The 57,013-nt window shown below is 58.6% G+C and carries 52 protein-coding genes (2 of these 52 only partly in view); 15 read left to right on the top strand and 37 right to left on the bottom strand.

Annotated elements, in window-relative coordinates; all coding sequences use genetic code 11:
• From ACR0JA_RS15860 to ACR0JA_RS15840, 5 genes are all read right to left on the bottom strand, one after another.
• Nucleotides 1-684, bottom strand: partial view of an amidohydrolase family protein gene (locus ACR0JA_RS15860; protein WP_480576838.1) — the 5' portion only. The gene continues 153 nt to the left of window position 1, outside the view; the window shows 684 of its 837 coding nt (coding positions 1-684); it begins with the start codon at nt 682-684; the stop codon falls past the left edge of the window.
• Nucleotides 681-1,514 (bottom strand): carbohydrate ABC transporter permease, encoded by an 834-nt coding sequence (locus ACR0JA_RS15855; RefSeq protein WP_480576835.1) that lies wholly within the window; start codon nt 1,512-1,514, stop codon nt 681-683. Before ACR0JA_RS15855 ends, ACR0JA_RS15860 begins: the two co-directional genes overlap by 4 nt.
• A gap of 3 nt (nt 1,515-1,517) precedes the next feature.
• Nucleotides 1,518-2,438: a carbohydrate ABC transporter permease gene (locus ACR0JA_RS15850; protein ID WP_480576832.1), complete on the bottom strand. Its 921-nt coding sequence runs from the start codon at nt 2,436-2,438 to the stop codon at nt 1,518-1,520.
• A gap of 72 nt (nt 2,439-2,510) precedes the next feature.
• Complete coding sequence (locus ACR0JA_RS15845) at nt 2,511-3,776, bottom strand: ABC transporter substrate-binding protein (RefSeq protein ID WP_480576829.1); 1,266 nt, start codon at nt 3,774-3,776, stop codon at nt 2,511-2,513.
• A gap of 21 nt (nt 3,777-3,797) precedes the next feature.
• A complete protein-coding gene (locus tag ACR0JA_RS15840; protein ID WP_480576827.1) occupies nt 3,798-4,946 on the bottom strand; it encodes a mandelate racemase/muconate lactonizing enzyme family protein in 1,149 nt (382 codons plus the stop codon).
• A gap of 203 nt (nt 4,947-5,149) precedes the next feature.
• Between ACR0JA_RS15840 and ACR0JA_RS15835 the strand changes: the two genes are divergently transcribed.
• Both ACR0JA_RS15835 and ACR0JA_RS15830 read left to right on the top strand, forming a co-directional pair.
• Nucleotides 5,150-5,785 carry a GntR family transcriptional regulator gene (locus ACR0JA_RS15835; protein ID WP_480576824.1) on the top strand — a complete coding sequence of 212 codons (636 nt, stop codon included), beginning with the start codon at nt 5,150-5,152 and terminating at the stop codon, nt 5,783-5,785.
• Between the two features lie 2 nt (nt 5,786-5,787).
• The gene (locus ACR0JA_RS15830; RefSeq protein WP_480576821.1) at nt 5,788-6,846 is read left to right on the top strand and encodes an ABC transporter ATP-binding protein; all 1,059 of its coding nucleotides are present in this window, start codon (nt 5,788-5,790) and stop codon (nt 6,844-6,846) included.
• An 82-nt stretch (nt 6,847-6,928) separates the two neighbouring features.
• On the opposite strand, the gene ACR0JA_RS15825 is transcribed toward ACR0JA_RS15830, so the two are convergent.
• The 4 genes from ACR0JA_RS15825 to ACR0JA_RS15810 form a co-directional block, all read right to left on the bottom strand.
• Complete coding sequence (locus tag ACR0JA_RS15825; protein ID WP_480576818.1) at nt 6,929-7,936, bottom strand: zinc-binding alcohol dehydrogenase family protein; 1,008 nt, start codon at nt 7,934-7,936, stop codon at nt 6,929-6,931.
• Nucleotides 7,936-8,724, bottom strand: a complete 789-nt coding sequence (locus tag ACR0JA_RS15820; protein WP_480576815.1) for an ATP-binding cassette domain-containing protein — start codon at nt 8,722-8,724, stop codon at nt 7,936-7,938. The genes ACR0JA_RS15825 and ACR0JA_RS15820 overlap by 1 nt, the downstream gene beginning before the upstream one ends.
• A gap of 62 nt (nt 8,725-8,786) precedes the next feature.
• The gene (locus ACR0JA_RS15815) at nt 8,787-9,728 is read right to left on the bottom strand and encodes a substrate-binding domain-containing protein (protein ID WP_480576812.1); all 942 of its coding nucleotides are present in this window, start codon (nt 9,726-9,728) and stop codon (nt 8,787-8,789) included.
• Nucleotides 9,729-9,763: 35 nt separating this feature from the next.
• Nucleotides 9,764-10,786, bottom strand: a complete 1,023-nt coding sequence (locus tag ACR0JA_RS15810) for an ABC transporter permease (RefSeq protein WP_480576809.1) — start codon at nt 10,784-10,786, stop codon at nt 9,764-9,766.
• Nucleotides 10,787-10,946: 160 nt separating this feature from the next.
• Between ACR0JA_RS15810 and ACR0JA_RS15805 the strand changes: the two genes are divergently transcribed.
• Entirely contained in the window at nt 10,947-11,849 is a 903-nt protein-coding gene (locus tag ACR0JA_RS15805; RefSeq protein WP_480576806.1) for a GntR family transcriptional regulator, read from the top strand.
• A 7-nt stretch (nt 11,850-11,856) separates the two neighbouring features.
• Here ACR0JA_RS15805 and ACR0JA_RS15800 read toward each other — a convergent pair whose 3' ends face one another.
• Entirely contained in the window at nt 11,857-12,828 is a 972-nt protein-coding gene (locus ACR0JA_RS15800) for an aldo/keto reductase (protein ID WP_480576803.1), read from the bottom strand.
• A 21-nt stretch (nt 12,829-12,849) separates the two neighbouring features.
• The gene (locus ACR0JA_RS15795) at nt 12,850-13,956 is read right to left on the bottom strand and encodes a mannitol dehydrogenase family protein (protein ID WP_480576800.1); all 1,107 of its coding nucleotides are present in this window, start codon (nt 13,954-13,956) and stop codon (nt 12,850-12,852) included.
• 152 nt (nt 13,957-14,108) lie between these two features.
• On the opposite strand from ACR0JA_RS15795, the gene ACR0JA_RS15790 reads away from it, so the two are divergent.
• Complete coding sequence (locus ACR0JA_RS15790; protein ID WP_480576797.1) at nt 14,109-15,014, top strand: sugar kinase; 906 nt, start codon at nt 14,109-14,111, stop codon at nt 15,012-15,014.
• A 4-nt stretch (nt 15,015-15,018) separates the two neighbouring features.
• Nucleotides 15,019-15,351 carry an L-rhamnose mutarotase gene (locus ACR0JA_RS15785; RefSeq protein WP_480576794.1) on the top strand — a complete coding sequence of 111 codons (333 nt, stop codon included), beginning with the start codon at nt 15,019-15,021 and terminating at the stop codon, nt 15,349-15,351.
• A gap of 57 nt (nt 15,352-15,408) precedes the next feature.
• On the opposite strand, the gene ACR0JA_RS15780 is transcribed toward ACR0JA_RS15785, so the two are convergent.
• From ACR0JA_RS15780 to ACR0JA_RS15765, 4 genes are read right to left on the bottom strand one after another with little or no spacing between them, the layout of a single operon-like run.
• Nucleotides 15,409-17,190: an IlvD/Edd family dehydratase gene (locus ACR0JA_RS15780; RefSeq protein ID WP_480576790.1), complete on the bottom strand. Its 1,782-nt coding sequence runs from the start codon at nt 17,188-17,190 to the stop codon at nt 15,409-15,411.
• Nucleotide 17,191: 1 nt separating this feature from the next.
• Nucleotides 17,192-18,301, bottom strand: coding sequence for a Gfo/Idh/MocA family protein (locus ACR0JA_RS15775; RefSeq protein WP_480576787.1), 1,110 nt, complete (start codon nt 18,299-18,301; stop codon nt 17,192-17,194).
• On the bottom strand, nt 18,298-19,353 hold the full coding sequence (locus ACR0JA_RS15770) for a sugar phosphate isomerase/epimerase family protein (RefSeq protein ID WP_480576784.1): 1,056 nt from the start codon (nt 19,351-19,353) through the stop codon (nt 18,298-18,300). Before ACR0JA_RS15770 ends, ACR0JA_RS15775 begins: the two co-directional genes overlap by 4 nt.
• Before the next feature lie 24 nt (nt 19,354-19,377).
• Nucleotides 19,378-20,412 (bottom strand): LacI family transcriptional regulator, encoded by a 1,035-nt coding sequence (locus ACR0JA_RS15765; protein ID WP_480576781.1) that lies wholly within the window; start codon nt 20,410-20,412, stop codon nt 19,378-19,380.
• Between the two features lie 146 nt (nt 20,413-20,558).
• Between ACR0JA_RS15765 and ACR0JA_RS15760 the strand changes: the two genes are divergently transcribed.
• Genes ACR0JA_RS15760 through ACR0JA_RS15735 form a run of 6 tightly spaced genes read left to right on the top strand, consistent with a single transcriptional unit; the run spans nt 20,559 to nt 26,685 of the window.
• Nucleotides 20,559-21,788, top strand: a complete 1,230-nt coding sequence (locus tag ACR0JA_RS15760; RefSeq protein WP_480576777.1) for an ABC transporter substrate-binding protein — start codon at nt 20,559-20,561, stop codon at nt 21,786-21,788.
• 58 nt (nt 21,789-21,846) lie between these two features.
• The gene (locus tag ACR0JA_RS15755; protein ID WP_480576774.1) at nt 21,847-22,770 is read left to right on the top strand and encodes a carbohydrate ABC transporter permease; all 924 of its coding nucleotides are present in this window, start codon (nt 21,847-21,849) and stop codon (nt 22,768-22,770) included.
• A complete protein-coding gene (locus ACR0JA_RS15750) occupies nt 22,763-23,680 on the top strand; it encodes a carbohydrate ABC transporter permease (RefSeq protein WP_170780559.1) in 918 nt (305 codons plus the stop codon). Before ACR0JA_RS15755 ends, ACR0JA_RS15750 begins: the two co-directional genes overlap by 8 nt.
• Before the next feature lie 4 nt (nt 23,681-23,684).
• Nucleotides 23,685-24,773 (top strand): ABC transporter ATP-binding protein, encoded by a 1,089-nt coding sequence (locus ACR0JA_RS15745; RefSeq protein ID WP_480576770.1) that lies wholly within the window; start codon nt 23,685-23,687, stop codon nt 24,771-24,773.
• A 25-nt stretch (nt 24,774-24,798) separates the two neighbouring features.
• Entirely contained in the window at nt 24,799-25,542 is a 744-nt protein-coding gene (locus tag ACR0JA_RS15740) for a sugar phosphate isomerase/epimerase family protein (protein ID WP_480576768.1), read from the top strand.
• A gap of 9 nt (nt 25,543-25,551) precedes the next feature.
• The gene (locus ACR0JA_RS15735) at nt 25,552-26,685 is read left to right on the top strand and encodes a Gfo/Idh/MocA family protein (RefSeq protein WP_480576765.1); all 1,134 of its coding nucleotides are present in this window, start codon (nt 25,552-25,554) and stop codon (nt 26,683-26,685) included.
• Between the two features lie 43 nt (nt 26,686-26,728).
• On the opposite strand, the gene ACR0JA_RS15730 is transcribed toward ACR0JA_RS15735, so the two are convergent.
• From ACR0JA_RS15730 to phnY, 7 genes are all read right to left on the bottom strand, one after another.
• Nucleotides 26,729-27,226, bottom strand: a complete 498-nt coding sequence (locus ACR0JA_RS15730; RefSeq protein WP_480576762.1) for a MarR family winged helix-turn-helix transcriptional regulator — start codon at nt 27,224-27,226, stop codon at nt 26,729-26,731.
• Nucleotides 27,227-27,348: 122 nt separating this feature from the next.
• The gene (locus tag ACR0JA_RS15725) at nt 27,349-29,067 is read right to left on the bottom strand and encodes a sulfatase-like hydrolase/transferase (protein ID WP_480576759.1); all 1,719 of its coding nucleotides are present in this window, start codon (nt 29,065-29,067) and stop codon (nt 27,349-27,351) included.
• Between the two features lie 361 nt (nt 29,068-29,428).
• Nucleotides 29,429-30,013 carry a VOC family protein gene (locus ACR0JA_RS15720; protein WP_480576926.1) on the bottom strand — a complete coding sequence of 195 codons (585 nt, stop codon included), beginning with the start codon at nt 30,011-30,013 and terminating at the stop codon, nt 29,429-29,431.
• A 70-nt stretch (nt 30,014-30,083) separates the two neighbouring features.
• Nucleotides 30,084-30,275 (bottom strand): DUF2783 domain-containing protein, encoded by a 192-nt coding sequence (locus ACR0JA_RS15715; RefSeq protein WP_480576755.1) that lies wholly within the window; start codon nt 30,273-30,275, stop codon nt 30,084-30,086.
• A 13-nt stretch (nt 30,276-30,288) separates the two neighbouring features.
• On the bottom strand, nt 30,289-31,908 hold the full coding sequence (locus ACR0JA_RS15710) for an FAD-dependent oxidoreductase (RefSeq protein WP_480576752.1): 1,620 nt from the start codon (nt 31,906-31,908) through the stop codon (nt 30,289-30,291).
• A gap of 29 nt (nt 31,909-31,937) precedes the next feature.
• The gene (locus tag ACR0JA_RS15705; protein ID WP_480576749.1) at nt 31,938-32,888 is read right to left on the bottom strand and encodes an MBL fold metallo-hydrolase; all 951 of its coding nucleotides are present in this window, start codon (nt 32,886-32,888) and stop codon (nt 31,938-31,940) included.
• A gap of 621 nt (nt 32,889-33,509) precedes the next feature.
• Nucleotides 33,510-34,973: a phosphonoacetaldehyde dehydrogenase gene (phnY, locus tag ACR0JA_RS15700; RefSeq protein WP_480576746.1), complete on the bottom strand. Its 1,464-nt coding sequence runs from the start codon at nt 34,971-34,973 to the stop codon at nt 33,510-33,512.
• A 315-nt stretch (nt 34,974-35,288) separates the two neighbouring features.
• Here phnY and ACR0JA_RS15695 point away from each other — a divergent pair, with 315 nt between their 5' ends.
• Complete coding sequence (locus tag ACR0JA_RS15695) at nt 35,289-36,122, top strand: Rossmann-like and DUF2520 domain-containing protein (RefSeq protein ID WP_480576743.1); 834 nt, start codon at nt 35,289-35,291, stop codon at nt 36,120-36,122.
• A gap of 37 nt (nt 36,123-36,159) precedes the next feature.
• On the opposite strand, the gene ACR0JA_RS15690 is transcribed toward ACR0JA_RS15695, so the two are convergent.
• The 7 genes from ACR0JA_RS15690 to bioB all read right to left on the bottom strand — a co-directional run bounded on the left by ACR0JA_RS15690 (nt 36,160) and on the right by bioB (nt 43,015).
• Nucleotides 36,160-37,464, bottom strand: coding sequence for a TolC family protein (locus tag ACR0JA_RS15690; RefSeq protein ID WP_480576740.1), 1,305 nt, complete (start codon nt 37,462-37,464; stop codon nt 36,160-36,162).
• 174 nt (nt 37,465-37,638) lie between these two features.
• Entirely contained in the window at nt 37,639-38,394 is a 756-nt protein-coding gene (locus tag ACR0JA_RS15685; RefSeq protein ID WP_480576738.1) for a methyltransferase domain-containing protein, read from the bottom strand.
• On the bottom strand, nt 38,391-39,011 hold the full coding sequence (locus tag ACR0JA_RS15680) for a pimeloyl-ACP methyl esterase BioG family protein (protein WP_480576735.1): 621 nt from the start codon (nt 39,009-39,011) through the stop codon (nt 38,391-38,393). The genes ACR0JA_RS15685 and ACR0JA_RS15680 overlap by 4 nt, the downstream gene beginning before the upstream one ends.
• Nucleotides 39,008-40,294 carry an adenosylmethionine--8-amino-7-oxononanoate transaminase gene (bioA, locus tag ACR0JA_RS15675; RefSeq protein WP_480576732.1) on the bottom strand — a complete coding sequence of 429 codons (1,287 nt, stop codon included), beginning with the start codon at nt 40,292-40,294 and terminating at the stop codon, nt 39,008-39,010. Before bioA ends, ACR0JA_RS15680 begins: the two co-directional genes overlap by 4 nt.
• On the bottom strand, nt 40,291-40,911 hold the full coding sequence (gene bioD, locus ACR0JA_RS15670) for a dethiobiotin synthase (RefSeq protein WP_480576729.1): 621 nt from the start codon (nt 40,909-40,911) through the stop codon (nt 40,291-40,293). The genes bioA and bioD overlap by 4 nt, the downstream gene beginning before the upstream one ends.
• Nucleotides 40,908-42,038 carry an 8-amino-7-oxononanoate synthase gene (locus tag ACR0JA_RS15665; protein ID WP_480576726.1) on the bottom strand — a complete coding sequence of 377 codons (1,131 nt, stop codon included), beginning with the start codon at nt 42,036-42,038 and terminating at the stop codon, nt 40,908-40,910. Before ACR0JA_RS15665 ends, bioD begins: the two co-directional genes overlap by 4 nt.
• Entirely contained in the window at nt 42,035-43,015 is a 981-nt protein-coding gene (bioB, locus tag ACR0JA_RS15660; RefSeq protein ID WP_480576723.1) for a biotin synthase BioB, read from the bottom strand. Before bioB ends, ACR0JA_RS15665 begins: the two co-directional genes overlap by 4 nt.
• A 384-nt stretch (nt 43,016-43,399) precedes the next feature.
• Between bioB and ACR0JA_RS15655 the strand changes: the two genes are divergently transcribed.
• Nucleotides 43,400-43,990 (top strand): TetR/AcrR family transcriptional regulator, encoded by a 591-nt coding sequence (locus ACR0JA_RS15655; RefSeq protein WP_480576719.1) that lies wholly within the window; start codon nt 43,400-43,402, stop codon nt 43,988-43,990.
• Between the two features lie 31 nt (nt 43,991-44,021).
• Here ACR0JA_RS15655 and ACR0JA_RS15650 read toward each other — a convergent pair whose 3' ends face one another.
• The 4 genes from ACR0JA_RS15650 to ACR0JA_RS15635 all read right to left on the bottom strand — a co-directional run bounded on the left by ACR0JA_RS15650 (nt 44,022) and on the right by ACR0JA_RS15635 (nt 50,324).
• Nucleotides 44,022-45,266, bottom strand: a complete 1,245-nt coding sequence (locus tag ACR0JA_RS15650; RefSeq protein WP_480576716.1) for an NAD(P)/FAD-dependent oxidoreductase — start codon at nt 45,264-45,266, stop codon at nt 44,022-44,024.
• Between the two features lie 12 nt (nt 45,267-45,278).
• Nucleotides 45,279-46,292, bottom strand: a complete 1,014-nt coding sequence (locus ACR0JA_RS15645; RefSeq protein ID WP_480576713.1) for an Ldh family oxidoreductase — start codon at nt 46,290-46,292, stop codon at nt 45,279-45,281.
• A gap of 69 nt (nt 46,293-46,361) precedes the next feature.
• Nucleotides 46,362-47,879, bottom strand: coding sequence for a trimethylamine methyltransferase family protein (locus tag ACR0JA_RS15640; RefSeq protein ID WP_480576710.1), 1,518 nt, complete (start codon nt 47,877-47,879; stop codon nt 46,362-46,364).
• Nucleotides 47,880-47,894: 15 nt separating this feature from the next.
• The gene (locus tag ACR0JA_RS15635) at nt 47,895-50,324 is read right to left on the bottom strand and encodes a GcvT family protein (RefSeq protein ID WP_480576708.1); all 2,430 of its coding nucleotides are present in this window, start codon (nt 50,322-50,324) and stop codon (nt 47,895-47,897) included.
• 200 nt (nt 50,325-50,524) lie between these two features.
• On the opposite strand from ACR0JA_RS15635, the gene ACR0JA_RS15630 reads away from it, so the two are divergent.
• Nucleotides 50,525-51,412, top strand: a complete 888-nt coding sequence (locus ACR0JA_RS15630; protein ID WP_480576705.1) for a LysR family transcriptional regulator — start codon at nt 50,525-50,527, stop codon at nt 51,410-51,412.
• 110 nt (nt 51,413-51,522) lie between these two features.
• A complete protein-coding gene (gene ggt, locus ACR0JA_RS15625) occupies nt 51,523-53,274 on the top strand; it encodes a gamma-glutamyltransferase (RefSeq protein WP_480576702.1) in 1,752 nt (583 codons plus the stop codon).
• A gap of 35 nt (nt 53,275-53,309) precedes the next feature.
• On the opposite strand, the gene ACR0JA_RS15620 is transcribed toward ggt, so the two are convergent.
• The 4 genes in view from ACR0JA_RS15620 to ACR0JA_RS15605 are tightly spaced (at most 48 nt apart) and all read right to left on the bottom strand, a layout consistent with a single transcriptional unit that may run on beyond the window.
• Nucleotides 53,310-55,019, bottom strand: coding sequence for an ABC transporter ATP-binding protein (locus ACR0JA_RS15620; RefSeq protein ID WP_480576699.1), 1,710 nt, complete (start codon nt 55,017-55,019; stop codon nt 53,310-53,312).
• A 4-nt stretch (nt 55,020-55,023) separates the two neighbouring features.
• A complete protein-coding gene (locus ACR0JA_RS15615) occupies nt 55,024-55,974 on the bottom strand; it encodes an ABC transporter permease (protein WP_480576696.1) in 951 nt (316 codons plus the stop codon).
• Entirely contained in the window at nt 55,971-56,948 is a 978-nt protein-coding gene (locus tag ACR0JA_RS15610) for an ABC transporter permease (RefSeq protein WP_480576693.1), read from the bottom strand. The genes ACR0JA_RS15615 and ACR0JA_RS15610 overlap by 4 nt, the downstream gene beginning before the upstream one ends.
• A 48-nt stretch (nt 56,949-56,996) precedes the next feature.
• Nucleotides 56,997-57,013, bottom strand: partial view of a glutathione S-transferase family protein gene (locus tag ACR0JA_RS15605; protein WP_480576690.1) — the end only. 931 nt of this gene lie beyond the right edge of the window; 17 of the gene's 948 nt are visible here — the last part of the coding sequence; its start codon lies off the right edge, out of view; it ends in the stop codon at nt 56,997-56,999.

The raw sequence follows: 57,013 nt of genomic DNA, 5'->3' as shown, positions 1-57,013 counted from the left end.
GCTGCCCCAGATCAGGCGATCCGGCCCGAACAGGCTCAACAACACGTCCACATAGGGCTGCATCTGATCTTCGCGGCTGGTGAACGCGGTCAAGCCGGACAGTTTGCAGCGCAAATTAGGTAAGGCCGCCAGCCGCACCATGCGACAATGCCATTCATCCATGGGCACCGAGCCGATCTCGGGCTTGGCCGCGTGGTTGATGACAATGGTCAGGTCAGGGTTGTGCAGGCACAAAGTCTCAAGTGCAGGTAAATGTTTCGGCTGCACCAGTACGTCCAGCGTCAGTCCGCGCTCGGCCATGAATGATAGCGCCGTGCGGTCCGCAATGCGAGCCAGCCAATCGGGGTCGGGATTGGGTTGCGCCATCGCCCGCACCCCCAAAAAGGCATGATCGGTCGACAAGCGACGCAGGTCGCTTTCCGCCCGGTCCTGTTCGAGATCGACCCAACCCACGACACCCAGTATGGACGGGGTGGTTTCTGCTAGAAACAGCAGGAACTCGGTTTCTGCCAAGGTCGGGGTCGACTGCACCACAATCGACTGATCCACACCCGCGGCCCGCATGTCGGGTTCAAGGTCTGCGGGCATGAAATCCCGATTGATGACGGGCCGGTGCGGACCCAGCCAGCCATAATCCTTGCGGGCCAGTGCCCAATAATGCTGATGCGCGTCAACCCGTATCATTTCGTCGCTCCTGCAGTCAGGCCGGAAACAAGCCGTTTCTGCAATGGCAGGAACAGCAGCAAAGTAGGCACCGTGGCCACGACCGAACCGGCCATGACAGCGCCCCAGTCGACATTGACGTCGCCGAAATACTGATAGAGCCCAAGTGGAATGGTTTTCATGCTGTCATCTGTAATCAACGCAAGCGCCAGCAGATATTCCGACCAGCTTTGCAGGAACCCGAATGTCGCTGCCGCCACCATGCCTGGCCACATGATCGGCAGAATGATCTTGGTTACAACCGTCAGGCGCGAGGCCCCGTCGACGATTGCTGCCTCATCCAGACTTTTGGGGATCGTGGTCAGGTAGCCGACCAGCAGATAGATGGTGAACGGCGTGATGAAGGCCGTGTAGCACAGGATCAACCCAATCTGACTGTTGATTAGCCCACCGCGCGCGAACAGGATGAAGATCGGGTTCACCAGTATGATCCAGGGAAAGAACTGCCCGCCCATGATCGATCCGAAAACCAGACCGCGTCCTCGAAAGCGGAACCGCGACAATCCGTAGGCCGCGAACAGAGAGATCACGCAGGCCAGAAACGTCGCTGTGATGCAGACGATCAGACTGTTGATCACATAGACGTAGTAACCCGACGAGAAGATGTTGATGTAGTTTGACAGCGTCCAGCCACTTTCGGTCGCGACCAGCGAGACCGACAGGTTTTCAAACGAGCCCTTGAAGACGTAAAAGGCCGGGGCAAGAAGGAAGATTGCGAACAGGGCGAAGCCGAACAACAACGCTCCGTTTTCGATCAGACCGGCGAAACCTTTGGGTTTTTGCGTATTCATGGCTTATCCCACCTTGTCCTGCATGTCCGACAATCCGAAGAAGCGGAAGTAAAGTGCCCCAAATGCGGCCATGACGATGGCCATGGTCACGCCAATGGCTGCGGAATATCCCAACCGAAGGTCGACAAAGGCTTTCAGATACACTTCGGTCGCCAGCACGTTGGTGTAAGTGCCCGGTCCGGCCCCTGTGGTCAGCCAGACATAGACGAAGTTGTTGAAGGTCCAGATCACGCTCATCAACGTCAGAACTGAGATCGTCGGCATCAGATAGGGCAGCGTGATGAAACGAAAGCTCTGCCAGCGGTTGGCCCCATCGATTTCCGAAGCCTCGATCAGGTCCGACGGCACGGTCTGCAGCGCTGCCAGCAGCGAAACGCCGATCAACGGGGTCGTGTTCCAGACAATGATGGTGATAATCGACGGCCAGACCGTTGCCAGATCAGCGGTGAAAGCGATCGGGTCCGAGATCAGGCCGGTCTTCAACAGCCAGCTGTTGATCGGCCCATGCGTCGGGTCGAACAGCCAGCGCCAGGCGATCACTGCAACCACCGGCGGTGTCGCCCAGGGCACCAACAGGATCAGCCGAGCCAGCGTGGTCATTTTCATCCGCTGCAGAAAATTCGAATTCAGCAGCAGGGCAAAGCCCAGTCCCAAAAGAATCCGGCAAAAGACAGATATCGCAGTCAGCCACACAACGGTGTTGATGGCGATGTCAAAGAACGAGGACGAGGTCAGGAACTCTGTATAGTTGGCCAGCCCAACCGGGTCTCCGCCCTTGCGCAGCTTCAGAAGGGTGATGTCCGTAAAGCTGAGCTCCAGGTTATAGAGTGTCGGGTACAGGTAGAACCCGAACAGGATCAGGAATGTCGGGAACAGCATGAGGAAGATTGTGAATCGTTCCCGTGCAACGGGCGAGAATTTCATGGCAGCTCCGCAACCAGTCAGTCAAAGGGTCAGGGGCGGCACAAGGGCCGCCCCCAGCGGGGAGAAGAGGGGTTATTCTTCCAGCATACGGTTGATTTCGGCAATCAACTCGTCAGCGGCCTGTTCGGGTGAAGTCTGACCCGAAAGGGCCGCGCCAAAGGCGCGCGACGTGGCATTCCACAGCGGACCGACACCTACTCCGCTGTCGGCATAGGCACCCCAGGTCCGGGTATTTTCCGCCAGCTGAGTAGAAAAGCCGCTTTCCTCGGGGCGATAGTCGATCTCGGCCAGCATGGTTTTCTGCGCCGGGAACTGATTGGTGTAGTATTTCTCGAACAACGGTGCCGAGGTCAGGAACTGCATCAGCTTCCACGCCTCTTCCGGATGCTTTGTGTTCGAATTCACAACCAGCGTACGCCCGCCCAGATGTGTTTTGGGCCCGTCGCTGCCGCCCATCATCACACCGGATTGCAGCGGCACCTCGGCACCCGGATTGGCCTCTTCCCAGGCTGCAAGCAGCTGCCGGAAGGTGTTGGTCGGCATCACGGCCATACCCTGCTGCCCGTCGATCAGTGCCTGCATCAAAGCCGGGTCATGGGGCATGTCGATCGACAGGATAGATTGCGGAACCAGACCGTCATCCAGATAGGATTTGAAGTAGTTCATGGCATCGACCAGTTGGTCCTGGGTCACGCCAACCTTGTAACCGCCATTACCGTCTTCCGTGATGAACTCGGCCCCGTTCGACCACAAATAGTAGTTCACCGGGAACCAGATCTGGTTCGCGCCGGGATAGGCAAATCCGGTCTTGCCGGTCTTTTCCTTGATGATCTTGCTGTCCTCGGCCAGTTCAGCCCAGGTAGAAGGCAATTCGGTGATACCCGCCTCGGCCAGAACATCTGTTCGGTAAACCATGGCCCAGGTATCCGCTGACCACGGCACGCCCCAGGACTTGCCTTCGTACTTTGTCAGGTCGGTTGCGATGTGATCCTCGAACCCGTTGGGGAATTCGCCATATTGCACCAGATCCTCGACCGCCAGGACAGATCCTGCCTCGGCCATTTCCTGCGTCCAGACGAACGCGATATGGACGACATCCGGCCCCTGCCCCACCGCGCTTTCGCGCAGGAACTGATCGCGGCTGTCTTTCCAGGCGATGGTTTGCAGATCGACTGTGATACCGGGGTTGGCAGCTTCAAACTCGTCCAATGCCGCGCGCATCTCTTCACGTTCGCTATCGTTGAAGCGGAAGGTGAGTTGCGTATCCGCCGCCGCCGTAAGGGCCGTGCTGGCCCACAATGCGGCCGTGATCATCAAGCCTTTGGTTGTGTTTTTCATCTTGTCCTCCCTAGACAAAATTCAGTTTGTTACTGTGGCATGAGCCACGCTCAGATCTTTCAACGCCTGCGGATCGGGGATGAAGCCCAGCCCCGGACCTTTGGGCAGCGCGACATATCCATCGACCGGTGTCAGGTCGATCTCGCCCAGATCCGAGCGCAGGGGGTTTGGATTGGCATCCAGTTCAACCCGGCCATCGCCCTTGAGCGCGGCCAGAACATGAAACGAGGCCGCCAGGCCAAGCGCGGTGCCCATAAAGTGCAGCGTGACGCCCGCGCCGTTTTCCAGCGCATGCCGGCCCGCATCGAAACTGCCCGAGATACCGCCCCATTTGGCAACGTCGGGCTGTACGATACCCAGCGAACCCGACGTCACATGATCGGAAAACTCGGCCCACGAAGTGATGTTTTCACCGGCGGCCAAAGGCATATCCACAGATTTGGCCACGCGCAGCCAATCAGCGCGCGGAGCGTCGGCCATAATCGGCTCTTCCACGAACCCCAGATCGAACTCGACCAGATCATTTATCGCCTGAATGGCCTGATCGGCAGACCAGTTCTGATTGGCATCGACGCCGACGAACATGTTCTTTGCATCCTGACTGCGGAAGCGCTGCAAAACATCGCGGTCACGTTTCGGGTCAAATCCGATCTTGATTTTCACACCGGTGTGTCCCATCTCGCCCAACTTTGCGGCCAGTTCTTCGGGCCGGTCCACCGACGGCGAAGACGCGTAGACCTGAGCCTTGGGCAATGGATCATCGGCCAGCAACTGTGAGAGGCTGACCCCTTGCCGACGCGCGGCCATATCCGCCGCGGCCATGTCGATCGCAGCGAGGCAATGGGCAAATGGACCAAATTCACCGGTATGGATCATCATCCGAGCCAGCTCTTGCTCGAGGCCGGGGCGAACGGCACGCCAGTCCGAAACGTCGCGTCCGATCATCATCGGACCGATCGGATCCTGAAACAACGCCAGCTTGGACAGGTTGCCCTTGGGGGGATAATTGCACCAGGCCTCACCCCAACCAAAGGCGCCGTCTTCGGTCTCGATGCGAATCAGCAGACCATTGCGAACCGGCATCAGAGCCAGGGTAGACACAGGCCCGCCATTCACGGCGCGCGAGAGGGCAAACACCTCTATTTGTTTTACTTTTTGCGCCTTTGGCATGTGGTGCGATCCGATGTTGCGACAAGTGTTTTTATTTATTACAAGCTAATTGCTAACTGATTAATCAGTGATTGTCTAGTGCATAATTACTAATTGACATGTAGTCTTTCAAATGCGTAGGATTGAAAAAACCCCGCCCCTAACGGGGTGACATTCGCGGCCGATTCCGGCCGCAAAGTGATGAGCGTAACAGTCAGGACCACATGACCCGAGCTTCCGCATATCAACAATTTCGCGACCGGCTTTTGACCGGTGAATTGCAGCCCGGCCAGTTCGTCACCCAGAAAGAACTGGCTCAACTGGCGGGTGTACCCATCGGGACCGCCCGCGAGGCGATCCAGAAACTGGAACACGAAGCGTTGCTGAAGGTTCACCCCCAGCGCGGCATTCAGGTTGCAGATGTCACCACAAAGTTCATCCGCGAGGCATATGGGCTGCGCGAAGCATTGGAGCTGCAGGGCGTTCGTAACTTTGCCAGAGGCGGCTTTTCGGTCGAGATCGACATGTTGCTGAGCGCAACTCAGACGGTGCTTGAGGAATCGCGCGCAACACCGAATCCGGACACGCTGGAGCGGGCAGTCGAAGTGGACTGGGACATGCATGACCGCATCATCGCCAGCCTGAACAACGATCTTCTGGACGAGACCTATCAGATCAACGCCACTCGGCTGCGACTGATCAAGGTCAGCAACCGGTTTTCACCCGACCGCGCCCTTACGGCGCTGGCCGAACATCTCGAAATTCTGGAACTGTGCAAGGCTGGGGATGCCGAAGGTGCAGCCGCCACTTTGGCGCGCCACATCCACACCGCCATGAACCGCGCCCTACAAGGACAATAGGTATGTCAGACATTGCAATCTCATCCGCCGTCAAGAAATACGGCAATGTGCAAGTATTGCACGGGATCGACGTTGATATTCAGGACGGCGAGTTTGTCGTTCTGGTCGGTCCGTCAGGGTGCGGTAAATCCACTCTGCTGCGCATGATCGCAGGGCTCGAGAACATCTCGGATGGCGAAATTGCCATTGATGGCGAGGTGGTCAATGATCTGCGCCCCAAGGAACGGGGCATCGCGATGGTGTTCCAGAACTATGCCCTGTATCCGCATATGACCGTGGCCGAGAATATGGGATTTGCCCTGCGGCTGTCCAAGATCAGCAAGGATGAGATAGACGAAAAGGTCCGCGAAGCTGCCGATATTCTGGACCTGACACACTTGCTTGACCGGTATCCGCGACAATTGTCCGGCGGTCAGCGGCAGCGCGTAGCCATGGGCCGTGCCATCGTTCGCGACCCTTCGGTGTTCTTGTTTGACGAGCCGCTGTCCAACCTCGATGCCAAGCTGCGCGTCAAGATGCGAACCGAAATCAAAGCGCTGCATCAAAAGCTGAAATCGACCATCGTCTATGTCACGCACGACCAGATCGAGGCGATGACCATGGCAGACAAGATCGTTGTGCTGGAGGGTGGAAATGTTTCTCAGGTCGGGTCCCCGCTTGATCTTTATGACAACCCGACCAATCGGTTTGTGGCGACATTCATTGGCTCGCCGTCGATGAATCTGCTGCCCGCTGTTGCGCAAGACGACGCCTCGCTTGTTCTAGAAAACGGTCAAGCCGTTACCGTATCCCACAACCTGGCTTCCGAACGGGCTGTTGAATACGGCATTCGCCCCGAACACCTGCATCTGGGTCGCGAAGGCGAGGGCATCGCCGCCGAGGTCATGGTGGTCGAACCGACAGGGTCGGAAACCCATGTGATCTGTTCCGTCAACGGCACCGAGTTGGTCGCAGCCCTGCGCGATCGGGTGTCTTATGAACCCGGTGATACGATCTGGCTGGTGCCGGACGCATCCAAAGCCCATTTGTTCTGCAAGGAAAGCGGGCAGGTTCTGCACTGAACCCTGTCCGCAAGCGCCAGACAAAAAAGAACGCCCGATCCGAAAGGACCGGGCGTTTTCATACGTTGTGCAATCGTAAGGATTACGGGAGGGCAACCGCCTTGATCAGACCTTCTCGGTCTTCGGCCAGGGCTTTGAAGCGGTTCGGAAGGTCTTTCAAAGCCACTGCTTCCGAACACAACGCATCCGTGTCGATCAGACCGTCGCGCATCGCGCGCATCACCTGATCGAAATCTGATTTCAGGGCGTTCCGACTGCCGATGATCCGGCTTTCACGCTTGTGAAATTCGGCATCCTCAAAGGTGATGTCATCCTTGACCACACTGATCAGAACATAGCTGCTGCCATGAGCCAGCAATTCGAACCCGTCTTCGATCGCACGTGCGTTGCCCGTTGCGTCAAAGATGATGTCAAACCCATCGGTCAGAGCACCGCTCAGAATATCGTCGCCAGGCTGGTGCAGGTCATGAAACCCGAATTTGTCGCGCGCCTGGTTCAAACGCGCGGCACTGAGGTCCAGCAGATGCACCTCGGCCGCGGCCAATCGCGCGAACAGCGCGGCACCCAGTCCGATCGGCCCGGCTCCGGTCACAAGGACGCGGTCGCCCTGCGCTATGTCCGACCGGTTCACAGCATGTGCCCCGATAGCAAGAAACTCGACCATTGCAGCCTGAACCTCGGTCAGGCCGTGAGCCGGATACAGGTTTGCGACCGGAACCGCGATACGGGAACACAGGCCCCCGTCCCGGTGGACGCCCAGCACCTCGATATTTGTGCAGCAATTGGGTTTGCCCTTGTGACAGGCCCGGCATTCGCCGCACGAGACATAGGGGTTGATCACGACCAGAGACCCGGCTGGCAGACGCGGCAGATCCGAGCAGGTACGCGCTGACAGCTCATGCCCGATCACGCGCGGGTAATTCAGAAAGGGGTGCTTGCCCTCATAGATATGGTAGTCGGTCCCGCAGATGCCAACGGCACAGATGTCGACCAGAACCCAGCCTTCGGGCGCGGTTTCCGGACGGGGATAGCTGCGCAGTTCGAACTGGCCAGGCGCAACACAGGTGCCGCTGGTCTGCATATCTTTCATTATGCCAACTCCAGATTGCGCGGCGTCCAGTTGTCCGGCAGATCGCCCTTGATGATCAGGCTCAGCACGTCGTCTTTCGAAACCTCTTCGATCGGGTGCGATCCAACGTTGCGGCCCTTGTTCATCACCATGATCCGGTCGCACAGTTCGAACACGTCATGCATGTCATGACTGACCAGAAAGATCCCGATCCCCTGCGCCTTGAGTTTGCGGATCAGATCCGCAACCATCGCGGTCTCTGACGGGCCAAGCGCCGCCGTCGGTTCATCCATGATCAGAATCTTGACGTCGAAATAGATCGCGCGGGCGATGGCAATGACCTGGCGTTGGCCACCAGACAGGCTGGATACCGGGTCGGTCAAGTTGGTGAAATTCGGGTTCAGCGTATGCAGAACCTTGCGCGCTTCTTCCAGCATCCGTTTGTCGTCGAGATTGCCGAAACGGGTTTTCAGCTCGCGCCCGAGAAACAGATTCGATGGCGCGTCCAGATGATCGGCCAGAGCCAGCGTCTGGTAGATCGTCTCGATACCCAGATCGCGCGCATCATGGGGAGAAGTGATATCGGCGTCCTTGCCGCGTACACGGATCTGCCCGCCATTTGGATCCATCGCACCCGAGAGAATGCGCATCAGGCAAGACTTTCCTGCGCCATTATGGCCCAGCACGCCAACCACTTCACCCGGATACAGGTCGGCAGAAACACCATTGACGGCGCGCACGCCACCAAAGTGTTTTTCAATATTGATCATCTCGACCAATGGCGTTTGACCGGTGGCGGGCTGGGGCATGTCAGGCTCCGAAAAAGAAGAAAACAGCCGGCCCCGAGCAGAGGGCCGACTGACTTGGGAGTTTAGTACAGAACGTTCTGCGCTTCGGGCGCGTCGATATTGTCCTTGGTTACAAGCACGACACCAGTGTCGATATAACCGTCGACCTTGTCACCCGCGAGGATGTCCATGACCGCCTTGACGCCCAGTTCGCCCATCTGGAACGAGCCTTGAACAGCGGTGGCCTCCAGCGTGCCGCTGCGAACAAAATCCTGCAAGTCGCCATTGCCGTCAAAGCCAAAGGCCGCCAATTGCCCAGCCTTGCCCGCTTGTTCCAGCGCACGACCCATGCCGATGGCGGTGGGTTCATTGGCACCGAAAATGCCGACCAGATCGTCATTGGCCGCCAAAATATCGGTGGTCTGGTTCAGCGCGGTCGCCATTTGCGATTGCGAATAGAACGGTCCGACCACTTCGAGGTTCGAATTCGCACCCAGTTCCTCAACGAAACAGCCGACGCGACCAATCTCGGAGCCCACACCCGCGACATAGGACATCACGGCAACTTTGCCGTCCTTGCCAACCTTGTCGATCATCTGGCTTGCAATCATCTTGCCCGCCGCGCAGTTGTCGGTCGACAAGAAGGCCTGATAGGTGCCTTCAGCGTCCTCGGAAAGGCCCGAGTCGATGATGACGACCGGGATGCCCGCCTCGTAGGCACGTTTAACGGCGGGGGTCAGCGCGTCAGGGTCCGAGGGGGCCAGAACGATACCCGCGACGCCGCGATTGATAGCGTTTTCAACAAGGTTCACCTGATCGGCGATGGCAGATTCCGCCGCAGGGCCGTTAAACGAGAATGTATGTTCGCTTTGGCCTTCCATGCCTGCAGCAGCGCCCTTGTTGACGTTTTGCCAGAAGTTCGAGTTGGTGGTCTTTACGATCACCGCGATCTCTCCGGCGATACTGGCCGCTGGGATCATGGCGATGGTGGTTGCCGCCAATGCGGCCTTGAGCGTCAGTTTCATTGTATCCTCCCTATGAAGACTGAGTTCGAGTTCTGTCAGCGTCGGTTGCGTAGTTGGTCCACGTAGACCGCCAGAATGACGACGCAGCCGATGATGATTTGTTGGATAAAGGCCGAGACCCCGGCCATGTTGAGCCCGTTGCGCAGCACACCGATGATGAATGCGCCCAGCATCGTGCCCGAGATGTTGCCGACACCACCCATCAGGGACGCGCCACCTATGACCGCCGCCGCGATGGCGTCCAGTTCGTACATTACGCCTTCGTTGGGCTGTGCCGTGACCAGCCGCGACATCAACACAATGCCCGCCAGACCAGCCAGCGCGCCGGATAGTGCATAGGCGGTGATCTTGGTGCGGTCGACCTCAACGCCAGCCAGTCGCGCGGCCTCTTCGTTCGACCCGGTGGCATAGATGTGGCGGCCCAGACGGCGGCGGCGCAGCAGATAGCCGCCTGCCAGCGCCACTACGACCAACAGGATTGCTGGATAGGGAATGCCTGGGAAGATCACGCGCGGAAACCCGTTGGCCCCTTCTTCGACAATGCGAAACAAGGCCCCGTTACCCAGAACACCAAAGGCTTCGCCCAGACGCGAGATCGGGGCCGCACCGGTAAGTTGCAACGCGATGCCGCGCGCGATCAGCATCATGCCCAGCGTCGCGACAAAAGGGGTGATCCGCATCTTGGTGATGACCAACCCGTTGACCAGCCCGCAGGCCGCGCCCACAAGAATACCAACCAGCATCGCCGGAACCACTGGCATCCCGGACTTGACCAGCATTCCGGTCACTGTGCCGGACAAAGCCAGCACTGAACCGACACTCAGATCAATGCCGCCGGTGATGATCACCAGCGTCATGCCGATGCCCAGCAGTCCGATCACCGATGTTTGCAGCAATACGGTCAAACCGTTATTTACGGACAGGAACGCCGAATTGCCGAACGCGAAGACAATGATCAGGATCAGCAACGTCAGAAAAGCGGACAGCTTGTGGAACATCTCGGCCGAGATGTTCAGCTGCTTTCCCTTGCTTCGCATTTCGGCAAGTGACAGGCCCATTCTGATCTCCAACAGTGATCGCGATCGGTGGCGCGATTTGGTTTTTAATTATTTAAATCAGTTCACCAGTGGCGAGCCAAATTGTCAATTGTTTTTTATTATTGACGACAAAAATAAAAATCGACAACAATAATAACATCTTAGTAGGAGGCTCCCTGACGTGGCGCGAACTGACGACCGATTTCGAGAGGCTTACAACGTCCTGCTGGATGTGTGCGACACGTTGGAGTCTGGCGACATGTTGCCCTCGGAAACCAATCTTGCCGCAACGCTCGAGGTCAGCAGAACCGTGGTTCGGTCTGCTCTGACGCGAATGGACAACGAGGGTATTATCCGATGGGAGGGGCGATCAAAAACTTTGCTACGCGCACCGCTGCAAAATGACCGTCTGGCCACCCGACAGGAAACCATGTCGCCGGAAGAAATGGAACAACAGTTTCTGGATTGGATCCTGCGTTTCGACGTTGCCCCTGGCACACCATTGAATGTGACCGAACTGGCCCGCAACTGGAATGTTCAGCAGCATGTGCTGCAAGAGTTTCTGGCCTCGCTCAGCCGTTTCGGTCTGGTACAGCGGCGCAAGCGCAGCGGTTGGGAACTGCTGGGCTTTACGACCGATTATGCGGTCGAACTGTCCGACTTCCGTGCGATGCTGGAACTGAACGCCATCGCAAAGTTGTTGTCGATGCCTGAAAATGCCGAGATTTGGGGGCAGCTCAAATCGCTCCGGCGCGATCATCTGGATCTGCGCGAACAGATCGACACACGCTTTCACGACTTCTCGATGCTGGACGAAAAGTTCCACGCCACGTTGGGCGGCGTGGTTAAGAACCGCTTTGCCGCCGAATTCCAGCGCGTGATCTCGCTTATCTTTCACTACCATTATCAATGGGACAAGAAAGACGAACGCGAACGCAACGCAGCCGCCATCACCGAACATTTACGTCTGATCGACGCCTTGCTCGCCCGTGACGAAGCACAGGCGATGGCAGCAGCCAGAGATCATCTGGCCACCTCTAAGCAGACCTTGCTGGCCTCGCTCAGCGCACATGACCTGGCCTAACGCGCCGTCAGACCGGATCGAAAATCTGATCGGCGTCCTCTGGCCAGGCGGTCTTGAGCGCATCCAGATTACGGGTCAGTGACGATGCCTTGGCCGTTCCCAGAAGAACCGACGCCGCTGCGGGGTGACGCAGCGCAAACTGCAATGCCGCCGTTGCAAGAGGCACACCAACGGCGTCTGCCCGGGCCTGCAATGCCGTAACCTTGGCCATGATTTCATCCGAGGCCGGTTTATAGTCAAAATGCGCCCCCTCAACCGGGCCCGTCGCTAGAATGCCCGAATTGAAAATCCCACCCAGAACCAAACTGGTCTGCTGTTCGCGGCACAGCCCGACAAGCTCGTCCTCGCCCTGTCGATCCAGCAGGGTCAGACGACCTGCCAGCAGGATCACGTCGATCGGCGCGTCGCGCATCACGTCGAGGCAGACTTGTGTCTCGTTGACGCCCAAACCATATGCCCCAATTCGACCCGCCTGTTTCAAGGCACGCAACCGGTCGATGCCGCTGTCCATCAGGTCGTCAAAATGCGGCGGGTTCCCGTCTTTGTGGGTATAGGTGCCGATGTCGTGGACAAAGACGATGTCAATATATGAGGTCCCCAATCTTTCGCAGCTCTGCTCGAATGAGGCCTCGATCCCGTCACCCGAATAATCGTAGTGCACGTCATTCGGCAGCGGGTTGATAAACCCGTTAGCCTCGGCCATCGGGTTGCCGGGGGTCAGCACCCGGCCGACCTTTGTCGATATCACGTAGTCCGAGCGCAACCGTCCTTGCAAAAATTTCCCCAACCGCTTCTCTGACAGGCCCCTGCCATAATGTGGCGCGGTATCGAAGTACCGAATTCCGTTGCCCCAAGCGCATTGCAGAACCTGCGTCGCCTCGGCATCGCTGATTTCGCGGTACAGGTTCCCGACGCTTGCACAGCCAAATGACAGCTCTGTCGCATGAACGTTGGTTTGCCCAACTCGATTGATCTTCATCATTGATCCTTTCTTGGCAGGTCATCCGCGCCCTGCGGCGGCGGTCAGGCGGGGCATGTCGGCGGTACAGCCCTGCCCTTGGGCCCACTCGATAAAGGCACCGATCCGGCGCGCTTTCTTTTCGTCATGGTTCTGAGCGATATCTTCCAGCCGGTGATCCAGAAACGGGTTGCTGAACCGGTCAATCGTGGTTCGGAAGTATTCCCGCGCCTGATCGCCCAGACCTGCGGCCTCGAAACCAGGAAGAACCTCTTGCTTATAGAGCGTTTCAAGATCGGCGCGTACGGTGGCGTCCTGCATGACCTCTCGCACCAGTTCAGCCCCCTGCGGGCGGCGTTTCAACCAGCCGTCTACCAGATAGCTATGGCCCAGATTCAAAATGAACAGCTTTTGTTTCTCTATCGGATCAAGATCGGGAACCACCTGAATTGCCGCGTGCTGCGCGGGCAGGATCAGGCCATCGCAATCCTCGATCGCCCACAGGGCGTAGGGTTCGGCCACGGCCCCTGCGGGGTCCAATGGTTCCGATACGATACGATCAACCAGCGCGTTCACAAAGCGCACCTCGCCTACAATCCAGTCAGCGAATTCCATATCCAACGGGCGCGCCAATTCGAGAACCCGCTCACGCAGGGTATCGCCATTTCGGGCCACCAGTTCGGTCGGCATGATTTGGATTGGTCGGCCACCGGCCCGAAACCGCGCGCGCAGTAAATGGGTCAGCTTGGCGGGGTAAGACATGGTTTGCGCAAAATGGCTTAGGTTGTCGTCAGGCAGCGGCACCCAACCCGCGTCACCGGTGTTGGACAGGACGATTTCAGCCTCTTCGACAAACACGCGTTCGACCTCTTGCTGATCGGTTGCGGTGGACAAGGTGCGCGCTATGGCCGAAGCGCGGATTTCATACCGTTGTTCAGCCCCGCCAGCGATACCCTGAACCCGTACCGGATAGCCCTCGGGCGCGGCCAGCGCTGCCAACCGGCGCACCCGTGCCGGATCGCCCGACGATTGCACCACGCAGATCTGCCCCAAAGCCTGGCCCGTTTTCAGGGCCTCGGATATGAACAAATCCGCATGCGCCTGAAGAAAGCGACTGGTGCCAAATTGCAGGATGGGTGTGATTGACATCGCGGTCTCCGATCTTTAATTTCGTATTTTATTATTACGTACAAAATGTCAAGTCTTTGCGATGTTCTGTTTGACACTCAAGCCGAGGAAAGAAATGAATCTGCTAAGAATATGGGTGCACGCCAGAGGTAAAATCGAATGGGCTCAGTAAGATGAACAATCAGATCGTATTTGCAGGCGAGGTAATGGGCGAATTGCGCAGCGATGCCACTGGTTACGCTGTGGGTTTCGCCGGCGACACGTTCAATGCAGCCGTGTATTGCAAACGCGCACTTCAGGATGCAGGCCAGGTATCCTACCTGACGCGCGTTGGGCTGGACCCACTGTCCCAAAGCGCGTTGGATCTGGCCGCGCATGAGCAAATTGACACAAGATTGATGCGACGCGATCCGAACCGCAACATCGGGTTGTATGCGGTCAAGACCGACGCACACGGCGAACGCAGCTTTTTCTATTGGCGCAATCAGTCCGCAGCGCGCGCGATGTTTTCCGACCCGGCTGAGCTGAACGTGTTGGAGCGGGCTGGTATTCTATGCCTTTCTGGCATTTCACTGGCCATTCTGGCCCAGCAACAGCGCGATGCCTTGTTGGGCCGGATCGCTGCGCTTCGCGATGCCGGGAAGCTGCGGCTTTGTTTTGACAGCAATTACCGCCCCGCCCTTTGGGAAGACATCGAAACAGCACGCCAAATCGTGACCCGCGCCTGGTCGCTAACGGATATCGCTCTGCCCTCGGTCGACGATGAAATGGACTTGTTCGGCGACGCCGATGAGGCCGCAGTGCTGACGCGGCTGCGCAGCCTTGGCCTGCGCCACGGTGCCCTCAAACGCTCGGACAAAGGCCCAGCGCCCTTGGACCCGTCGATCGCGGTCACAAGCGCCTTTCCGCGCGCGGAAAAGGTGATCGACACAACCGCGGCAGGCGACAGTTTCAACGGTGGATATCTGGCCGCGCTGATGCAAGGCCAGCCGACTGAGGCCTGTATGGTCGCCGGTCACATGACCGCGCGAAAGGTGGTTGGGAAGCCCGGCGCAATCATCCCAAACGACAAGGACTGACAACATGGTACAGAGAATGGGTAAGGTGATCGGCCTGCGGCCCGAACACATGGCAGAATACAAACGCCTGCACGCAGATGTCTGGCCAGACGTGTTGGCACGCTTGAAGGCATCGAACATCACAAACTACTCGATCTTTCTGCGCGAGCCAGAAAACCTGATGTTCAGCTATTGGGAATATTCAGGCACAGATTTTGACGCCGACAGCGCGGCGATTGCTGCCGATCCGGTCACGCAAGACTGGTGGAAAGTCTGCGGACCGATGCAGGACCCGCTGACAACCCGGGCCGAGGGCGAATGGTGGGCCTCCATGGAGGAAGTGTTTCACCTGGATTGACCGAGCAGAGCTTGTTCCCTGGCAGATCGGGGCTGTCAAACAGACAGCCCCAGATGATCAATGGTTGTCTCGGGGGACTCCCTTCGCGGCAATGTTCTGATACTCAGCAGCACCCTTCAGCAGCATGCCCTCGGACAATGGGCCGACCGCTTTGCGAAACATTTCCTGCCAGGGCGTCTGACTGACGGGGACTGGATAACCGCCCGCATCTTCAATTGCGGTCACGCGTGCGCTGTATTCCTGATCCGAAATCAAAATATCTGCGCTGCGTGCGTTCAGGTCGATCCGCAAGCGGTCTCCGCTTTGCAATATTGCCAATCCGCCGCCATCCGCCGCCTCGGGGGATGCATTCAGGATTGACGCTGATCCGGACGTGCCAGATTGGCGGCCGTCCCCGATACATGGAAGGGCGTGTATCCCTTGTTTGATCAGGTACGACGGCGGACGCATGTTCACAACTTCCGCCGCACCGGGATAGGCTTTGGGACCCGCCCCGCGCATAACCAGAATGTCAGCTGGTGTAATACCCAGATCCGGATTATCGATCCGCGCATGAAAATCCTCGGGACCGTCAAAGACAATCGCGCGACCTTCAAAGGCGTTGGGATCGTCCGGGTTAGACAAATACCGGTCCCGAAACGCGTCGGAAATGACCGAGGTTTTCAGGATCGCGCTGTCAAACAGGTTGCCGGACAGATTCAGAAATCCGGCGCGATCGACAAGCGCCATGTCACGATGGCGGATCACATCGGGGTTGGTTGGCTTGCAGCCCTCATAGATCTGCCGCAGGCTTTGACCATTTGCGCACAGCGTCTCCGGGTGCGGTATCGCGCCGTCCGACAACATTTGCCCCACCAATGCAGGAACACCACCCGCACGGTGAAAATCCTCGCTTAGGTATGACCCGGCCGGTTGCAGGTTGACCAGCAGAGGGACGTTATAGCCGACGCGTTCCCAATCCGCGTTGCTCAGCGTGATGCCAAGATGCGCGGCGATTGCGTTCAGGTGTATCGGTGCGTTGGTCGACCCCCCGAGGGCAGAGCAGATTGCGATCGCGTTTTCGAACGAAGCACGTGTCATGATGTCAGACGGGCGCAGGTTCTCGCGCACCATCTCGACGCACCGTCGTCCGGTTGCGTAGCTGATTTGCCCTCTCTCGCGATAAGGGGCGGGGATCGTCGCAGAACCGGGCAGTTGCATCCCCAGAACTTCGGCCAGAGAATTTAGCGTGCTGGCCGTCCCCATCGTATTGCAATAGCCGACCGAAGGTGCGCTCGAGGCGGCGAGATCCATGAACTGTTGCGCATCAATCTTTCCGGCCGCCAGTAGTTGGCGGGCTTGCCAGATGACCGACCCGGAGCCGGCGCGTTCCCCGTTATGCCAGCCGTTCAGCATCGGACCGACTGAAAGTGCAATCGCAGGAATGTTCACCGCCGCCGCCGCCATCAACAGGGCTGGTGTAGTCTTGTCGCACCCAATCGTCAGCACCACGCCATCAATCGGATAGCCGTGCAAGGTTTCGACAAGGCCCAGATAGGCCAGGTTTCGGTCCAGCATCGCGGTGGGGCGCCGCCCGGTCTCTTGAATCGGGTGGACGGGAAACTCCATCGGTATTCCACCTGCATCCCTGATCCCGTCGCGCACGCGGCTGGCCAGTGTCAGATGATGTCGATTGCACGGGCTCAGATCGCTTCCGGTCTGGGCAATACCGATGATAGGTTTGTCTGACTGAAGCTCTTCCATCGTCAGGCCGTAGTTCAAATAGCGCTCAAGATAGAGCGCCGTCATCTCGGGATCATCGGGATTGTTGAACCACTCACGCGAGCGCAGCTTGGTCATGTCACCGCCCCACCCATGCGCCGTCTTTGGCAGCCGAGGATTGGGCCGCTGCGATATACCACATCCCGTCCAGACCGTCCTGCAAATTCGGGATCAGCGCATTATCAGCGCCCAAGGAAATAACGTCGGCGATGTCATTGTAGAGCGTTGCAAAACCTTCCAAATACCCTTCGGGATGCCCTGGCGGGATGCGGGTCCAGTCCGGGCCGGTTCCAGCCCCACCCCTGGTCAGGATCTGTTTCGGTTCGCCAAAGCGCGTGAAGGTCATGTGGTTGGGGTTCTCCTGTGCCCATTCAAGCCCACCTTTGTCACCATAGATGCGCAGGCGCAGACCGTTTTCGCAGCCCACCGCCACCTGACTGGCCCAAAGCATTCCCCGCGCGCCGCCTTCGTAGCGCAGCAGAATATGTGCGTTGTCGTCCACCTGTCGGCCAGCGCCAAAGCTCTGCAAATCCGCAGACAGCGCCTGAACTTTCAGCCCGGTAACAAAATTGGCCAGATTGAACGCATGGGTGCCGATGTCGCCGATAGCACCAGCGCCGGACTTCGTTGGATCGGTGCGCCAACCGGCCTGCTTGTGCCCGTCCTGTTCCAGCGGTTCGGTCAACCAGTCCTGCGCATATTCCGCCTGTACCAACCTGATTTGTCCCAGATCACCGCGCTCAACCAAGGCGCGGGCCTGCCGGATCAACGGGTAACCCGTGTAGTTGTGGGTCAGAAAGAACCGGGCTTTGCTGGTTTCGACGGCAGCCTTGATCGCATCAGCTTCCTCGCTGCTGGCAGCAAGAGGTTTATCGCAAATCACGTGGATCCCTGCATTCAGGAACGCTGCGCTGGGACCAGCATGCATGTGGTTGGGGGTCACGATGGCAACCGCGTCAATCCCATCTGGGCGCACCGCCTCGGCCTTCGCCATATCCTCGTAAGAGGCATAAGACCGGCCCGACGCGATCCCAAGTTCCGCTGCACTGGCCGCCGCTCGATCTGGATCCGAGGACAGCGCCCCGGCAACCAGTTCAAACCGCCCGTCGATACGGGACGCAATCCGGTGCACGGCACCGATAAAGGCCCCTTGCCCGCCACCAACCATGCCCAGTTTCAAACGTGTCATAGCCCCAGCATTCCCTTGATCATTACCTCATCCCGCTCGCCACCGGCAAAGTCGTCAAAGGCTTTCTGCGTGACCTCGATCAGGTGTTTTTTAATGAATGGCGCGCCCTCGGCCGCGCCTTGTTCGGGGGATTTGATGCAGCATTCCCATTCCAGAACCGCCCAGCTGTCAAAGCCGTATTGGGTCAGTTTCGAAAAGATCCCGGCAAAATCCACCTGGCCGTCGCCAAGCGACCGGAACCGGCCCGCGCGGTTCATCCATCCCTGATAGCCAGAGTACACACCTTGCCGCCCGTCCGGATTAAACTCGGCGTCTTTGACATGAAACGCGTTGATACGGTCATGGTAAAGATCGATGAACGCCAGGCAATCCAACTGCTGCAACAGAAAGTGGCTGGGATCGTAGTTGATCATCGCCGCCTCGTGACCGTCACAGGCATCGACGAACATCTCGAATGTTGCGCCATCGAACACGTCCTCACCCGGATGGATTTCGAACCCGATATCCTGCCCGTGATCGGAATAGTGGTTCAGGATCGGGATCCACCGGCGGCCGAGCTCGGCAAAGGCTTCCTCGATCAGCCCGTCGGGCCGCTGCGGCCACGGGTATAGAAACGGGAACGCCAGAGAGCCGGTGAAACTGACCGTATGCTTGAGGCCCAGCCGTTCGCTGGCAATCGCGGCTTTCTTCATCTGATCCACCGCCCATGCTTGACGCTTGGCCGGGTTGCCGCGGCAGTCTTCCGGCGCAAAGGCATCAAATGCTGCGTCATAGGCTGGGTTTACCGCGACCAATTGGCCTTGCAGATGGGTCGACAGTTCGGTGATCTCGACCCCGGCATCCGCGCAGATGCCTTTGACTTCATCGCAATAGGTCTGGCTGTCAGCGGCCTTGCCCAGGTCAAACAGGCGCGCGTCAAAGGTAGGTATTTGCACCCCTTTGTACCCAAGCCCAGCGGCCCAGGATGCGATTTCAGCAAGTGAGTTGTACGGCGCGTCATCCGCCGCGAATTGCGCCAGAAACAAAGCTGGCCCTTTGATCTGAGTGCCCAAATTGGTCTCCTTGATTGTCGGACGTCAAAGACTGTGAAGCGCGCTTCGGTCGGGCACTTCCAGACATTGCATGGGTGAAATTTCGGGGTTCTGGATTGCCTGTATGGTGGCCTTTGCCAGAAACGCGCCCGTGGTATCGACATTTTCGTGAATGACGATGATTTCCGGGCGCACGAATTGCAGCATGGGTATGGCCTCTTTCGACACGATGTCGAAGTCGCCCCCAACCCGGAAATCCAGGCTTTCCATTCCAGCCACAACCGCCATGGTCGCGTTGGTCGAGGCGCAGATGAACCCGTCTAACTTGGGGTCCGCGGCCATCTTTCGCGTTGCCCATTCACGGGTTTCGAATGTGGTCGCATCGCTGTGCACCTGTTGTGCAACATGCAGGTTCACACCCTGCTTTTCTGCAGCCGCCTTCGCCCCGTTCACCATCTCGAGCGCGTAGTTCTGGTCAAGCGGAGGAGCGACCAGCACAAGATTCCGACGTCCCTTGCGAACAAGTTCATCAACCCCCAGCCGGGCATAGGTGAAATTATCGAAATCGTAATAGGCATGCTGTCCGGCCCATTTGGTACGACCATGGGTGGCAAAGGGAAACTTGCGGTCCATAAGGTATCTTGCGCGCGGGTCCTCGGTCCGGACCTGATTGAAGATAATGCCATCGGCCGTCTGGTTTTCGACGATATAGCGCACCGACTCCATTGGATCATCATCGGGCAGGATCGGAATCACGTTCAGATGGTAAGGGGTCTCGCGAAGGGACACCCCGATCGACGACAACAGGCGCGCCGTGACATTCATCATTTCGCGTTCGGTCGACATCACCAGTGAGATCACATTCGTGCGTCCGGTCCTCAGACCAACGCCAGCGCGATTCGGGACATAACCGAGTTCTTTGGCGATCTGACGAATCCTTTTCTTTGTTGATTCGCTGATATCAGGCGCATCCGCCAACGCGCGCGAAACAGTGGGAACCGCCATTCCACTCACTTCCGAAATGGTCTTGAGAGTCGGCTTCCGAGAGCTTGATCTGGGCGCAGGGCTTTTATTTTTCATCGTTTTCACCTTCGCTTTGCTGAGGCCGATCAGAACTGCAGGGCGGTATCTGATGGCGTCAAATCTATCCAGAAAGAAAACTGTTGCAAGTACAATCTAAAACGTTATAGAAAAATCTACAACGATTTAGTTGGGAGGAAAACGCTATGAAGACCAAAGCCGCTCTGGCAACCACAGCAGCAATTGTTAGCGCTAGCGCGCTGAGTGCTGCCGATCTAGAGGTGACACATTGGTGGACATCCGGAGGTGAAGCGGTTGCAGTTTCGGAATTCGCCAAGGCCGTAAACGAAAAGACGGCGCATAACTGGGTGGACGGCGCGATCGCCGGATCCGGCGGTACGGCGCGTCCAATCATCATCAGTCGCATCCTGGGCGGTGATCCAATGGCAGCGACGCAGCTGAACCATGGCCGTCAGGCGGAAGAACTGATCGAAGCAGGCCTGATGACCGACCTCACCGATCTGGCCGAGGCCGAGGGTTGGAAAGACTTCGTTTATCCTTCGTCCCTGCTAGAGGGCTGCACCTACGAGGGGCGTATTTACTGCGTTCCGGTAAACATTCACTCGACCCAATGGCTGTGGCTCAGCCACGACGCCTTTGAGAAGGCCGGTATTGACGTGCCAAAGGACTGGTTCGAATTCGTCGCCGCCGCACCCAAGCTGGAAGAAGCCGGATTGGTGCCGATGGCACAGGGGCAACAAGGCTGGCAGCAGGCGATCGCGTTCGGCGCATTGTCCATCAGCGTGGTCGGGATCGACACCTGGAGCAAAGTTGTCGTCGAAAAGGATGCCGACGTAGCTGGCGGACCGGAATATGCCAAGGTGTTCCAGGCTTCGGCTGATGCCCGCGAACTGGCGCGCAACAGCAACGTGCAGGACTGGAATCTAGCCACCAACATGGTGATCACCGGCAAAGCAGGTGGACAGATCATGGGCGACTGGGCTCAGGGTGAGTTTGCCGTAGCTGGTCAAGTGGCCGGCGAAGACTACACCTGCCTGCCAGGTCTGGGCTTAAACCAGGTCATCGACACCGGTGGCGACGCATTCTATTTCCCCGTCGTAGACGACCCTGATGTCAAGGCCGCGCAGCTTGAGATGGCCTCGATCCTGATCTCAAAAGAGGCACAGGTCGCCTTCAACCTGGCAAAAGGTTCGCTGCCTGTCCGTGGTGACATTGATCTGTCGACCGCAAATGACTGTATGCAGAAGGGCCTTGCGATCCTGGCAGCGGGCGGCGTGTTGCCCAATGCGGACCAAACCCTGTCCGCTGACACTCAGACCCAGATCAAGGATCTGATGGCCGAGTTCTGGGCTTCGGACATGACCGCCGAAGATGCACAGGCCCGGTACGCGTCGATTATCGCGTCTGCCGACTGAGCCTGACATGTCGGGGCGCGCCTCTCCCCCCGCGCCCCGACCCTTAACGGGGTTTCCTATGACACTTGCAGATACCGCACGCGTATCCGACAACCCGGTACGCCGTCCAAAACAGCTGTTTCGCAACCTAAGCGCCAAATTCGCCTCGATCCCGATGATCCTCACGGCACTGGTGGTGTTTGTCGGCGGCACGGCGTGGACAGTCGCACATTCCTTCACCAAGTCTCGCCTGCTGCCAAAGTGGGACTTTGTTGGGCTGGATCAATATGAACGGCTCTGGAACAGCAACCGCTGGATCATTTCGGTCGAAAACCTATTGATCTATGGTCTCTGCTCGCTGGTACTGACCATGGTCCTGGGTTTTACCCTCGCGGCCCTTCTGGATCGCAAAATCCGGTTCGAGGGCGCGTTTCGCACCATCTTTCTATACCCTTTCGCCCTGTCCTTCATCGTTACCGGCCTCGCCTGGCAATGGATCCTGAACCCCGATTTCGGCATTCAGGGCGTTGTGCGCAACATGGGTTGGGAAAGCTTTACTTTCGACCCGCTCAACAATCCGGATATCGTTATCTTCGGCATCCTGATCGCAGGTCTCTGGCAGGGTACGGGCTTTGTGATGGTCATCATGCTGGCCGGTCTGCGCGGCATTGACGAAGACATCTGGAAAGCCGCCCGAGTCGACGGCATCGGCATCACCAAAACCTATGTCCGCGTGATCATCCCAATGATGCGCCCTGTATTCGTGACCGCCTTGGTCATCATCGCCAGCGGAATCATCAAGCTTTACGATCTTGTGGTCGCGCAGACCAATGGCGGCCCGGGCATCGCATCCGAAGTCCCCGCCAAATACGTCATCAACTACATGTTCGAAGCGCAGAACCTCGCGCAAGGCTTTGCTGCCTCAACCATGATGTTGCTGTCGGTCATCATCGTGCTGGTCCCGTGGGCTTACCTGGAATTCGGAGGAAAGAAACGTGGTTGATGCGACATCCCAAACCGCTGGACGGATTCTGGAAGGCCCTCGCGGAAGCAAGCCGAAATCGCGTCTCTCGCGCCGCAACATATTCCTCTATGGCACTTTGCTGCTGGTTTCGATTTACTACCTGCTGCCGCTTTACGTGATGATCGTCACCTCGCTGAAGGGGATGCCGGAAATCCGTCTGGGCAATATCTTTGCGCCACCTGTCGAAATCACCTTCGAGCCCTGGGTAAAAGCCTGGGCAGAGGCCTGCACGGGCATCAACTGCGATGGCCTGAGCCGGGGGTTCGGAAATTCGGTGAAGATCCTGATCCCATCGCTTATCCTGTCCATTTCGATTGCCAGCGTGAACGGCTACGCGCTTGCGAATTGGCGGTTCAAAGGGTCCGAGGTTTTCTTTACCATCCTGATCATCGGGGCCTTCATTCCCTATCAGACCATGCTCTATCCCATCGTGATCATCCTGCGTGAGATCGGGTTGATGGGTTCGCTCTGGGGACTGGTTCTGGTGCACACGGTGTTTGGGATGCCGATCCTGACCCTGCTGTTCCGAAACTACTTCACCTCGCTGCCGGAAGAGCTGTTCAAGGCCGCCCGCGTCGACGGTGCCGGGTTCTGGGGCGTCTATTTCCGGGTTATGCTGCCCATGTCGATCCCGATTTTCGTGGTCGCGATGATCCTGCAGGTCACCGGCATCTGGAACGACTTCCTGTTCGGCGTGATTTACACCAAGCCCGAAACCTATCCGATGACGGTGCAGCTGAACAACATCGTGAACTCGGTCCAGGGCATCAAAGAATACAACGTCAACATGGCCGCAACGCTACTGACCGGCCTTGTCCCTCTCGTCATCTACTTTGTCTCCGGCAAACTCTTTGTGCGCGGTATCGCCGCCGGTGCTGTGAAAGGTTGACCCAATGAACATCCATTCCCATTCCGTCGAAGTCCGCGATCTGGACCTGCACTTTGGCGAAGTCAAAGTTCTGCAAGAGCTGAACATCGACATCCATGAAGGCGAGTTTCTGGTGCTGCTGGGGTCGTCCGGGTGTGGCAAATCCACCCTGCTGAACTGTATCGCCGGGCTGCTGGACGTGACCGACGGGCAGATCTTCATCAAAGGTCAGAACGTAACCTGGAAGGAGCCTTCAGACCGTGGCATCGGCATGGTGTTCCAGTCTTATGCGCTGTACCCGCAGATGACTGTCGAAGGGAACCTGTCCTTCGGCCTCAAGAATGCGCGCGTTCCCAGAGATGAGATCGCCAAGCGCGTGGCGCGGGCTGCCGAAATATTGCAGATCGAACCTTTGCTCAAACGCAAGCCGGGCGCATTGTCCGGCGGTCAGCGTCAGCGCGTCGCCATCGGCCGGGCACTGGTGCGTGATGTCGATGTGTTCCTGTTTGACGAGCCGCTCTCGAACCTTGACGCCAAGCTGCGCACCGATCTGCGGGTTGAACTCAAACGCCTGCATCAGCAGCTCAAGAACACCATGATCTATGTGACGCATGATCAGGTCGAGGCGATGACCCTTGCGGACCGGATTGCCATCATGAAGGGCGGTAAAATCATGCAGTTGGGCAGCCCGGATGAGATCTACAACCGGCCCCAGAACATCTATGTCGCAGGTTTCATCGGCAGCCCGGCAATGAACATGATCGAAGGCCGCATCGACAATGGCCATTTCGCCGCCCAGGACCTTTCGCTGCCGCTGGACGGCTACGAATTCGAAAGAACAGGCCACCAAGCCGGACCTGTTGTCATCGGTATTCGCCCCGAACATGTACTGACCGGCGACGCGGTTGAGACAGCTGCGGCACAGGCAGAGGTCGAAGTTCAGATCGTCGAGAAACTGGGTTCGGACACTCTGGTGCACTCCACCCTTGGGTCACACAATCTAAGGTTCCGCATGGACGGGCTTAGCCGCGTGGCCGAGGGCGACCGCCTGCGAATTGGTTTCGATACTTCACGCGCTTCGCTGTTTGATGCCGCGACTGAGACGCGACTGTAACCCGCGTCAGATGAAAGGACATATCATGCCTGCTATTTCATATCAGCTTTACGGTTCGCGAAACTGGCCGCTGCTGGACACGCTCGCCATGCTTTACGCAACCGGATTTAACGAGGTCGAAGGATATGGTGCCCTGTTCGCCCAGGCACCTTCGCTCACGGAAGACCTCGCAACGGCGGGGCTGAGAATGCCCACATTGCACTACGGCCTCGCCGACCTTGAACGCGACCCGGATGCTGCGATTGATCTTGCCCGGGCTGTCGGAGCCGAAGCGGTGTTCGCACCATTTCTGGACGCCAAAGACCGTCCGACGGATCGCACCGGTTGGGAAGTATTTGCCGAACGTCTGGTAGCAGCTGGCAAACCGCTGCAGGAGGCCGGGCTGATCTTCGGTTGGCATAATCACGATTTCGAACTGGTTGATCTGGGTGGTGGCGTAACGCCTCTGGACATCATCGCCGGCGCCTCGCCCGATCTGAAACTCGAGCTTGATCTCGGCTGGGTCGTGCGCGCCGGGTTGGACCCGGTACACCTCATCCGAACCTACGGCGATCAGATACATTCGGCCCATATCAAGGACCTGGCGCCGCAGGGCGATTGTGTTGACGAAGACGGTTGGGCCGATGTGGGTTATGGGGTCATGGACTGGACCGCGATCCACGACGCGCTTCAGGACGCCGGCGTCTCTCGTTATGTCATCGAACACGACAACCCCAATGACCACCACCGTTTCGCGTCGCGTTCGCTGGCAACCGTACAAGCCCTTTGAGGATATTTCATGAGCACTCTTGGCGTCGGCATCATCGGATGCGGCAGCATCTCTACTACGTACCTAAAATTTGCGCCCCTTTTCAAAGGGCTGGAAGTCCGCGCGGTCGCGGACATCAATATGAGCGCGGCGCAGTCCCGGGCCGACGAGTATGATATCCGCGCCGAGGCGGTAGATGACCTGCTGGCCGCGGGCAACATCGACGTTGTCGTCAATCTGACCATCCCCGAGGCCCATTTCGACCTGACCAAGCGTATTCTCGAGGCTGGAAAGCACGCCTATTCAGAAAAACCTCTGGTCCTGACATTGGATCAGGGCAAAGCCCTGCGGGATCTGGCCGAAAGCAAAGGGCTACGCGTGGGCTCGGCACCGGACACGTTTCTGGGTGGTGCGCACCAGCAAGCGCGCGCGGTCATCGATGACGGCCAGATCGGTCGCGTGATCGGCGGAACCTGCCACGTGATGTCACGCGGCATGGAGCATTGGCACCCCAATCCGGACTTCTTTTTCCAACCGGGCGCAGGGCCGATCCTTGATCTCGGTCCATACTACATCACCAATCTGATCCAGCTGATCGGTCCGGTTAAGGCCGTCTGCGCCATGACCGCCGCAAGTTTCCCCACGCGTACAATCGGCAATGGCGCCCGCGAAGGCGAAGAGATCCCGGTCAATACGCCAACCAATATCCACGCGCTTCTTGAATTCGAAAACGGCGCCATCGTAACCTTGGGGGCCAGTTGGGACATCCGCGCTCATACGCATCCAAATATGGAACTATACGGCACCGAGGGCACAATGCAGGTGCCCGACCCAAACTTCTTTGGCGGAGACGTGATGGTTTCCGATCAAGCTGGCGACCTGCATCCTTTGCCTGGCTCAGAGCATCCATTTGGCGTTCCGAACGAAATTCACGGCGAAGACACGCAGCAGGCAAACTATCGCACCGCTGGATTGGCAGACATGGTGCAAGCCATTTCCGAAGAGCGGCCCCACCGCTGCAATATCGATCTGGCCGTACATGCAGTTGATGTCATGACGTCGATACTGGACGCCGGGGAAGGTCGGCGCTGGGTCGAAATGACAACCACTTGCGAAAAACCGCGCCCGCTCACCTCTGCAGATGCACGCGATCTGTTGAAGTGAATGCTACGCTTTTGATGCTCTCGAGCAGGCGCGTCGCCAAGTCTCAATCAAAATCCAGAACATCCAACGCTGATCGCTTGGGGGCGCGGCTATCCTTATCAAGCTTTTGGTGAAGCTTTTCGAAAGCAGAAACGATTCCCAAAAGTTCCAGTTTCGAAAATGGGGAAAGTAGATCTTCTTCAAGGTCCAGCGCGATAGCCGAGATCTTTCGGTACACTTCCAACCCTCTGGGGGTAAGGGATATTTCCAGAAGCCGTCTGTCTTCTTCGCTGGACTCGCGGTTCAGGAGTCCAGAGGAAACAAGCTTTCTAACTGCACGGCTGACGGTTGGTTTGTCTAAATTAACGCAATTGTGGATTTCACGAACAGAGACTCTGTCGCAACGCGCAACATGTGCGACGACCCGCCATTCAGATGCATTCAGGTCGAATTCATCCCGGTAATCTGCCAACAGTCGTCTGCTAATGCGCGATGCAAGAACTGAAATTTGGTAGGGGAAGAACTGCGCAAGTTCCAGTTCCCTGTCTTTAATTTCAGTCATCTCTACCCCCTATTTTCTACGTTCCTGACCAGAACTCGAAAATCATTGCGTTGCCAACGACTATTTAAACATGTCCACTAGCCTAATCCAGTCTAGATTGCCCTTCAAGCCGACGGTATTGCTTAATTTTCGTTGGATTGCTGTAAGTCCGGCTCTTTCGTGTCCGACACGTAGTCGGCTTTGGCTTTTCCGCGGTACTTGGCGGTAAGCTCGTCGGAAACTTCGCTGCCATCAACCAGAAACGCCAGTATGCCCTTGCGCAGCGAGCCGCCGCGCATCGCTTTGATGTCGTCATCCGATTTGGTGACCCGCTGCGACATCCGACGGCCCCACTGGCCGAGATGGTCATACAAGCGCGCGATGACATCCGAGTGGTCATCGCATGTGCCGAGGTCGACAAACTCCTCCGGGTCGGACTGCAGATCGAACAGGATCGGGCGGAATCCACCCTCGGCGTGGATCAGCTTGTAGCGCCCGTCAAACACCATGAACAGGCGCGCGTCGCGGGGCTCGAGCCCAAGCTCGACACATTGCGGACGGGCGGAATAGTCGTATTCGCTGATCACATAGTCGCGCCATTCGGGCTGCTCACCATGCAGCCAGGGCAGCAGCGAGCGCCCCTCGATAATATGGCTCGGCACCTTGCCTCCAGCCGCTTCGACAAAGCTCGCCGACAGGTCCAGCGATTCAACCAGCGCATCGCATACCGTGCCCCGCGTGCCGTCCGCAGCCTGGCGCGGATCAAAGATGATCATCGGCACCTTGACCGAAGGCTCGTGGAAAAAGTCCTTCTCGCCCATCCAGTGATCGCCCAGATAATCACCGTGATCCGAGGTCAAGACGATCATCGTGTCCTTCAACCGATCCGTCTGCTCCAGGTGGTCCAGAAGCACGCCCAGTTGATCGTCACATTGCTTGATCAGCCCCATATAGGCGGGAATGACCTTCTCGCGCACATCCTCCTGCTGGAACGCCTGTGACACCCGCGCGCCCTGAAAGGACTTCAGAACCGGCTGGGTATTCTCCAGCTCGCGCTCGTGCCGCGCGGCAGCCGGGATCGCATTCGCGCCATACATATCGTGATAGGGCGCAGGCACCACATAGGGCCAGTGCGGCTTGATATAACTCACATGCGCGCACCAGGGGCCGTCATTTTCCTCGATGAACCGGATCGTCTCGCGCGTCAGCCAGGGGGTCTCGCTGTCTTCTTCGCGGATATTGGCCGGTTTGTCCGCATTCTTGAACATCCAGCCCGAGGCTATGTCGCCCTCCTCGTCAATCCCGGCATTGGCAAAATCCGCCCAGGGGTTTTCCGACGGGTAGCCTTTGGATTTCAGGTATTCGTTATAGGGCGACCGCTTTTCGTCATAAAACCCGTCGGGACCCTCGGCCCACAGCCCGTCATCCCGGATCCAGGCATCAAAACCGCATTCCGACTGACGTGCGCCAATCACGCTGTCGGGGCTCAGACCAAGGCGTTCCATCCCGGCCTTGTCCGCTTTCATATGGGTCTTGCCGATCAGCCAGCAATCCATCCCCAATTGACGCAGGTGATCACCAAGCGTTACCTCGCCAACGCGGATCGGAAACCCGTTCCATTGCGCCCCGTGGCTGGACGGATACCGGCCCGTATAATAGCTCATCCGAGACGACCCGCAGATCGGAGACTGAACATAGGCATTCGTAAACCGAACACCCATCGCCGCAACCCGGTCAAAATTCGGCGTCTTCAAAACCGGATGACCCGCACAGGACAAATAGTCGAACCGCAACTGATCATACATGATGAACAGAATGTTCTTGATCGGCTTCGCCGCTTCCTGATCTGCCCCTGAGCTCATGCCATCTCCTCCAAAAGCGTGCTCCAATTATTTTTGCAACACAAAAATAGTCCACACAAAGGTCCGCTAGGCGAACCTGACTGTTTATTAAATGCCCAAAAGTTGAAAGCAATGCGATCCCGATGGCTCGCTGAAGGTCAAATAACGCGACGCTACTCATCGGGGCCATCTTCAACCGGCACCCCTTGTTTGGGGTTTCAACCTCGGTAACCTGTTCTTCGGATGTCATAAAAACTGCTATGCATGAATTGCAGGACCAGAGTTTTATAGCGAATGTGGAGGCCAGATTAAGATTGTGCTGGCCTCAGTATACTTGCGCAAAGAGAATTTCGTATCGCAGACCCCGCGCGTTTATTTTGGGTTAGGAGTTGGGTTGCTCCGGCTGGGTGTTGCCGGAGCGGGATCTTACTTTTTTGAGTTCTTTTGCGTGCAGCCAATCGGCGTGTTTGGGTGCGCGTTTGGTTTTGGACCAGTCTTCCAGCATCAGCCATTTGACGTCGTCCATGCGGGCCAGCATGGCCTCTTCTTCCGGATCCGGGCAGGCGAGTTCTACGCGGTGGCCGTTCGGGTCGAAGAAGTAGATCGAATGGAACATGGAGTGGTCGGTGACGCCCAGAACCTCGACGCCCTGCGCCTCGATATGTTCTTTGAAGGCCACCAGCGTTTCGCGGTCTTTCACCTTGAACGCGATATGCTGCACCCAGATCGGCGTGTTGGGATCACGCCCCATTTCGGGCTTGGTCGGCAACTCGAAAAAGGCCAGAACATTGCCCATGCCGGCATCCAGAAACAGATGCATGTAAGGGTCCGGTTCATGGGTCGAGGGCACGTGATCTTCAGCAATCGCCAGGATGAAGTCCATGTTCAGGATCTTGCCATACCATTCGACGGTTTCCTTCGCGTCCTTGCAGCGATAGGCGACGTGGTGAATCTTCTCAATCTTCAGGTCCATCGGACATTCCTTTCGGATTGGCGCCATTTTGGCAGGTTTTCTGGCTTGGAGGGTCTTTTCCGGCTCAGGTATCGGCGGCAAGGCTCATGGCCTGGTCCAGCACCTCGGCATCGCCGATATGGTTGGCCAGGATCAGAACCAGACGCGCGCTCAGCGCATCGCTTTCCTCTTTCGATTTCCCTTCGAACACGTTCAGCAGACGCGCATAGAAATCATCGGGGTTGGCGATATTGGGATCGGTATTCAGAGTGCTCATCTTGATCTTCTCCTCATCCGCGACCGGTTGCGGTGTTCAGGGCCTTGCGAACGGCCGCTTCGTCGAAGCTGTCCCAGCGGGCAGCAACATGCTGGTCGGGCCGCATCAGATAGACCGCAGATCCGCCATCGCCCAGATAACGATCCGCCAGTTCCGAGTTGCCATCCGCGCTCAGCGCGACACGGGTTACCGTGATGCCGTCCACCTCCAGGCTGTCCGGCGCATCTGCATCGATGGTCAGCAACTGGAACGCTCCGCCCAGCCGATCCAGCAACCAGCCGCCACTGGCAGGAGCATCCACCATCGGCGCCCCGACGCGCGTACGCGCCGGTCCTCCGGTCAGCTCATCCGGCCCGTTCAGCGACAGGCCATCGTAGGCACAGGGCACGGATAACCGCCCCGAATTCACCAGTGGCCGCGCAAACTGCGCCTTACCCGCCAGGTTCAACACCGCATCGCGGTAGATCTTGCTGGTCTCGGATTTCGGGGTGATGAAGTCCGTCGACCGGGTCGAGTTCAGAATGTTCTCATCCGCCCCGTGCACCCGTTCCTCCGAATAGGTGTCCATCAGCGTGTTTGGCGCCTTGCCGTTGATCACCAACCCAAGTTTCCAACCCAGATTGTCGGCGTCCTGCATTCCCGAGTTGGCGCCACGTGCACCAAATGGCGATACCTGATGCGCCGCGTCTCCGGCAAACAGAACCGGACCGTGGCGGAAGCTGTCCATCCGCTTGCACTGGAACGTATAGATCGAGGACCAGACCATGTCGTATTCGACACCGCCCAGGAACGCATCCAGACGACGGCGGATGTTTTCCTCTTTCATCTCTTCCTTGCGGTCCACATCCCAGCCGATCTGGAAATCGACCCGCCAGACATCATCGGGCTGTTTGTGCAACAGCAACGAGGCCCCCTGCCCGTGGGTCGGCTCGAACCAGAACCAGCGCTCGGTCGGGAACTCGACATCGCCTTTCATCTTGATATCGGCAATCAGGAAACTGTCCTGGAACACCTTGCCGGTGAACTCATAGCCCAGCATGTTGCGCACGGGCGAACTTGCCCCGTCGCAAACCACCAGCCAGTCGGCTTCCACCTTGTAGGGGCCGTCCGGCGTCATCACATCCAGAACCACGTGATCATCCTTGACGTCAACCGCATCGACACGGTTCTTGCCGCGCAGCTGGATCGGCGCGCCACCTGCCTGCAACTCGCGCAGGCGATCGATCATGAAGCGTTCGAAATACGGCTGCTGCAGGTTGATGAAGGCCGGATATTTGTGGCCCTGTTCCGGCAACAGGTTGAACGAGAACACCCGGTCATCCTTGTGGAACACCTTGCCCAAGTTCCAGACCACGCCCCGGTCAACCATCGGCTCGCCGCACCCATAGCGATCGGCAACTTCGAGCGTGCGCTTGGCAAAGCAGATCGCCCGGCTTCCCATGCCGATACCCTCATGGTCATCCAGCACCACAACCGGTACGCCCTGCTGGCCCAGATCAAGGGCGGTGGCGATGCCGATCGGGCCGCCCCCCACGACCACCACCGGATGGCGAACGGCCTCGGCCTTGTCCTGATCGGGTGACTTCTCATACGGATAAACCTTATCCGCCAGAGTATATCTGTCGTCGAACATCAATTTCTTCTCCTCCAAAAAATCGCCGATCAGCCTTGCAGGGCTTCCCACATGTCCAGATCGCGCTGTGCGGTCCAGATGCGCGGTGTGTCGATGCCACGGGCTTCGTCATAGGCGCGAGAGACGTTGAACGGCAGGCAATGCTCGTAGATTGCATAGTCCTTGAACTTCGGATCGCAGGACGCGCGGCAGGCATCCCATGCATCCTTCAGCGATCCGCCACGTGCAGCGACCTTGGCCACCGGCAGATATGTGCTGTCGACAAAATCGCGGGTGTTTTCCAGCGCCGCGTTGACCGCCTCGGTCCCAACCAGCGCCTCGCCGCGGCCCGGCGCGATCGCGTCCACGTCATAGGCCTTGATGTTGTCCAGCGTCTGGCCCCAATCGTTGAAATGGCCGTCGCCGCAATAACAGGCCGAGTGCGCCTCGACGATGTCGCCCGTGAACATCACGTTCTGATCCGGCACGTGAATGATCGCGTCTCCGGCCGTATGGGCGCGGCCGATCTGCTTGATGTCAACCCGGCGGTTGCCCAGGTAAACCGTCATGCTGTCCGAGAATGTCGTGGTCGGCCAGGTCAGGCCGGGAATGCTCTCGTGGCCTTCAAACAGGCGCGGAAAACGCTGAAACTCGCTGTCCCAGTCCTCCTGGCCACGCTCGACAACCATCGACCGCGCCTTGTCCGACATGATCACCTGCTGCGCTCCAAAGGCGCTGGCGCCCAGAACCCGAACCGCGTGATAATGGGTCAGAACAACATGGGTGATCGGCTTGTCGGTCACGCTGCGGACGCATTCGATCACCTTGTTCGCCAGCCGCGGCGTCGCCTGCGCCTCGACAATCATCACCGAGTCATCCCCGATGATCACCCCCGAATTCGGATCCCCTTCGGCGGTAAAGGCATAAAGTCCTTCGCCGATCTCATCAAAGGTGATCTTCTTCTCCGTCAAGTCTCCCTGAGACGCGAATGCTTTTGCCATTTTCTCGGTTCCATCCTGTTTCCACAACAAAGCGAGCACAGCTTGTCTCAAGCAGCCGGTAACAAAACACGCTCGCTTACATTTTTCGTTGTAATCGTAACGAGAATTGTTACCCAATCAACACCAATAAAGTCAAGTTCGTTCAAAATTTAGATCAGACGATGGCTTTCGACAAAACTAGTGCAGCTGCAATTCTCACAGGCAGGCAGCGTTGGCCGGTCGTCGGATGTTGCCATAACCCAGTAATTGCAGTGGGTTTCCCTTGCCTCCGAAATATTTCTGCTTACCCCGTTTGGTCATTCATACGCAGTCGCGGGCCCGTACCTGGATGGCAGTGAAGCCAGGCGAAGAAGTCGCACCAGGCAAATTCAGGATGCCACATGATTCTGAAAGTTAAGACAAAGAGTCCGTTCTAAGTTGCACGAATGGCAGCGTAGTATACTTTAGTTACATTAACAACGTTTTTGCTTTGAGAAAACTGACCTGATATGCCTGAGCCTTCTATCAAAATGCCCAGTCATCACCGGCTCTCGGCCCCGATGGCAGAGGAAGCTTCAGGGGTTGGTTTTCAAGTTTTGCAAACACGTCTGACTGTGTGCAAATTAGGCGGGTCTGTTCCCGTCAGGCCCGTCCTGGCCACGGCAGCGAATAGGTCTTTACGTTCGTAAAGAACCTCATTGCTTCGATCACGCCTTCCTTGACGCCATTGCCGCTGTCCTTGATACCCCCAAAGGGCGACATCTCGATGCGGTATCCCGGCTGTTCCCAAATATTCACTGTGCCAACATTCAAGCCTTCGATGTATGCGTGCATTCGGCGGTAGTCATTGGTGCAAACCCCCGAAGACAGGCCAAAAACCGTCGCGTTCGAGATCGCGATAACCTCGTCATCATCGTCCGGGACTCGAAGGATGGGCACGACGGGACCAAAGGTTTCTTCCATCACCAACTCTGACGTCTGGGGCACCTTGTCCACAACGATCGGCGGCAGTAGAGCTCCTTGCCGACCGGGGTTGTACAGGATTTCCGCGCCCTCATCGGCCGCCATCTGAACGCGCCGTTCGAACAATTTCGCGGCTTGCGCATGGACGACGCAGCCCAGTTCCGTTTCCGGGTCGCGCGGATCACCGAACCTGATCGCTTTGGCTTTTTCCAGCACCAGGGGGACAAATCTGTCGGCGATGCTGTGTTGAACCAGAATGCGTTTTACGGCCGTGCAGCGCTGACCCGAATTTCCGGTCGCCCCGGCCACCGCGATTGCAGCGGCCCGTTCAAGATCGTCTTCGCTCAGGTCATTGAGAACAATCAATGGATCATTCCCGCCCAGTTCAAGCGCCGTGCGCTTATAGCCCGATTTCTCTGCGATCATCTTTCCTGCAGCAACACTACCGGTAAAAGTGACGATGTCGATATTGCCGTTGGTGACCATCTCATCGCCGATGTCGTTCGGCCAGCCGGTGACGATCTGGAACATCTCGGGCGGCAGACCAGCCTCATACAGGATGTCAGCTAGCGTGATCGCGGTCAGCGGGGTCAGTTCGCTGGGCTTGCACACCATACAATTGTTGGTGGCGATCGCCGGAGCAATTTTGTGGCTCACCATGTTGAGCGGGTGGTTGAACGGGGTGATGGCCGAGATCGCCCGAACCGGCTCGCGCTTGGTGAAAATCTTGCGGTCCTTGCCAGTGGGCGTCAGGTCGCATGAAAAGACCTCGCCATCATCCCGCAAAGCTTCAGCAGCGGCGAACTGGAACACATCCTGCGCGCGCTTGGTCTCGTAGATCGCATGCTGATGGCAGATCCCCAATTCCAATGTCAACCACTTGGCCAGGTATTCGCGCCGTTCGCCGATGATCTGCCCCGCCCGCCCAAGGATCCGGCTGCGGTCAAACCGGGTCAGGGTCGGCTGATAGTTTGCCGCGATCTCAAACGCCTGTTTTGCGTGACGCGCGTCACCCGCGGGCACATAGCCGATGATTTCGTCGGTATAGGGGTATTGGACCGGCAATGTGGCACCTGCAAACACCTCTGCGCCGCCGATGCGCATCCCTTCGTTTCGAATGTCCAAATTGGCCATCTCATTCATGCGGACGCCTCCTGGTGAACAGCGGTTATGTCGAAAAAGCACAATGTCTCGCCCAGCGCGGCCCGAACATTCGGGTCAAACTGGTGCAGTAGTTTGCGATTCATGGCTTTGGTTCCAACCGGCCTCATGACAATACCTGTTTGCACAATCCGTGCCCGTATCGGAACCACAATCTTGCCAAATCGATGCGATCTGTCGCGGTGCTTCTATGACACTCCGAGAACCTGCGCTAAACGCTCGCCCAACAGGCTAGGATTACCGTGACCTGCGTGACAGACTGCGCATTGGGTGCAAACGCCAGAAGGGCAGGCAAAGATGAACCTGATCAAAGTGAACCTGATCGGCGCTGGTAAGGTCGGGCAAACCTTCCTGAAGCTGCTGAGTGCCTTGCCGAAGTTTCAGATACAGAATGTCCTAAGCGCAAGTGATACTTCGGCACGCAACGCCGTTGAGCAAGTTGGTTCCGGACGCGTGGTTAGGCACATGTCCGATCTGCGGCCCGCTGATCTCTGGATTTTAGCCGTACCCGATACGCAGATCGAAGCCGTCGCAACAGAGATTGCCGCGACCCGTTCACCAGCCGAGGCATCCATCGCCTTTCACTGTAGCGGCTTTTACCCGGCCGATCAGATGGCGCCTCTGCGGACGCTCAACTGGCATCTGGCCAGCGTTCATCCGGTCATGTCATTTGCTGATCCAGCGGTGGCGGCAAACCAGTTCAAGGGTGCGCTTTGCGGATTGGAGGGCGACGCGTCTGCAGTCTCCTTCCTTCGGCCCGTCCTTGAAGCGCTCGGCGCCGAGTGCTTTTCGATCCGATCCGAAAGCAAAAGCCTCTACCACGCGGCTGCGGTGATCTCGAATAATTTTACTGTTGTTTTACAAGCTATTGCACGGGATGCCTGGGCACAGGCAGGCGTTTCGGACGACGTTGCCTGGCAGTTGAACGCAAAGCTTCTGGAAAGCACCGTTGAAAACGTAGTCGCCCTGGGTCCGCAGGACGCTCTCACCGGCCCCGCCGCCCGCGGGGACCAACATGTTGTCGCCACGCAGGGCGAGGATGTGGCCCAGTGGAACCCACCCGTTGGTGAGCTTTACCGCGTTCTCAGTGACCTTGCTCGACGGCTCAAGACACAGGGCCGCACGCGCTAGATCTTGGCTTTGGCCGCGCGCCTACCGCATGTTACGTTTACAAGCTTGGATCGTTGGGCCGCCCGACCCCGAGGGCATCCAATATGTCGCCTGTGACCGCAAGCACCGCGTATTCCGCGCGATGTGCCTGCGCCTCCAATTGAATGACCCGCACCTGAGCGGTGTTCAGCTCGCGCAGCGCGTCCAGAATTTGCAGAAACGTCGTGCGACCGATATCGAATTGGCCTCGGGCAGCGTTCAGCGCATCCTGATTTATGACAACAGCCCGCCGGGCCAGAGCCAGCCGTTGCTGGATCGAGTTCGTTTCCTCGAGCGCCTGCGTCAGATTGCGTTGCAACTCGCGTCGCAGGGCCTCTGTATTGGCCTTGCTTTGCTGGTGGTTGGCCCGCGCTGTCTGGACGTTGGCCCGCGCCGATCCCCCCTGATAGATTGGAATGTCGACGCCCAGGCGGGCCTGCACACCGTCGTCGATAGAGCCCTGGTCAAAATCCGTCTCCAGGATTGCAGACAAAGTTGGTCGCGTTGCCCGTTCGGCGACCAAAACCTCTTGCTCGCGCACCTCGCTTTCTGCGATCTGACTGCGCAGTCTCGGGCTTCGGGCCACCATGTCCTGCGAGGATGTTCCCACAAGCGCGGGCGCGCGCGGGATTTTAGGTACGGTTCCCGGCAGTGACCCAAACACTTCGACCCACGTCGCGGTTGCAAGCGCGACATCGGTTTGCGCCTGCGCCAGTTCAGTCTCGGCATTCGATTGCCGCCCCTCACCGGCAAGCAGATCGGCCACCGAACCCGCCCCGGCGTCGAACCGATCCTTCAGGTCATCGACCAGTGCCGTGGTGCGTTCAAGGTTCTCGTGTGCCTGATCTTCAAGCCTGCGGTTGCGATCAAGGTCGATGATTGTTTCGACGGCCTCAAAACTCAGCGCGCTCAAGACCGACAACTCGTTCAGCCAGGTTTGTCGCGCCTCGATCTGACGCAGACCTACACGTCCTGCAACCTTGCCGCCGTCATAGATGATCTGGCTCAGCCGTAGAATCGGGATCGTGTCACCCTCGTCAGTTACCGAGGTCTCTGCGTTCAGCTGCGGTCTGAACCTGCCCTTTTCCGAGGCAATGCGCGATTGCGAGGCGGCGATGCTGGCGACCCCTGCCGCTGATGAGGGTGACTCGGCCACGCTGGAACGGACGAGCCCCGCAAACTCGGTACCCGCGATGCTGCGCGACAGGTTCTGTTTTGTGACCGTACTTACCCCCGGATCAGGTTTGGCGGGCTCAAACGATCTGGTTCCCCGCAAGTCGTTGCTGCATCCCGCAACAACCTGCAATGCGATCAATATGAGCACCCAGAATCTCACGGCATCAGAACTCCCGGTTACGCGTCTGCGTCGAGCGGATAGCCTGAGGTCAGGTCATCGGAATCGGCGCAGACAGGACGTGGTGACTCACTGGTAATCCGAGGTTGATAAGAATTCGTTGACGACGATTTTGATTTGGTGCGCGAACTTGAGCCGCTTGTCTCAGCGGCGGCGCGCGATGATCCAGATTGGATGATAAGTAAGCGACACCCCATCCGGTGTACCGAACCATTTCGAATACTGCTCCGTGAATCGGGCCAACGCGGATTTGGTCCAGACTTTGCGCGCCCGCCCGTTCACGCCGGTCTGCCGCAGATGGTCCAAGACGGCACGGGGCGAGGGGAAGCTCGGGCGGTGCAGCGCCTCACCCGCGTCCAGAACATCAAAATGCCGGGCGGCAAGGGCGCGAAGCTCCTGCAGCGCAATCAATCCGGGCGCATTTGAAGACGACCCCAGCTGTGCAAGCTCGCGGAACAGTTCAGGGCCATAGCCAGAGATTGCAAGCCACCCTCCGGGAGCAAGATGGTGCGCGGCCTTGCTAAGCAAAGCACCCGGGTCGGGATCCCACTGGATCATCGAGGCCGAAGCGACCAGATCGAGCCCGTCGGGCCATGCGACCTTTGCCACATCCCCACCAAGAAACTCTGCGCCGTGGTTTTGCGCAGTTTGGCGGGCCTCGAGCGTCAGATCGTTCAACGTCAATCGCTTGAACCGGGCTTGATTGTGCATCGCGCGGGTCAGATGCCCGGTACCGCAACCAAACTCGAACGCATGCGCGAACACCTTCGGCGCACCGCAATCTTTTAGTGCCTGCGCCAAACGCTCGGCGACCCAAGCCTGCTGACAGGCAGCGTCATCATAGGTTCCGAAACTGCGGCTAAAACTACGCTGAACACGAGCCGGGACCTGGATGTTCATGCGAACCATCCCTCCCAACTTTGACCTTTCCGAAACGGCATATGGGGGCCGTCAATTCGGCGCACGTTCTGAGGCCGGGCCGCCCAGGCTAGGGTCTGTGCCTCCGTCGGGATTATGCGGTCTTTGGTCGAGATCCAGACCCGGTCGAATTCGGTCTCGGGCGCCGGGCCTCTGGCGGCAATGGCGTGCAATTCGTCGCGTGCCGCTGGGATATCCAGTTCCGGAACTGGCCCATCCAAACCGGCACGGCGGCAAAACCGGGCGAAGCTCACGGTACTCAGACCGTCGGCTGTGGCCGTCACCAGTTCGGGCGCAATACCGCGCGCTGCATCCGCCGGAAAAAGCGTTCCGTTTACGGCCACAAGACGGCTGGGTTGCAGGCCAGCGGCATGCAGCCAATGCGCGGCTGAAGCGACACCAAAGGAATAGGCCAGCACGCGCACCCGATCATAGTCTCCGATCTCGGTCAGATCATCCGCCAGATCACGGAAGTCGTCGACGACCAGAACATCCGCACCGCCTTCTAGCGCGGCAAAAGGGGCTGGCCCCAGGGCCCAGCCACCAAACACAAGAGTCAATTCTGGCCCGCCGTTTCGGGCCAACCAATGCCGCCTCATTGCGCACCCCGTGCCAGGTCGACCATGGCCGCAGTCACGCGGCTCAGGTCGTCAGCCGAGATGATGAAAGGCGGCATGCAATAGATATTGCGGGCGAAGGGTCGCAACCAGACGCCCGTTTCGGGCGCGCGGCGATGGGCGATGCGCGGATCAACGGTGTCGCGCATCTCGATCACGCCAATAGCGCCCAGCACACGTACATCTGCGACCCCAGGAAAATTGCGCGCAGGGGCAAGCTCGGCCCGCATCTGCGCTTCAATTGCCTTGACTTTTGACTGCCAGCGACCGTCCTGCAAAAGCCCGAGGCTCGCTGCCCCCGCAGCGCAAGCCAGTGGGTTGGCCATATAGGTCGGACCGTGCATGAAGACGCCCGCCTCGCTGTCTCCGATCCCATGGGCCACTTTCCTGCTGGTGACCGTGGCGGCAAATGAGATATGCCCGCCGGTCAGCGCCTTGCCCAGACAGATGATATCCGGTGTCACCTCCGACAGATCGCTCGCAAACAGATGACCGGTGCGCCCGAATCCGGTGGCGATTTCGTCAAAGATGATCAGAACGTCGTGCGCGTCACACAGCGCCCGAGCCGCGCACAGCCATTCCGGGTGATAGAAATACATTCCCCCCGCACCCTGCACGACCGGTTCAAGAACCAGCGCGGCGATCCGGTCGCCTTTGTCCTGCAACAGTCGTTCCAACGCGTCCAATCCGTTGTGGGCACCATCCTCGGGCCAGTCTTCACCCAGGCGAACCTTTGGTCGCGGCAGGAAATGCTGGATGGACAGTGCGCCGCGAAACAACCCGTGCATCCCGTTCACCGGGTCGCACACACTCATCGCCTTCCAGGTGTCGCCGTGATAGCCGCCGCGAATAGTGGCGAACTCGACCTTGCCGGTGCGGCCAAGGGCCATCTGGTACTGTACCGCCATCTTCATAGCTACTTCGATCGAGACCGATCCGCTGTCGCAATAGAATATCCGGTCAAGCCCGTCGGGCAACATCGACACCATCTTCTGACCCAGCCCGACAGCCGGTCTATGTGTCAGCCCGCCGAACATGACATGCGGCATCCGATCCAACTGTGCCCGCATGGCCGAGGTGATGGCAGGATGACCATGACCGTGGATCGCACACCACCACGAGGACATGGCATCGATCATCCTCGTGCCATCCTCGCGGTACAGATAGACGCCCTCGGCACGGTCGATCAGGTGCATTGGGCCCGGATCGGCAACGTTGGTGTAAGGGTGCCACAGATGTTGGGCGTCAAACTCCAGCGGTGTCACAACGCCCCCCGGATCGTATCCATGTCGATGGCGGAAAAGGCGTCTTTCAGCGTGGTCTGGTTCAGATCGTCAATACGCCCCAGCCGCCCCAAATGAGCAACCTTAGACATTTGGCTAATCGTCTGCTCCACCTCGGGTTCGGCGTCTCCGACGAAGGCCACGCCGACGACAGAGCAACCCGCATTGCGCAGCGCCATCAAAGACAGCGTGGTGTGGTTGATCGTGCCCAGCGCCGTGCGCGCAACCAGGATCACAGGGGACTGCCACCGCGCCATCAGATCAAGGTAATAGGCCTGCCGTGTCAGCGGCACCATGACGCCCCCGGCCCCCTCGACCACCAGCGGGCCATCAGTGCGCGGCAGCTCCAGCCGGTCGAGATTGATTTCGACGCCCATGTCCTCGGCAGACAGATGCGGTGAGGCAGGCAGGTTCAGCAGATAGGTCTCCGGCAGAACCGGTTGTCCGGAAAGTGCGGCGACGGTCTGGCTGTCGGTCGCATCCTCGAGGCCCGATTGCACAGGCTTCCAATACGTAGCCACCAAAGCAGCGGTCAGCCCGGCTGAAAACACCGTCTTGCCAACGCCCGTGTCGGTTCCAGTCACGATAAGCGCCGTCATGCCGCCACCGATTGCTGGCGGGCGATTGCCTGAAACAGCGCGGTGATGCCCTGCTTGTCCACATTGCCGGTGATTGACACCCGCAGTCGAGACGTGCCGCGCGGAACGGTGGGCGGGCGGATACCCCGAACGTCAAATCCCAGCTGCTGTAGTTCTTCAGCCCGGCTGATCGTCGGCGCGTCCGCTCCGATGATCACAGGCAAAATCTGGCTTTGGAAACCGCCGAGACCGCACAGGCGCTGCGCTTCGGAATGTGCATGCGCCATCAGATCGCGCGCCCGGCATGTCAGCGACGTATCGTCCTGCAAGGCTTGCAGCGCCACGCGCAACAGCGATGCATTGAATGGCGACGGCGCAGTGGCAAAGATGAACGGGCGCGCCCGGTTGATCAGCGTCTCGATCATCGGTCCCGGGCCACAGACAAGGCCCCCGCTGACCCCGAGCCCCTTGCCACATGTATGCAAGGTCAGAACCTCGGCAGCCAGCCCATGCGCCAGCCCTTTGCCCTGCGAACCAAAAACACCCGTCGCATGGGCTTCGTCCACAACCAGAACGGCCCCATCCTCGCATGCCAGCGCAGACAACGCTGCCAGAGGGGCCAGATCACCCTCCATCGAATAGACGCTTTCGACAGCGATCCAGACTTGACCGGTGTTGCCCTCGGTTCGCCAGCCCTCAAGCACCTTCCGAGCCGCGACAGCGTCATTATGCGGAAAGGACAAGGTTTGGGCTCGGCCCAGACGCATACCTTCATGCGCGCTGGCATGGACCAGCTCGTCATGCAGGATCAGGTCGCCCGCTGCTGGCAGGGTTGAAAAGATCGCCTGATTGGACTGAAACCCACCGCCCATGTACAAGGCCGCTTCGGCCCCGAAGAACGCCGCTGCCTCGGACTCCAGTGCCTCATGCTCGGCGTGATTGCCGCGCAACAGGCGCGATCCGCCTGAGCCCAGCGGCACATCCCGGTCCAGCGCCTGATGCGCCGCAGTTTTCAAAAGATCAGACGCGGCAAGACCGAGATAGTCGTTCGAAGCAAAATCCAGCCCCTGCCGCGGCGCAAGCTTGCGCAGACGGTGGCGTGTCTCCAACACCTCCAATGCCCGGGAAAGCCGCGCCGTCGCCGTCATTCGGCGGCGTCCAGCTGAGCCGCGCTTTCCGCTTCCATTGGCTGAATGCCCAGCTTGGCAAACAGGATCGCATCGCTGCTGTCACCAGGGTTTTCCGCCGTTAGAAGCGTATCGCCCGCAAAGATCGAATTGGCCCCGGCAAAGAAACACATGGCCTGCATCTCATCGCTCATATCCGTGCGTCCGGCGGACAGGCGGACATGAGATGTCGGCATCATGATACGGGCCAGCGCGATAACCCGTACAAAGTCGATCGGGTCGATCGGGTCGGCCTCTGCCAGCGGGGTATCGGCCTGCGGCATCAGCATGTTGATCGGAACCGAATCCGGTGCCTCGGGCAGGTTGGCCAAGGTCACCAGCATGTCGATCCGGTCCTCACCGGTTTCACCCATGCCAAGAATGCCGCCCGAACACACTTTCATTCCCGCTTCGCGCACGCGGTTCAGAGTATCGATGCGGTCCGCAAAGGTCCGGGTGGTGATCACCTCGGGGTAATACCGCTCGGACGTATCAATATTGTGGTTGTAATAGTCCAGCCCGGCATCGCGCAGCTGCACGACTTGCGTGTCGTCCAGCATGCCCAGTGTCATGCAGGTCTCCATTCCCATGGACTTGACGCCCTCGATCATGGCGACCAGAGCGTCCATGTCGCGCGCCTTGGGTTCGCGCCACGCGGCCCCCATACAGAACCGGGTGGAACCGGCATCGCGCGCCTTGCGCGCCTCTCTCAGCACCCGTTCAACCTCGATCAGCTTTGACGCGCTGAGTTTCGAGCCATTGCGCGCGGATTGCGAGCAATAGGCGCAATCCTCGGCGCAGCCGCCCGTCTTGATCGACAACAACCGGGACATCTGCACCTTGTTGGGGTCAAAGTTCGCACGGTGAACGGTCTGTGCGCGATAAAGAAGATCCATCAACGGAAGATTAAATACCGCCTGAGCATCTTCGCGCGACCACCGAATTGAACTGTCTGCCATTACGTCTGTCCTGCCTGCTATTCTAGGTTCCGGCAAACGCAATACCGATAAATCGCCACGCTGACTAGGGCGACAAGGACACGGTTTGCCAGCCATTGCCATAGGGCATTCCGATGCGCGATGGCGATCCCCTCAGTTTGATTTCGGGGCGCTGGAAACATGTTCCAACAGGGGGCATGGACTGGCTGACGAATCCGTATCTGACACCGGCGCGCACCAGTTACTTTGGATTGCGGTAGCGCAGCCGGGTCCGTTTTGTCCGGCGCGGCGCCAAGTCATTCCACACGCTCGGAAATACGGCGTCGCATGGACTGTCAACATTGACCATCTACCGCCCCTGCCCTATCCCTTGCGCCATCACGAACCCAACTAGAAGGCACTGCAATGGGCCGACCTTCGGTACAGGATCAACGCAGACAAGAGGTTCTGGACGCCTTCATGACATGTGTGGCGTCCTATGGTGTCGAAGGCGCGACGCTGGAACATATTGCCGCAGAGGCTGGTTTGAAACGACCGCTGATCCGGCATCACCTCGGCAACCGCAAGGAAATGGTTCTGGCGCTAGGCGACCACGTTGTCGCCACACTGAATGAACAGAGCGAAGGGTTGCGCACGTTGCTAGGCGACGCACCAAACACCCGTGACCTGATAGAAACCCTGTTTCGTTCAGATCACGACTTGGACCCCCGGATCAACGTTTGCTATCAGGCGCTGGCAAATTCGGTCGCGCTCTACCCGGATCTGCGCGCTCCGCTGCTGAATGCGATGGACACGCTTTACCAGGTTGCAATCGACATTCTGCGTTCAGCACACCCAGACGCAAATGCCCGGGATTGCGAGACCGTGGCCCATGGCCTGATCAATCTCTACATCACGACAGATGCCTTTGCGGCGCTTGATCCACCAGAGGCCTGGAACCGCGCCTCTTATCGCGCCGCGCTGAAACTGGCCGAGACTCTGGAAGCCAACGACTGACGCCCTCTTCGCCCACTCTCAGAAGGCGCTGTCAGTTCGAAAATCGGTCTGGCCCAAAGGCACTGTGGTCGATGTTGGCAGCACGACCTGCCATCTCACCCGCCACAAGCCGCGCGGTTGTAGCCGCCAGTGTCAAACCCAACTGCCCGTGCCCGGTTGCAAAAGTGACATTGGACAGGCGCTTGCTGCGACCGATGATCGGCCTTGTATCCGGTGTCAGCGGGCGCCGCCCCATACGCCGCTCGGCCTGATCAGTGCGCAGGCCTGGAAGAACCCGCCGGGCGTGATCCACCAGAACATCCGCCCGCTTCCAGTTCGGCTTCGCATCTGAGCTGGCAAACTCGATAGTCCCCGCCACGGCCAACGCGCCCTCGTACGGGGTGATCCCGAACCCGCCCTTGGCGTAGAACACGGTATGGCGCAGATCAACGCCGCTGTCGCGCAGAGCGGTTGAATACCCGATCACGCCTTCCATTTGAAGCGGAACACCCAGTCGACCCGCCAAAGCGCGTGACTGCATTCCGGCCGCGAGAACAAACTCATCGGCATCGACGGCGCGACCGTCGCCCAGCTGCACCTTGGTGACGGTCTGGCCGTCGCGGTCAAAATCCACCGCTGCACCGGTCACAACCGAACCGCCGCGACCGACAAAGGCCCGGTGCAATTCCTCCACCAAAAGCACGGGATCGGTGACAAAACTCCAGTCACGCAACAGCGCGGCGTGCTGAAAATCCGGCGCAATGGCGGGATCAATCTCATGCGCCTCGGCACCAGAAATGTCATCGATCCGGCACCCCAGTTCCCGGGCGAGATCGAAGGCAACCGCCATCATGGCGCGATCTTGCGCGTTCTCGAACAGCTTAATCACTGGCCGTTCGATCAACAGGTCGGGCCGTCCGATATCCGCAATCTGCGCTTTGAAGTCTTCTGTTGCGGCAAAGGTCAACCTGGCCAGATCCTCGGCGATGGCGCGCATCCTCGAAGGGCGTGCATTGCCCGCAAACCGCAGGAACCACGGCAGAACACGCAGCGCAGATGCTGGTCTCAAAGTCAGAGGAGCCTCGGGTCGCAGCAACCAACCCGGGACCTTCATCAGCATGCCCGGCTGCGACAGGGGTACGATTTCGCCCACCGCGATACAGCCGCAAGAGGCCCAACTGGCCCCCTGCCCCACCGGGCCGGGCTCGACCACCGTTACCTCATGCCCATCCGACAGCAGCGCCAGCGCACATGAAATCCCGACAATGCCACCCCCGATTACCGCAGCTCGCGCCATCCCTGCCGCCCGCTACTGCATCGCGCGTAGCTGAGACATCAGTTCGGAACTGACGTCCACGCCATTTTCGGCAATTCTGGCGCGGTTCTTTAACCGACCGTCACCGGGCACCCGCGCGTCGCCATTGCCTTCAATTTCGGCGCAGATACGTGTGACATAATCCTGGAATGACGGGTTTCCGAACCGTTTGGGATCAATTGCGATCAGGGTATTCCCCCCTTTGATATTCAACGCCCCGTGCGCCTCGCGCTCGGCATTGTCGACAGACAGCGTTCCACCGGCCAGAGCCGCGCCCATCACCTCGATCAGAAAGGCGATCGCGGCACCTTTATGCTCGCCAAAGGGCAGCATGCTACCGGATGCCAGAATGGCGTCGGGATCGGTGCTTGGATTTCCCTCCAGGTCCAACCCCGCCGGGCGCGGCAGCACATGCCCTTCGGCCGCCGCCACGCGGATTTCCATCAACGCCATCATCGATGCTGCCTGATCCCACACGATTGGCGATCCATCCGCGCGCGGGCATGCAAAGGACATCGGATTGGTGCCGAATACAGGGCGTATGCCCCCTTGCGGTACCACTTTTGACAGGGAATTCACCACCGCCAATGCGACCAGACCCGCCTCGGCCAGTGGTTCCGTATCGAACCGCAATGCCCCAAGGTGGTGACAATTGGCACATGTGAACGCGGCGATGCCCTGCTCATGTGCCATCGCGATCAGATCGTCCCGCGATACGGCGGCGGCAATCTGGTAATAGCCGTTGTCGCCGTCCCCCCGCAAAACTCCCGGCGCAACACGTTTGATTACGGGCGCGGCGGTAGGGTTGGCGTACCCAGAGGTGAAGCTCTGCACATAAATCGGCAACATCCGCAGCCCATGGCTGTGCAACCCGTCCGCTTCGGACTTTGTAACGATCTCGGCCAGCATGTCGCTGCCTGTCTCGTCCATACCAACCGCCACAAGGACAGATTTTGCCAATGTCCGAATGTCTTCAAGCGAGAGTGTTTCCGTCACGGTATCAGCCATATGCCAGACCCCATCTTTCGTGTGGCGTAAAACGGGCGCCAAAACGCCCGTCGTTTCACTCTATTTAGCTTATGCGCTGTATTCCACGCGCTTTTTGGCGACGAACTCATCCAGCGCACCGCGTTGGTCGTCGGGCATCGGCGGACGAACATAATTGTCCAGCATGCGCCTGGCCTCATCGTTACCGACAACCTCCGCGGTTTTTGAACCTTCCGCTTCCCACTGCTCGAAACTGTCGTTGTTTTGTAGGTGGTTCATGTGCATCGGGTTCTCGCGCGTGTGGTCGGTGCCAAGGAAATGGCCTCCGGGCCCGATTCTGTCGATGTCGCCCAGCAAAGCGTCCAGATTTTCGTCGACCAGACCGCTGAAAAAGCGGTGGAAGTTCTCCAGTTGCAGCGTGTCCTGAACCCATTTCGAATAGCTGACGCCCAGCGCGCCTTCCAGGAAACCGGCCGAATGCACGATATAGTTCGCGCCACCCAGCAATACCGGCCACATGGTATTTGCGGTATCGAACGCCGCTTGCATATCCGGCGATTTCGAGCCGGTCCACATCGTGCAGGTCCGCCAGGGTACATCGTAGAACCGCGCCATCTGACCCACCAGAAGGTTCATCAGACCGGGCTCGGGCGAACCCATCATCGGTGCCCCCGTCTTCATCGACACACCCATGATCGCGACACCCAGAACCATCGGTGCACCCCGGCGGATGATCTGGCTGTAGGCCATGCCCGCCAGCGATTCCGCGATCAGCAGGGCAACACCCCCTTGCGGGCTGGCCGGGGTCGACGCCCCTGCCAGAACAAAGGGCGACAGCAGACAAGGTTGGTTTGCGCCTGCATAGACCCGCAGGCTTTGCAGCATGGTCTCATCCCAGACCAGCGGCGTATTGCAATTCAGCAAGGCCGCCATCACCACGTTGTTCTCAACAAACTCTTCGCCAAACACGATCCGTGTCATCTCAACACTGTCGCGCGCGGCCTGTTCCGACAGGACCGAGCCCTTGATCGGCTTGTCCGTCAACGTCAATGCGGCATGAACCAGCTCCAGATGGCGCTGTGGCACCGGCACGTCCTGCGGTTCGACCGGCAGAATGCCGGGTACCATCATCGACTGGCTCATCTGGCTGAGTTTGAAAAAGTTTTGAGCGTCCTCCAGAACCGAAGGACGGCGCACCCCATCCAGCCCGTAGACAAACGGCGCCCCATAGGCGTTGGCAAAGACCGAGTTTCTATTGCCCACGCGCAGCGACCGCTCGGGGTTGCGGGCGGCATAACCCCATTCAGACGGCACCGCTGAAATCAGGTCCATCAGCATATCGCGCCCGATCCGAACGCGTTCTCCCTGAACATCCGCGCCGTATTTCTTCCAGTCGGCCAGCGCCACCGGATCGCGGAACTCGATCCCGGTGGTTTCAAGAATCGTCATCGCCGCGTTGTGAATTCGCTCGACCCCCTCGGGACCCAACAGGTCAATTGGGCCGATCTTGCGGTTCAGCGTACTCAGATAGACCGGCGGTGGATTGGTGCGGGCCTGAACCCTGGCTGCACGCCCACCACGCGCAGGCCGTGTTCTCGCTTGAGCCATGATCTGTCCTCCTGATCAGGCGCGCGCACGCGCGCTGGTGGGATCAACGGCACAAATGTCGATCACCTGCGCCTCGCGCATTTCGTTGTGAACCAGCACCTGCATCGCCGTGCCCGGTGCCGTCTGTTCCTGTGGTACCAGGGCCATGGCGATGTCGTGATTGCAGTAGTAGGAAAAACCGCCCGAGGTCACACGACCAACAAGCTTGCCGTCCTTATAGACCCCTTCGTCAAACATCACCGATGTATCGCAATACGGTAGCTTCAGCGTAACCAGACGGTCATGGGTCCCCTCTGCCTGCTGCCGCATCAAGGCGTCCTTACCAGTGAACTCGCGCCCTTCGGTGACAACGAACCGGTCGAGACTGGCCTCATAGGGCGTCATGTCCTTGCAGATCTCGCGATTGATCGCGCGATAGGATTTCTCAAGCCGCATCGATTCCAAAGCCTCCAGCCCGAACGGCTTTACGCCCGATTTCAGCAACAGATCGACAAGGTGACGGTTGTACCCAACGGGGTGATGCAGTTCCCACCCCAGCTCGCCGGTGTAGGACACGCGCAGCAAATGGACACCTTTGGCATAGCCGACCTCGCCCATCTGAGCAGACAGCCACGGGAAAGCCGCGTTCGACAGGTCGTTATCGGTTAGCGGCTGCAAAATCTCTCGCGCTTTGGGTCCTGCCAGTGCAATGACGCCCAATTGCTCCGAGATATCCTCGATCACCACCGAGCCATCGCCGGGCAGAACCCTCTGCAATTGATCCCAATTGTAGGCCCGCCAGTTCGGGGTCGAGATCAGGTAAAAGTCATCTTCGGCGTAGCGCACGATGGTGTATTCCGCATCCATGCCGCCCTTTGTGTTCAGCATCAGCGACAGGGTCATGCGGCCCACCTTGGGCAGCTTGTTCGCCATGAGACTGTCCAGCCAAGCCGCCGCGCCGGGACCGCGTACGGTGAATTTGGTCATCGGCGACATTTCAATGAACCCGGCCTCTTCGCGGGTGGTCCGAACCTCGTCCTGCACGCGCTCCATGTGATCGGTCCGGCGGAACGAATGCTCTGGCTTCGCTTCCTCGGGCGATTTGGCGAACCAGCGCGGGAATTCATAACCGTTGAAGCTGGTCCAGACCGCACCATGGGCGGTCAGCAGATCATAACTGCCAACGGTTTTCATCGGACGCGCATTCGGGAAGTCCTCGCCCGGGATATGTGCATCCATATGGGTGCCCCAGGTCTCGCGCACCTTGTCCATGGTCCAGCGTTTCGAGGCATAGTCCGAGAAGCGGCGCGGATCGAGTTCCGACATGTCCATGCCCGGATCGCCGTCTACAATCCACTTGGCCAGTCGGTTGCCGACAGTGCCACCCCACAGAATGCCACCCGGCATGCCTTCGGCCAGCCACAGATTGTCATGTCCCGGCGCGGGACCGGCCAGAGGCAGCTCGTCCGGCGTCATCTGGAACGGACCGCGCGTGTTGGCTTTGATGCCGACTTCGCCCAAGGTTGGCACGCGTTCGATCGCGCGCTCCCACTGGGTCTCCACCGCATCGAAATCTTCGGGCAACAAGTCTGCGCCGAAATCCGGCGGCACGCGATCTTCGGCAAACAGCTTGAGGTCTTTGGTGAACTCATAAGGGCCGAACTGGATACCGCCGACATCCTCGCGCAGATAGGCGCCATAATCCTCGTCCCGCAGGATCGGGAATTCCGGCAGACCCTGCGCCCGGCGTTCTTTCAACAATGGCACGGTTTCCGTGGTCCAGTACTGATGGACGATCGGAATACAGGGCAGATCAAGCCCGACCCGCCGCGCGTTCTCGCGCGCATAGTTGCCGGTGGCAAAGATCAGATGCTCGCATGTGATCTCGCCTTGATTGGTGACCACCTTCCAGTGCCCGTTGTCCAGCTTTTCGTAAGACTGCGCCTCGGTGTTCTGATAGACCTTGGCCCCTGCATCCCGCGCCAGCTTGGCCAATGCCATGGTGATGTCGGCCGGGTTCACATAGCCGTCTTCGGTGTGCAGAATTCCGCCCCGGATGTCGGGGCTTTGGTTCAGCAACGGATGAACTTCGGCAATCTCTTCCGGCGTCAAAAGCTTGCAGGGTACGCCGGCCGCTTCGGCAATCGAGATATAGGACTGAAACTCGTCCCAACGCTTTTCAGTATTCGCGACGCGCAACTGACCGACCTTGCGCAAGCCGACCGAGGTGCCCATCTTTTCCTCAACCTCGGAATAGATGCGAATGGTCTCCATCGTCATCTTCGAGACGTTGTGCGACCGCACAAACGTCACCAGCAATCCCGCCGCGTGCCATGTCGAGCCCGAAGTCAGCGTCGTGCGCTCTAACATGACCGCATCGGTGCACCCGTGTTCGGTCAGACCGTAGAGGATGGATGCGCCGACGCACCCCCCTCCGACAACCACAACTTTTGCGTGAGACTTCATTGTTCCATCCTTCAATGACATGCAAAGCGCCGCCGAGCTGCGTAGGTGACGCAAAATGCCCCCAGTGCGCGTTGGCGGTATTTTGGCCTAAATGACCCGTCACACAATTGTAAAAAAACTTATCCTGCATTATTTTTCCTAACTCAATGCAGGTGTTTTTATGCTAAAAATCCCTGCAATTTCGATTGTCATGAGAGAAGATGTTGCCCAAGCGCCCCTACAATCTGCCGCCAATGACCTCGCTCGTCAGCTTTGAAGCCGCCGCGCGAAATGTCAGCTTCAAAGCCGCTGCCAAAGAGCTGAACGTGACCCCCGCCGCGATCAGCCACCAGATCAAGGCGTTAGAGCAGGAACTGCAATTCACGCTGTTTCACCGGTTTCATCGCGGTGTCGAACTGACCGAAGGCGGCGCCTACCTTCTGGTCGCCTTGCAGCGTGGTTTCGAAGGGATTGGCGAGGCGCTGGATCAACTGCGTGCGCAGCGCAAGGGATCAGCGGTGACGATAAGATCAACCACTGCGGTCAGCTCGCTGTGGCTGACGCCGCGTCTGGCGCAATTCTGGAAAAGTCACGGGCATATTTCGGTGGCCCAGATCGTCAACGACCTCGATTCCGACATCCCGGATTGCGATCTGAGCATTCACTACGGAAACATGTCGCACGAAACCGGCCCCTGCCATGCGCTGTTTCATGATCAGATCATGGCCCTGGGCAGCCCGCGCTTTGCCGAACAGCACGGGCTGAAATCGGTCGAGGATTTCAAAGACGTTCCGCTTATCCATCTGGACGCCCCGGAAACCGGCTGGACCGATTGGTACAGCTGGGCGCACATTTTGGGTTACGAAGGTCCTTTGAACTCGGCCCACAGGGTCAACAACTACGTCATCGCCTTGCAGGCCGCACAGGACGATATGGGCGCAGTTCTTGGGTGGGAAGGTCTGACATCGGAACTCGTCTCCGCTGGAAAGCTGGTCAAGCTGGTCCCCGAGACCGTCCCCGCGCCGCTGGATTTCTATGTCAAACTGCATAACCAATCCTCGGACCGCGCGGCCATCGTATTCAAATGGCTGACCGAGGTTGCAGGCTGAAGGCAGCGTTGCTGCGCAGCTATCGCGGAATCAGGTTTCCTTGGGGCCACTCGGGTCGTACCATCGTGGTATTCAACACCCCCAACTGCCACCTGAAAAAGGAGATCGCGATGATCAAGACCTCGTTGATACTGGGATGCGTATCCGCCCTTGCTCTGGGAACTCTGGCTGCGGCTCAGGATCCCGCACCGGAACAGGGCTATGGCTGGGAAGAAAAGAACTCCGTCTCTGGCACTGAATTCATGGTCGCCGCCGCCAACCCGCTTGCGGTTCAAGCGGGTTATGACGTTCTGGCCAAGGGCGGCACGGCAGCCGATGCGATGATCGCCGTGCAACTGATGCTGAACCTGGTCGAGCCGCAGTCGTCCGGCATCGGTGGCGGCGCTTTCATGCTGTATTGGGACGCTTCAACCGGAGACCTTGTAACTTTCGACGCGCGCGAAACCGCCCCCGCCGCCGCCACGCCAGAACGGTATCTGGACGAAAACGGCGAGAAGATGCCGTTTGTCCAATCGGTCTCGGGCGGTCAGTCGGTCGGCGTACCCGGTATCCTGCGCCTGATGGAGGTTTCGCACAGCCTTTACGGCAAACTGCCCTGGGCAGACCTGTTTCAATCGACCATCGACACGGCTGAGGCCGGATTCGAGGTTTCGCCCCGCATGGCCAACTCACTCCAAAGCACCGTGGATCGCGAGTTTCCGCTGGATCTGTTCCCCGCAGCAAAGGCCTATTTCTTCCACGACGACGGCACTCCGTTGATCGCCGGAACCTTGCTGAAGAACCCCGACTTCGCCAATACGCTGCGCATTCTGGCCGACGAAGGCGCAGATGCGTTCTACAGCGGACCGATTGCCGAGGACATTGTCGCAGCGGTCAACGAAACCTCGGTTCTGGATACCAACATCACGCTGCAGGACATGGCCGATTACCGCGTCAAAATCCGCCCGGCGGTCTGTGCCGATTACCGGGGCTATGACGTTTGTGGCATGGGCCCGCCCACCTCGGGCGGTCTGACAGTTGGGCAGATACTGGGCATGCTCGACAACTTTGACGTCAAGGGCATGGGCTGGACGCCCGAGTTTGCTCATCTCTACGCCGAAGCCGCAAAACTGGCCTATGCGGATCGCGGGCTGTACATGGCCGACAGTGATTATGTCGACGTTCCGGTCAAGGGTCTGCTGGACAAAGCCTATTTGGCCGACCGCGCCAAGCTGATCGACCCGGCCGCCGCGAGCGAGAAACGCAAGGCAGGCGACCCACCCTATCAGGAATCCGCCCTGAACCTTGCGCCTTCGCAAAACCCGGGCCGTCCGGGCACCAGCCATATCGTGATCCGCGACAGCTATGGCAACGCGCTGTCGATGACGACAACGATCGAGACCTTCTTTGGCAGCCGCGTCTTTGTACGAGGGTTTCTGCTGAACAACGAGTTGACCGATTTCGACCGCGCCCCCAAGGACGGAGATCGTCTGGTGGCAAACCGTGTTGAAGGCGGAAAACGCCCGCGCAGCTCAATGTCGCCAACAATTGTGATGAAGGATGGCGCGCCGTTTCTGCTGGTCGGCTCACCCGGCGGAAGCCGCATCATCAACTATGTGGCCAAGACAATCATCGCCGTTCTGGATTGGGACATGGACCCGCAGGATGCGATTGAAACCGGGCATTTCCTGCACCGCAACGGCTCGACCCTGGATGTCGAACAGGGCACCAGCGCCGAGGGTTTCTCCGACGCTTTGACCGCCAAGGGTCATGAGGTGAGCGCCCGCGATCTCAACAGCGGATTGCACGCCATCCTGATCAAGGATGGACTATTGATCGGCGCAGCCGATCCGCGCCGCGAAGGCACCGCGATGGGTCAATAGTGTGATCCGGGCAGCGTTGGCTGCCCGGTCATCGCTCAGGCTTTCAGCCCAAGCCCGTCGGTCGACAGATCGTCTAGCTTGGGCATGAGATGCAGCAATTCGCGCGCGTATTCGGTCTGCGGGTTGGCGAACAAATCGTCGGTGGCCTGAATCTCGACCATTCGGCCCTGCTTCATCACCGCGACACGGTCGCACATTTGACGAACGACCGGCAGGTCGTGGCTGATAAACAACATCGTCAGACCAAGGTGTTCCTGCAAATCCTTCAGGATGTTCAGGATCTGAGCCTGAATGGACACGTCCAGTGCGCTTGTCGGCTCATCACAGATCAGGAACCGCGGCTGGGTTGCCAACGCACGGGCAATCGAAATCCGCTGCCGCTGCCCGCCAGAGAACTCATGCGGGTATTTCTGCCCGGCCTCGTGGCCCAGCCCGACCTGGTCCAGCAATTCGTCCACGCGCCGTTTGATGTCCGATCCTTCCATTAACCGATGATGACGGATGGGTTCGGCTACGATCTCATCCACCCGCATGCGTGGGTTCAATGAGGAATATGGGTCCTGAAAGATCATCTGTATCTGTTTGCGGTACTCGTTCTGCACCGCTTTGTTTCTGAGATCACTGACCAATTGCCCGTTGAAAGTGATTGAGCCCCCGTCGACCGGATAGAGCCCGGCAATCATCCGTGCGACGGTGGATTTACCGGACCCGGACTCGCCCACGACGCCAAACACTTCACCCGCCCGAATGTCAAAGCTGACCTCATCAACAGCGGTGAAATACGTCCGGTCCCAAGGCAGCAGGCCTTTTCGTTGCAGAAATTTCTTGGTCAGATCGCGGATCTCGAAAACCGGTTTCGAGGTGTCGTTGTCCACCTTCGGCCAGTGCCGCGCCATATCCTCGATCGCAAACCGCGTCTCACGCCCGCCATAGCTGATCTGCGGAAACCGATGCAGTTTTAACGTCGGACGCGGAACGGCCGCAATCAGAGACTTGGTGTATTCGTGGCTCGGCTGCCCCATCACCTCAGAGGTTGGCCCGCTTTCCACCACGCGTCCGTCATACATGACCGTCACGCGATCGGTCGTGTCTGCAATCACGCCCATGTCATGGGTGATCAGAATGACCCCGACCTGCCGCTCGCGGGCAAGTTCCTTGATCAGGTCCAGAATCTGCGCCTGAACTGAAACGTCCAGCGCCGTGGTCGGCTCATCTGCGATGATCACATCCGGCTCGGTGCACAGCGCCAGCGCGATGACCACACGTTGCCGCATCCCGCCCGAGAACTGGTGCGGATACTGGTCCAGCCGCGTGTCCGGGTCAGGAATGCCCACCCGGTCGATCAAGTCCCGCGCGCGTTTGTTTGCATCGGCATCCGAACCGCCGATATGGGCCAGAATGGTCTCGGTCAGTTGCTCGCGCACCGTGAACAGCGGGTTCAGCGAAGTCAGCGGGTCCTGAAAGATCATCGAGATCTTTTTGCCACGCAGCCCGCGCATTGCCTCGGCATCCAGACCGCTGATCTGATCGCCTCCCAGCTTGATCTCGCCGCTGGCGATCCGTCCGGGCCGCTCCAACAGTCCCATCACCGCCGCACCGATGGTGGATTTGCCGGCACCGGATTCGCCGACCAACCCGTGGATTTCGCCCGGCTCAACCGACAGGTTCGCGTGATCGACCGCCGTGAACAGCTTGCGCCGGGTCGGGAATTCGACGGTGAGGTTTTCGATTGTCAGAAGGCTCATGAATTCACCGTAGTTTCGGGTTCAGCGCATCGCGCAGCCAGTCGCCCAGCAAGTTCACGGACAGGGCCAGCGCCAACAAGGTGCAGGCCGGGAAGAACAGGATCCACCACTCACCCGAGAACAGGAACCCCTGCCCGATCCGGATCAGCGTGCCCAGCGACGGTTGCGTCGGCGGTGCGCCGACACCCAGAAAACTCAGCGTCGCTTCGGCGATAATCGCCAGCGCCAGCGAGATCGTGGCGATCACCAGAACCGGGCTCAGGACATTGGGCAGAATATGACGGAACATGATCGGGAACGACCCGCGCCCGATCAGACGCGCGGCTTGCACATATTCCTTGTTTTTCTCGACCAAGGCAGCCCCGCGCACAACCCGCGCGAACTGCACCCAATCGGACAGGGCAATCGCGATGATCAGCACATAAATCGCCATCTCGTTGCGGTATTCGGGCGGCGTCACGCCTTTGGCGATGCCAAAGATCAGCATGGCGACCAGAATGGCCGGAAAGGTCAGCTGCACATCGGCAACCCGCATGATGAAGGTCTCGATCCAGCCGCCGTAATAGGCCGCGATCAGGCCGAGGATCACGCCAATGATCAGCGCCAGCAAAACCGCCGCCGTACCAACAAACAGCGAAATGCGTAGACCATATAGGATGGTCGAAAACACATCCCGCCCCTGATCGTCGGTGCCCAGCAGGAAGGTCTCCTGTGTGAATGCGTTGGGCGTACCGGGCGGCGTAAACCCGTTCATCAGGTTCAAAGTTGCCGGATCAAACGGATTATAGGGCGCAATCAGCGGCGCGAAGATCGCCGCCAGCACCAGAATCACGACAACCAATGAGGCGATCACGGCCACGGGAGAATGCCGGAACGACCAGGCAAAATCGCTGTCCCAGAACTTGGCCAGGCGCGATTTGGGCGCGGCTTTCGGGGTTTCCATCGTATCGGTCATGTGGCCCTCGCGTCGACACGCAGCCGCGGGTCAATGGCATAGTAGAGAAGATCGACAATCAGGTTGATCGTCACGAACATCACCGAAATCAGCATCAGATAAGCCGCCATGACCGGGATATCGACAAACTGGATCGCGTTGATGAACAACAGCCCGACACCGGGCCACTGGAACACGGTCTCGGTGATGATGGCAAAAGCGATGATCGAGCCCAGTTGCAGACCGGTGATCGTAATCACCGGCACCAGCGTGTTTTTCAGCGCATGGCGGAAATTGATGACCCGGTCTGACAAGCCTCGGGCTCGGGCGAACCGAACATAGTCGGCGCGCAGCACCTCAAGCATTTCAGACCGCACCAGCCGCATGATCAGGGTCATCTGATAAAGGCCCAGCGTGATCGCGGGCAGGATCAGCGCTTTCAACCCCGAGGTCGTCAGAAACCCCGTGGACCAATTGCCAATCATAACGGTCTCGCCCCTCCCGAAGCTGGGTAGCAGGTCAAGTTCGACCGAGAAGATGTAGATCAGCAAAATCCCGATCAGGAAGGTGGGCAATGAGACCCCGATCAGAGACACCGTCATAATCACATTGGCCGCGATTCCTTGTCGTCGTATGGCTGTAAAGACACCCAGCGCGATGCCCATGGTGATGGCAAGAAAGCCCGAGACGAAGGCAAGCTCCAGCGTTGCGGGTGCGCGTTCGGCGATGATGGTCGAAACCGGGCGGCCCTGCCGGTAGGATACTCCGAAATTGCCCTGCACCGCGCCTTGAAGAAATTTGGCGTATTGCACCACAAAAGGCTGGTCCAGACCCAGCTCGGTACGCAACCGATCAATGTCGGCTTGCGTGCGTTCCTGCCCCAGCATGTTGTCGATTGGATCTCCGACAAAGCGGAACATTGAGAATGCCACCAGACCCACGACCAAAAGCACGATCACGGACTGGAACATCCTGCGGACGATATATGCGAACATTCAGTTTCCCCATTGGTCCGTCTGTCTATGCCTACCCCGACCGGGTGGTCAAGATGTCGCAGCCG

The organism is Ruegeria sp. AM4 (genome assembly GCF_056540665.1).
Note: the sequence above shows the minus strand (reverse complement) of the source record. Positions and strands in the feature narration are given on the sequence as shown.

Excerpts from the sequence above, each read along its gene's own strand:
- ACR0JA_RS15855 (WP_480576835.1), bottom strand. The coding sequence starts at position 1,514 with ATGAATACGCAAAAACCCAAAGGTTTCGCCGGTCTGATCGAAAACGGA.
- ACR0JA_RS15850 (WP_480576832.1), bottom strand. The coding sequence starts at position 2,438 with ATGAAATTCTCGCCCGTTGCACGGGAACGATTCACAATCTTCCTCATG.
- ACR0JA_RS15845 (WP_480576829.1), bottom strand. The coding sequence starts at position 3,776 with ATGAAAAACACAACCAAAGGCTTGATGATCACGGCCGCATTGTGGGCC.
- ACR0JA_RS15840 (WP_480576827.1), bottom strand. The coding sequence starts at position 4,946 with ATGCCAAAGGCGCAAAAAGTAAAACAAATAGAGGTGTTTGCCCTCTCG.
- ACR0JA_RS15835 (WP_480576824.1), top strand. The coding sequence starts at position 5,150 with ATGACCCGAGCTTCCGCATATCAACAATTTCGCGACCGGCTTTTGACC.
- ACR0JA_RS15830 (WP_480576821.1), top strand. The coding sequence starts at position 5,788 with ATGTCAGACATTGCAATCTCATCCGCCGTCAAGAAATACGGCAATGTG.
- ACR0JA_RS15825 (WP_480576818.1), bottom strand. The coding sequence starts at position 7,936 with ATGAAAGATATGCAGACCAGCGGCACCTGTGTTGCGCCTGGCCAGTTC.
- ACR0JA_RS15820 (WP_480576815.1), bottom strand. The coding sequence starts at position 8,724 with ATGCCCCAGCCCGCCACCGGTCAAACGCCATTGGTCGAGATGATCAAT.
- ACR0JA_RS15815 (WP_480576812.1), bottom strand. The coding sequence starts at position 9,728 with ATGAAACTGACGCTCAAGGCCGCATTGGCGGCAACCACCATCGCCATG.
- ACR0JA_RS15810 (WP_480576809.1), bottom strand. The coding sequence starts at position 10,786 with ATGGGCCTGTCACTTGCCGAAATGCGAAGCAAGGGAAAGCAGCTGAAC.
- ACR0JA_RS15800 (WP_480576803.1), bottom strand. The coding sequence starts at position 12,828 with ATGAAGATCAATCGAGTTGGGCAAACCAACGTTCATGCGACAGAGCTG.
- ACR0JA_RS15795 (WP_480576800.1), bottom strand. The coding sequence starts at position 13,956 with ATGTCAATCACACCCATCCTGCAATTTGGCACCAGTCGCTTTCTTCAG.
- ACR0JA_RS15790 (WP_480576797.1), top strand. The coding sequence starts at position 14,109 with ATGAACAATCAGATCGTATTTGCAGGCGAGGTAATGGGCGAATTGCGC.
- ACR0JA_RS15785 (WP_480576794.1), top strand. The coding sequence starts at position 15,019 with ATGGTACAGAGAATGGGTAAGGTGATCGGCCTGCGGCCCGAACACATG.
- ACR0JA_RS15780 (WP_480576790.1), bottom strand. The coding sequence starts at position 17,190 with ATGACCAAGCTGCGCTCGCGTGAGTGGTTCAACAATCCCGATGATCCC.
- ACR0JA_RS15775 (WP_480576787.1), bottom strand. The coding sequence starts at position 18,301 with ATGACACGTTTGAAACTGGGCATGGTTGGTGGCGGGCAAGGGGCCTTT.
- ACR0JA_RS15765 (WP_480576781.1), bottom strand. The coding sequence starts at position 20,412 with ATGAAAAATAAAAGCCCTGCGCCCAGATCAAGCTCTCGGAAGCCGACT.
- ACR0JA_RS15760 (WP_480576777.1), top strand. The coding sequence starts at position 20,559 with ATGAAGACCAAAGCCGCTCTGGCAACCACAGCAGCAATTGTTAGCGCT.
- ACR0JA_RS15755 (WP_480576774.1), top strand. The coding sequence starts at position 21,847 with ATGACACTTGCAGATACCGCACGCGTATCCGACAACCCGGTACGCCGT.
- ACR0JA_RS15745 (WP_480576770.1), top strand. The coding sequence starts at position 23,685 with ATGAACATCCATTCCCATTCCGTCGAAGTCCGCGATCTGGACCTGCAC.
- ACR0JA_RS15740 (WP_480576768.1), top strand. The coding sequence starts at position 24,799 with ATGCCTGCTATTTCATATCAGCTTTACGGTTCGCGAAACTGGCCGCTG.
- ACR0JA_RS15735 (WP_480576765.1), top strand. The coding sequence starts at position 25,552 with ATGAGCACTCTTGGCGTCGGCATCATCGGATGCGGCAGCATCTCTACT.
- ACR0JA_RS15730 (WP_480576762.1), bottom strand. The coding sequence starts at position 27,226 with ATGACTGAAATTAAAGACAGGGAACTGGAACTTGCGCAGTTCTTCCCC.
- ACR0JA_RS15725 (WP_480576759.1), bottom strand. The coding sequence starts at position 29,067 with ATGAGCTCAGGGGCAGATCAGGAAGCGGCGAAGCCGATCAAGAACATT.
- ACR0JA_RS15715 (WP_480576755.1), bottom strand. The coding sequence starts at position 30,275 with ATGAGCACTCTGAATACCGATCCCAATATCGCCAACCCCGATGATTTC.
- ACR0JA_RS15710 (WP_480576752.1), bottom strand. The coding sequence starts at position 31,908 with ATGTTCGACGACAGATATACTCTGGCGGATAAGGTTTATCCGTATGAG.
- ACR0JA_RS15705 (WP_480576749.1), bottom strand. The coding sequence starts at position 32,888 with ATGGCAAAAGCATTCGCGTCTCAGGGAGACTTGACGGAGAAGAAGATC.
- phnY (WP_480576746.1), bottom strand. The coding sequence starts at position 34,973 with ATGAATGAGATGGCCAATTTGGACATTCGAAACGAAGGGATGCGCATC.
- ACR0JA_RS15695 (WP_480576743.1), top strand. The coding sequence starts at position 35,289 with ATGAACCTGATCAAAGTGAACCTGATCGGCGCTGGTAAGGTCGGGCAA.
- ACR0JA_RS15685 (WP_480576738.1), bottom strand. The coding sequence starts at position 38,394 with ATGAACATCCAGGTCCCGGCTCGTGTTCAGCGTAGTTTTAGCCGCAGT.
- ACR0JA_RS15680 (WP_480576735.1), bottom strand. The coding sequence starts at position 39,011 with ATGAGGCGGCATTGGTTGGCCCGAAACGGCGGGCCAGAATTGACTCTT.
- bioD (WP_480576729.1), bottom strand. The coding sequence starts at position 40,911 with ATGACGGCGCTTATCGTGACTGGAACCGACACGGGCGTTGGCAAGACG.
- ACR0JA_RS15665 (WP_480576726.1), bottom strand. The coding sequence starts at position 42,038 with ATGACGGCGACGGCGCGGCTTTCCCGGGCATTGGAGGTGTTGGAGACA.
- bioB (WP_480576723.1), bottom strand. The coding sequence starts at position 43,015 with ATGGCAGACAGTTCAATTCGGTGGTCGCGCGAAGATGCTCAGGCGGTA.
- ACR0JA_RS15655 (WP_480576719.1), top strand. The coding sequence starts at position 43,400 with ATGGGCCGACCTTCGGTACAGGATCAACGCAGACAAGAGGTTCTGGAC.
- ACR0JA_RS15650 (WP_480576716.1), bottom strand. The coding sequence starts at position 45,266 with ATGGCGCGAGCTGCGGTAATCGGGGGTGGCATTGTCGGGATTTCATGT.
- ACR0JA_RS15645 (WP_480576713.1), bottom strand. The coding sequence starts at position 46,292 with ATGGCTGATACCGTGACGGAAACACTCTCGCTTGAAGACATTCGGACA.
- ACR0JA_RS15640 (WP_480576710.1), bottom strand. The coding sequence starts at position 47,879 with ATGGCTCAAGCGAGAACACGGCCTGCGCGTGGTGGGCGTGCAGCCAGG.
- ACR0JA_RS15635 (WP_480576708.1), bottom strand. The coding sequence starts at position 50,324 with ATGAAGTCTCACGCAAAAGTTGTGGTTGTCGGAGGGGGGTGCGTCGGC.
- ACR0JA_RS15630 (WP_480576705.1), top strand. The coding sequence starts at position 50,525 with ATGTTGCCCAAGCGCCCCTACAATCTGCCGCCAATGACCTCGCTCGTC.
- ggt (WP_480576702.1), top strand. The coding sequence starts at position 51,523 with ATGATCAAGACCTCGTTGATACTGGGATGCGTATCCGCCCTTGCTCTG.
- ACR0JA_RS15620 (WP_480576699.1), bottom strand. The coding sequence starts at position 55,019 with ATGAGCCTTCTGACAATCGAAAACCTCACCGTCGAATTCCCGACCCGG.
- ACR0JA_RS15615 (WP_480576696.1), bottom strand. The coding sequence starts at position 55,974 with ATGACCGATACGATGGAAACCCCGAAAGCCGCGCCCAAATCGCGCCTG.
- ACR0JA_RS15610 (WP_480576693.1), bottom strand. The coding sequence starts at position 56,948 with ATGTTCGCATATATCGTCCGCAGGATGTTCCAGTCCGTGATCGTGCTT.